The following is a 57671-nucleotide window of genomic DNA, read 5'->3' as shown; positions in this document are numbered from 1 at the left end:
TCCTCGTGGCGCACCTCGGCCGCGTCGTCGCGGTCGGAGATCTCGATGCCGTCCACCACCACGCCCGCCCATTGCTTGGCGTCGCCGAGGTTGAAGTTCTCGATTTCCAGACCGGCCGGCAGCAGGTCGGTGAGCAAGGCATCGGGCATGGCGCGGCTGGCCTTGATGCTGACCTGCACGATCAACGCCTCGCCCTCTTCCAGGCTGCCGCCTTCCCAGGCCTCGCCCTTGGTCGTGTAGTACTTGCGCTTGACCTCGATCACCGAGCTGTCCGGCTCCGGCGCGCGGCGCGGCACGCCGGCCACTTCCATGCTGGCGTACAGCGGCGGCTGGCCGACCGGGGCGAAGCTCACGCCCGCCGACAGCGCGTCGTAGTCGAACACGCGGCCGACGATCTTGGCCGCGCCGGCATCGGCAGCGACCTCGCCGACCTTCCACTGGCCGGACACGGTCTTGGCCTGGTCGGCCATCAGCGACTTGCCCAAGCGCGCCAGCGCGACCTGCTCCTGCGTGCTCAGCCACAGCCAGCCGCGGTTGCGCCGCGCATCCAGCTCCAGGCCCAGCGGCACGGCGCGCGCGTCATAAGCCGGCGTGGCGTAGCCGCGTTCGTGCACCAGCGCGATCATCAGCGCGTCGTCGCGCACGCGGCTGCCGTAGTCGCCCAGGTACTCCGGACGGTCCTTGGAGTCGCGCGCGAAGCCCTCGGCGATCGCCTTCTTGCCGCGCGCCTTGTCGCCCTGCATCGACAGCGCCAGGCCCAGATGCACCAGCGGCAGGCCGGTCAGGCTGTTCTTGCGCTCGTTGTCGTACAAGGCGCGCAAGGTGCCCAGCGGGGCGCGGTTGACGCGTGCGAGCACGTAGCCCGCATGCGCCTGATAGGCGAACTTGAGGTGTTCGCGGCGGTCGTAGCCGAAGAACTGCGCACCGCCCGACAGCAGATCCTCGTTGAGCACCTTCAGCGACTTCTGCAGCATCGCCTCGGGCACCGCGAACCCGCCATCGCGCGCGTCGAGCAGGAACTCGACCACGTACGGCGTGATCGCCTGATTGACGTAGTCGCCGTCGCCCCACATCGAGTAGTGGCCGGAACCGATCTGCATCGCCGCCAGACGGCCGAACGCGCCTTCCATGCGCGCGCGCCGCTGCTTGGCGTCCAGGCCCTTGACCCCGAGCATCTTCGCCGTCGCCTCGTCCAGCTCCAGCGCGGCATAGCCCTTGCTGGTGGTCTGCTCGGCGCAGCCGTACGGGTACTCCAGCGCGCCCTGCAAGGCGCTGGCGAACGGAATCGGCGGCAAGGCGCTGACCGTCATGCGCGCATTGACCGAACCGGGCATCAGGCCGTCGGCGAAGTCCGCGCCCAGGCGCACCGGCGCGTTGTCGCCCAGCACCTGCGTGCGTGCGCGCAACACCTGCGGCCAGGCCGGCCGCACCGGCACGTCGTAGCGGCGATCGACCTTGTAGCCGTTGCCCTCCACGCGCACGCGCACCTGCGCCACCGTGTAGCCCTCGCGGGCCACGATCGGGAAGGTGTAGGTGGTCTTGGCATCCACGCCCAGGCTGGCCTTGCGATTGCCGTCGCTGAGCGAGAGCGGACCGATGCCCTCCACCTTGACCTCGAACTCGCCGGGCTTGCCGGTGAAGTTCTGCACGTCGAGGGTGACGTTGCTGCGGTCGCCCGGCGCCAGCACGCGCGGCGTGCTGGCTTCGGCCAGCACCGGCGCGCGCACGATGGTCTCGCGATCGCGCTTGCCGTACTTGCCGCCGGAATACACCAGCGCCGAGACCCGCAGGGTGCCGTTGAAATCCGGCACCGCCAGTTTGACCACGGCATTGCCCTTGGCGTCCAGACGCACCGGACCGGCGAACAGGTCCACCGTCTGCACCTTGGCGGTCGGGCGCCGCGCCTGCGGCAAGGCCTCCAGCGCCATGTCGCCGCCGAAGCGCAGCTTGGCGGTGCCGCCCTCGAAGCTTTCGATCACGCGCCCGTAGACGTCGTAGGCGTCCACGCCCAGACGGCGCTGGGCGAAGAAGTGCGCGGCTGCGTCCGGCACCGGGAAGCGGGTGATGTTGAGGATGCCGACATCGACCGCGGACACGGTCACGTAGGCTTCCTGCCCCGCCAGCTGCGGCGCGCTGACCGTGACCGGCAGGTCGCGCTCGGGACGCATCAGCTTGGGCACGTTGAGCCCGACCGCGACCGTGCGCTCGCGTCGGTCCATCGGCACGTGGGCGATGCCGACCGCGCGCGCCGGCGTGATCTTGCTGGGCGCGCTGCCGCCGCGGAACACCAACGCGGTGACGTAGACGTCATGGCGGTCCCAGTCGTTGGTGACCGGAATCTCGAAGCTGCTGCCGGCCTTCACGTCGATCGCCTGCACGTACAGCATGCGGTCGCTCTCGACCATCAGCAGGCCCTTGCCCGCGTGCGGCGGGGTCAGGGTGACCTTGAGCGTGTCGCCGGCCTTGTAAGCGGTCTTGTCCAGCGCGATCTTGACCTTGTCGGGACGCGCATCGAGGCCGCGGTTCTGGTCGTCCCAGCTCCAGCCGGCCTTGAACGGATAGCGCGTGGTCAGCTGGGTCGCCGGATCGTAGACGTCGACGCGGTACTCGCCCCACTCGACCGGGAAATCCAGGCGCAGCGGCGACGCGCCCAGATCGACGTTGCGAGTCTGGATGTCCTCGTAGCGGCGGTTGAAATCGTAGTCCCAGCCGCCGTCGGCGTCGTAGTTCCAATGGTAGTCGCGGTGCTCGCGCACCAGCGTCACGCGCAGGCCGCGGCCCGGACGCGGCTTGCCGTCGGCGCCGACGCGGGTCAGCTCGAAACCGGCGTTGCCGTTGGAATCGGTGCCTTCCTTGTCGTCGAACAGCGGGCGCACGCCGACCAGCGCATCGGCCGGCCACAGCACGCGCTTGAGGCTGCGGTTGACGCTGCGGCCGCCGCTTTCGTAGACGCTGCCGGTGAGGATGGCGGCGATCGGCGTGACCGGCTTGGCCTCGCTGGGCAGCGGCACGTCCTGCTTCAACTTGCCCTGCGCATCCAGCGCGGTGTCGACCACGTCCTTGACCTCCTTGGGCAGGGTCACGGTCGGATCGCCGAAGAAATAACCGGGCAGCTGTTCCAGCGGATGCTGCTCCACCATCACCGCCAGCTTGGCGGTGAAGCGGTTGCCGGCCGCGGGCGCGCCGTACAGATAGGCGCCGTCGACGGCGAGCTTGATCGGCTCGCCCGGCTTCAAGGTGGTCTGTGCAGTAAGGTCGAGCTTGAGGCGCTCGGGCAGGAACTCCTCGATGCGCAGGGTCATGCCCTGCACCGCTTCCTTGCTGGCCGGATCGGTGCGGAACTCGACCCGCCAACGGCCGGTCGCGGCGTCGGCCGGAATCACCTGCGCGTGGCGCACATAGCCCTGGCTGTCGGGCTGCAGGCGCGTTTCCAGGAAGGTCTTGCCGTCGGGCTGCACGTAGCGCAGGAACACCGGCTGCAGGGCCTTGCCCTTCAGCGCGACCGGCTTGCCGTCCTGGTCGCGCAGCAACGCCGACAGGCGCACGGTCTCGCCCGGGCGGTAGAGATCGCGCCCGGACCAGGCGAACACGTCGAACCAGGCCTGCTCGCGGCCGGACACCGCGAACTCGGACAGGTCCAGCGCCGGTTGGTTGAACGGCAGCATCGACACGTCGCTGCCGCGCTGCGCGACCAGCACCTGGGTCGCGTCCAGCTTGTAGGGCAGCATGACGTTGCCGTTGCGGTCGGTCTCGCCCTTCAGCACCGGCTCGCCGGCGGCGTCCAGCACCTTGAGCTCGACGCCGCCGACCGCGTCGCCGTTCTCCAGCGAGGCGGTGTGCACGAACAGCTTGTCCTTGTAGACGCGCGCGTGCAGGCCCAGATCGCTGACGGTGAAGAACGCGGTCTCGAACTCGTCCTTGAACTGGCCGCTGCGCTTCATCACCGCGAAGTACAGACCGGGCTTCTGCAGCTCTTCGATGTCCTGCAGCGGCAGATAGGTCAGCACGCGCTCGTTGGGCTTGCCGCCGAGCACGAAGCGATTGACGTAGACGGGTTCGGCCAGCTTGGACAGCGGCGTCTTGTCGTCCCAGTCGCGCTCCAGTTCCCAGCTGCCGCGGCGGCCGCCGCGCTGGTACTCGGCGAAGAACTTCGGCAGCTCCTTGTCCTTGATGCGCATGAATTCGACGTCGACTTCGGCGACGTTGATCGACACCACCGGCAGGCCGCGGCTCTCGCGCGCCGGCAGCACGCTGCCTTGCGAGGCGAAGCCGACCACCGGGTCCAGCGGACCGGTGTAGACGTTGCGGGTCACCGCCTTGCCGATGCGGTCGCCGTCGGCGGCGGTCAGGCCGCCCTTGATGGTGACCACGTAGTCCTTGCTGGCCTCCACGTGCGGGAAGCGCAGCACCTTGCCGCCCTCGTCCAGCACCCAGCTGCCCTTGACCACCGCGCCGTTCTTATCGGCGACCGCGATCAGATCGTCGAAGGCCTGGCTGCCGACCAGCGGCTGGCTGAACTCCAGCGCGATCGCCAGTTGCTCGTCCGACTTCTGATCCGGATACGCCGCGACCAGGCCGAATCCTTCCACTTTGTCGCGCTTGGCCTTGATCGCCTCGCCGCTGACTTCGGGCAATTGCCCGGTGGTGTCGCGCTTGCAGGCAACGGGCGCGGCGACCAACACGATCGCCAGGGCCAAGGCGGCGGCGGCGCGCGAAGCGCGGCGGATGATGCCAGTAACGAACGCAGTTACCACAGGACTTGCAGCCGAACCCACGCTTTCCATGTCGTCTCCCCTCGGGTTGCGACGAGTATAGAGCGGCGCGTGTGTTACGCAGCAGCGACGTTGGCAAATATTTAGCGACCGATTCGGCGGCGTTGTCGGCACAGATATTGCGTGCCCGGCTTGCGCCGAACCGGTTAGTACACTGTTTCAAACCGAGACAGGCACGGGCCGGCGGCGCTCGCGGTCCGCCGGCCGGTACGGGATGCGGTCCGGCCTCAGGTCCGAACGAAAATTTCCACGCGCCGGTTCAACTGCCGGCCCGCGGGATGGTCCTGCCCGTTCAACTCGTTCGGCGCCACCGGCTGCGACTCGCCGTAGCCCTTGGCATCGGCCTCCTGCGCCGCGCCGCGTTGGCGCAAGGCGGCGATGACGGCCTGCGCGCGGCGCTCGGACAGATCCAGGTTGTAGTCGTCGCCGCCCTTGGCGTCGGTGTGGCCGCGGATCTCCATCGCCCGCGCCGGCACCTTTTGCAACGCCGCAGCCAGCGTATCGAGCACCGGCACCGCGTCCGGCCGGATCTGCGCCTGGTCGAAGTCGAACAGCACCCGGTCGTTGAGGGTGATGACGAAGCCGCAGGGCGCGCCGGGCGGCGCGAACTTCTTCAGCGGCGGGAACTTGCCCGCCGGCGCGACCTTGGGAATCGGCGCCATCTTCATCTCGCGCGCCGGCGCCCCAACCCGGCCCTTGCCGTCGCCGTCGTTGATCACCAGGCCCTGCGGACTGTTCCAGCTGCCGCTGCCGTCGGCGTTGATCGTGACCACGCCCTGCGGCCCGTTCCAGCTCCCCGAACCGTCGCCGTTGTTGGTGATCACGCCGCTGTCGTTGTTCCAGGTGCCGCCGCCCTTTCCGTCCAGGCGGATGATCCCGTACTTGCCGTTGTAGCTGCCCGAGCCGTCGGCCTCGACCGTAACGATCGCATCGTCCGCGCCGTCCTCGCCGCTGCCGTTGATGCTGCCGCTGCCGTCGGCGTCGACGGTGACGATGCCGCCGCCGAAGTTGGCGGTACCGCTGCCGTCGGCGGCGATGCGGAAGATGCCCTCGTCGCCGTTGCGCGAGAGCTTGCCGTCGGCGTCCACGCTGGTGATGCCGGCGTCGTTGACCAGGGCGCCGTCGGCGACGCAGTTGGCCGGGCGCACGCTGATGCCCGCGATCGGATCGATGATGTCCTGCATCGCGTTTTCCAGCGTCTGCTGCGCCGGGCCGATGCCGACGACGTCCGGCACCACGATCTGCGGAATGACCGGGAACTCCCTGTCGCCGGCCGTCTTCGGCGCGGCGTCGGTGGCCAACGCGGCGGCCGGTTGCGACTGCGGTTGATCGGACGCGCTGGCTCCATCCGCGCCCTGCGCAGGCCCGCGACTGCAAGCGCAAGCCAGCCACACCATCCCGATCAGCATCCCTGCACGGCGCATCGCCATAAATCGAACTCCAGTAAATAGGGGCCTGCACTATAGGTGCGAAACGTTAATGTCCGCTGACGATTTCGCCCAGGGGCACGTCGCGCCCGCGCCTGGCCATGGACGCAGAGCGCACGTGCCGCATTCGCGCTTTCTGGCACGCTTTAAACACATTTATCGCGTGTTTCATGCGCATAAAGCTTGCTTGAAACACTATTTCAACGCACCTCATCTGTGCGCTTCGCATCGCAACGGAAACGCCGATGCTTGATTGCGGTCACGCTTGCATGCGCCACCACCTCGTCTTTCCCTCTCTCTGCAGCGGCCGCCGCTTGGCTAGCTTGGCAATCAGGGCGCAACGCGGCACCCGTCGATCGCCGCGCGGCTCCTGTCGCCTCTCTGCGCACCGGCAAGCACGGACGCCGCGCGTGGGGACACCGCCATCGCCACGGCCGCCCGCGGCCGACCGGAGAGAAAACCCGATGACCACCCGCCACTACGCAGCACCGCTCGCCCAAGCCGCCTTGCTGCTGTCCATCGTCAGCGCGCCGGCCTTCGCCGCCAAGCCCTTGTTCGTCGGCGACGCCACGCCAGCGCCGAGGAGCGCCGCGCTGGCGACCGCTCAGCACCTGTCCAAGGCAGGCCCGACGCGCAGCCTGCGCATCGAACGCGCCGACGCCTCGGCGGTCAGCGCGCAAAATCGCGAGATCGACCTGCGCCTGGGATCGCGCCTGGTCACCGCCGTGCTCGACAACGCCCACCGCACCGAACGCGGCAACACCGTCTGGCTCGGCCGCCTGCGCGACTCGCGCGGCGCCTCGGCCTTGCGCGGCGCGCGCGAAGTGCGCCTGGACGAACGCAACTCGGTGGCCCTGGTCCGCCACGGCGACCGCATCACCGGCAACGTGCGCGTCGACGGCACCCTGTACCGCATCCAGTCCCTGCCCGACGGCAGCAACGCGGTGATCGAGGTCGACGAGAGCCGCATGCCGCCGGATCACGCCGCCGACTACAGCGAAGCGGCCATGCCGCAGTTCGACATGCGCGGCGCCGCCGCGCGCGCGGGCGGCCTGGTCGGCGCGGCCGCGATCGATCCCGGCGCCACCGCCACCATCCGCGTCCAGGTGGTCGCCACCAACCAGGCCGTCGCGGCCTACGGCGGCGACATGGAGGCGTTGATCGAACTGGCCGTGGCCGAAAGCAACCAGGGCTACGTCAACTCCAACGTCGGCATCAACATGGTGCTGGCCAACTACCGCACGGTCGAATACACCTCGGTCGGCGACGGCCACGCCACCGACGTGCAGCGCTTCGCGGTCACCAACGACGGCTACATGGACGACATCCACGCCAGCCGCGACGCCAACGCCGCCGACGTCAACGTGCTGGTCATCGACGACGACAGCAACTGCGGCCGCGCCCGCGCGATCGGCTCCAACGCCGCCAGCGCCTTCGCCACCGTGTACTGGGATTGCGCGACCGGCTACTACAGCTTCGCCCACGAGATCGGCCACCTGCTGTCGGCCCGCCACGACCCGGCCAACGACCCCACCAGCACGCCCTATGCCTACGGCCACGGTTACCAGTACGCGCCGGCCAGCGGCGCGCGCTGGCGCACCATCATGGCCTACCAGTGCAGCGGCGCCGCCTGCACGCGCCTGAACTACTGGTCCAACCCCGACGTCACCTACAACGGCGTGGCCATGGGCAACACCAACCTCAGCCACAACCAGCGCGTGCTGGTGCAGACCAAGGCGACCATGGCCGCGTTCCGCCCCGACCCGGGCGCGAACACCGCACCGGTGGCCAACTTCACCTCCTCGGCCAGCGGCCTGACGGTGGCCTTCACCGACACCTCCACCGACAGCGACGGCAGCATCGCCTCGCGCAGCTGGAACTTCGGCGACGGCACCACCTCCACCGCGGCCAATCCCAGCAAGACCTACTCGGCGGCCGGCAGCTACACCGTCAGCCTGACGGTCACCGACGACGACGGCGCCACCCACACCAAGACCGGCACGGTCACGGTCAGCACTGGAGGCGTGCAGACCTACAGCAACGGCACCGACGTCAGCATTCCCGACAACAACGCTACGGGTGTCACCAGCTCGATCGTGGTCGCCGGCCGCAGCGGCAACGCACCCAGCAATGCCTCGATCTCGGTCAACATCGTCCACCCGTACAAGGGCGACCTGATCGTGGACCTGCTGGCGCCGGACGGCTCGGTCTACAACCTGCACAACCGCAGCGGCGGCAGCGCCGACAACGTCAGCGGCACCTTCAGCAAGAATCTGTCGACCGAGACCCTCAACGGCACCTGGCGCCTGCGCGCGGCCGACCGGGCCGGCCAGGACGTGGGCTACATCGACAACTGGAGCATCACCTTCTGATGCGGCCGCGCCGCCGGGCACCCTGCCCGATCGCGATCCCAAAACCCCGGCCACGGCCGGGGTTTTTCTTTGGCCTTGCTGCGAAAACGACCGGCCCGCCGGTTTTCGCGATAACTGGGATAGTGCCCACGCTTAACCGCGGAACTGGATCACATTCGCCAATTGATTATCTACCCGACAAAATAATAGCGCCCGACAAAAACAGTGAATTCGCGGTGAAAGCCATTGATTTAGCTGAATAAGATTTACAACGCACTTCAGGCGAAAATGCCCTACTCCGACCGCGCAATATCCTTGTGCGTTGCAGCAATTTATTTAAAACATTATTACAAACCGATTTCCATCTCGTGAATCCGAGATTCACGCGCCAAACCCAGCAAAAAAACGGTTTCAGATGTAATCGCCGGGTACCGCGACGCGGCGGCCGTCTCCCTTAACGGATGTGACTCAGTTCCATTCCTTTGACGCTGATTCGCGCAGCGACCTAGCGTCGCTGCGCCGTCGCGAAGGACATCGCGCCGGTATCCGATAGACCCACGACCTACCGCACGCACACGGACGTCTTCAGTGCGCAGGGCCAGGGCGTGTTGGTGACAGGGGGCGGATGCACCACCTGCAGTGAGCCGGCCGCGTTCGCGGCCCGACCAACAACACTAGCTTCGGGGGTACCACCAGTGAATCGTCATTCCGTACCGAAACTGCACGCGCTCGCGGCCGCGGCCGCCCTGGTCCTGGCCGCTGGCGCGGCCGATGCGGCGCAACGCGTCGATCTGCACCAGCAGCGCAACGTCAGCCAGGTCAACCAGCAGTACCGCGCCGCCACCGCCAACGTCGGCGTCAGCGCCGATGCCGGCGCGCGTCACGCCGAGATGCTCGCGCTGGACGCCCAGTCCACGCTCAAAGCCGTGGCGATCAAGACCGACCGCAACGGCACCCGCCACTACCGTTACCAGCAGAGCCACCAGGGCGTGCCGGTCTTCGGCGAGCAGCTCGTGGTCAGCGAAGACGCCAACGGCAACGTGCGCACCCTGTTCGGCCAGATGATCAACGGCCTCGACGCCGACCTGCCCAGCGTCACGCCCAAGCTGGCCAAGGCGCAGGCGCTGAGCGTCGGCAAGCGCGCCGGCCTGGGCAACCGCCAGGGCCTGCTCGGCACCCGCGACGAGAAGACCGAGCAGGTCATCTACGTCGACGACGCCGGCCGCGCTCACCTGGCCTACGTGGTCTCCTACTTCGCCGATGCCGCCAAGGGCGGTTCGCCGACGCGTCCGTTCGTGATCGTCGACGCCAACAGCGGTCGCGTGCTCAAGCAGTGGGACGCGCTGGCGCACGCCAACGGCACCGGCCCCGGCGGCAACCAGAAGACCGGCCAGTACGAGTACGGCACCAACTTCGGTTACCTCGACGTGGCGCAGAGCGGCAGCACCTGCACCATGAACAACGCCAACGTGAAGACGGTCAACCTCAATCACGGCACCAGCGGCAGCACGGCGTTCTCCTACACCTGCCCGCGCAACACCGTGAAGACCATCAACGGCGCGTATTCGCCGCTGAACGACGCGCACTACTTCGGCAAGGTCGTCTACGACATGTACGGCGCCTATGTCGGCGTGCCGCCGCTGACCTTCCAGCTGACCATGCGCGTGCACTACAGCAACAGCTACCAGAACGCGTTCTGGGACGGCTCGGCGATGACCTTCGGCGACGGCGGCTCGACCTTCTATCCGCTGGTCAGCCTGGACGTGTCGGCGCACGAGGTCTCGCACGGCTTCACCGAGCAGAACTCCAACCTGACCTATTCCGGCCAGTCCGGCGGCATCAACGAAGCGTTCTCCGACATGGCCGGCGAAGCCGCCGAGTACTACATGAACGGCAGCAACGACTTCCTGGTCGGCGCGCAGATCTTCAAGGCCAGCGGCGCCCTGCGCTACATGGCCAATCCGCCGCAGGACGGCAGCTCGATCGGCCATGCCTCCAACTACACCAACGGCATGGACGTGCACTACTCGTCGGGCGTGTACAACAAGGCGTTCTGGAAGTTGGCGACCACCTCCGGCTGGGACACGCAGAAGGCGTTCAAGGCCTTCGCCCGCGCCAACCAGCTGTACTGGACGGCCAGCACCAACTTCATCCAGGGCTCCTGCGGCGTCGAAACCGCGGCCACCGATCTGGGCTACAACGTCGCCGACGTCAGCGCGGCCTTCGCCCTGGTCGGCGTGGATTGCCCGGGCGGCGGCAACGCTCCGCCGGTGGCTAACTTCACGTCCTCGGTCAGCGGCCTGACGGTGGCCTTCACCGATACCTCCACCGACGGCGACGGCACCATCGCCTCGCGCAGCTGGAACTTCGGCGACGGCACCACCTCGACGGCGGCCAACCCGAGCAAGACCTACACGACGGCCGGCACCTACACGGTCACGTTGACGGTCACCGACGACGACGGCGCCACCAACACCAAGACCGCCTCGGTCACGGTCGGCGGCACCGGCGGCACCCAGACCTACACCAACACCACCGACGTCAACATTCCCGACAACAACTCGACCGGCGTGACCAGCAACATCACGGTGTCGGGTCGTACGGGCAATGCGCCGGCCAACGCCTCGATCTCGGTCAACATCGTCCACACCTACAAGGGCGATCTGGTCGTGGACCTGGTCGCGCCGGACGGTTCGGTCTACAACCTGCACAACCGCAGCGGCGGCAGCGCCGACAACATCGTCACCACGTACAGCCGCAACCTGACCACGGAAGCCCTCAACGGCACCTGGAAGCTGCGCGTGCGCGATCTGGCGTCCATCGACGTGGGCTACATCAACAGCTGGAGCGTCACGTTCTGATCGCGCCGTCCGGGCCAGGGACCGGCCCGGCATCGCGAACGCTACAAAAAAACCCCGGCTACGGCCGGGGTTTTTCTTTTCCGCTCACGAAAACGCCGCCCGAAGGCGGCGTTTTCGCATGCAACGAAGCGCGATAAGGATCAGCTTTCCGGCGCGATCTCCTCGGTGCCGCCTTGGCCGGCATCCGCGGCCGGCGGCAGGGTCTCGCCGTCGCCGCCGTCCTCGGCCTCGTCTTCCAGCGACGCATCGACGCGCTCGATGGTCTTGAGCGTCTCGTCGTCGGCCAGGCGCATCAGGGTCACGCCCTGGGTGTTGCGGCCGACCTGGGAGATTTCCGCCGCGCGCGTGCGCACCAGGGTGCCGCCGTCGGAGATCATCAGCACTTCGTGGTGGTCGCTGAGCTGGATCGCGCCGACCAGCGCACCGTTGCGGTCGGTGGTCTTGAGCGCGATCACGCCCTGGGTGCCGCGGCCCTTGCACGGATACTCCTCGACCGGCGTGCGCTTGCCGTAGCCGCGCTGGCTGGCGGTGAGGATGTCGCCGTCGCCGTCGATCACGATCATGCTGACCACGGCTTCGCCGGCGGCCAGCTTGATGCCGCGCACGCCGCGGCTGTTGCGGCCGGTGGAACGCACGCCGCCCTTGCCGCGCTTGCTCTTGTCGGCGCCCTCGCCCTCGCCCGCGGCTTCGCCGTCGGCGGCGTCGTCGCTGGCATCGGCCTCGATCGTCTCGTCGCCGGCCTCGGCCTCGTCCTCGCGCCCGCTCTCGGCGAAGCGCACGGCCTTGCCGTTGCTGGCGAACAGCATGACCTCGCGCTGGCCGTCGGTGAGCGCGACATCGACCAGGGCGTCGCCCTCGTCGAGGTTGATCGCGATCTTGCCGCGCGCCAGGCGGTAGGCGAACTCGGTCAGCGGCGTCTTCTTGACCATGCCCTTGCGGGTGGCGAAGAACACGAAGTGCTGGTCGTCGTACTCGCGCACCGGCAGCACGGCCTGGACCTGCTCGCCGGCTTCCAGCGCCAGCCAGTTGATGATCGGACGGCCGCGCGCGTTCGGACCGGCCTCGGGCAACTGGTGCACCGGCAGCCAAAACACGCGGCCGGAACTGGTGAAGGTCAACAAGGTGTCGTGGGTGTTGACCAACCACAGCTTGTCGATGAAATCCTCGTCCTTGGTCGCGGCGGCGTTGCGTCCCTTGCCGCCGCGCTTCTGGGCGCGGTAGGCGCTGACCGGCTGGCGCTTGGCGTAACCGGAATGCGACAGGGTCACCACCACGTCTTCCGGCGCGATCAGGTCGAGGATGTCGAGATCTTCCTCGCTGGCGCGGATCTCGCTGCGGCGCGCGTCGCCGAACTCTTCCTTGAGGTTGAGCAGCTCGGTGCGGATCACCTCCAGCAGCACCTCGGGGTTCTCCAGGATCTCGATCAGGCCGCGGATGGTGTCCAGCAGCAGCCGGTATTCCTCGGTCAGCTTGTCCTGCTCCAACCCGGTCAGACGGTGCAGGCGCATTTCCAGGATCTGGCTGGCCTGGACCTCGGTGAGCTGGTAGCGGCCGTCGGCGAAACCCACGCCGGCCGGCAGGTCTTCCGGACGCGAGGCCTCGGAACCGGCCGCGGACAGCAACGCACCGACCAGACCCGGCTCCCAGGTCTTGGCCAGCATGCGCTCGCGCGCCTCGTTCGGATTTGCCGAGGTCTTGATCAGCTCGATCATCTCGTCGATGTTGGCGAGCGCGACCGTCAGGCCTTCCAGGATGTGCGCGCGCTGACGCGCCTTGCGCAGATCGAAGATGGTGCGGCGGGTCACCACTTCGCGGCGGTGACGGATGAAGGCTTCCAGGATCTGCTTGAGGTTCAGCAACTGCGGGCGGCCGTCGACCAGCGCCACCATGTTGATGCCGAACACCGACTCCATCTGGGTCTGCTGATACAGATTGTTCAGCACCACCTCGGCCGACTCGCCGCGCTTGACCTCGATGAAGATGCGCATGCCGTCCTTGTCGGACTCGTCGCGCAGCTCGCTGATGCCTTCGAGCTTCTTTTCCTTGACCAGCTCGGCGATCTTCTCGATCAGCCGCGCCTTGTTGACCTGGTACGGGATCTCGGTGACGGCGATGGCCTCGCGGCCGGTGTCCTCGTTGACCTCGATCTCGGCGCGAGCGCGCATGCGCACTCGGCCGCGGCCGGTGCGGTAGGCGGCGATGATGCCGGCGGTGCCGTTGATGATGCCCGCGGTCGGGAAGTCCGGGCCGGGGATGTGTTCCATCAGTCCGTCGACGTCCAGCTCCGGCTCGTTGATCAGGGCGATGGTCGCGTTGATCACTTCCGACAGGTTGTGCGGCGGAATGTTGGTCGCCATGCCCACGGCGATACCGGCCGAGCCGTTGACCAGCAGGTTCGGCACCCGGGTCGGCATGACCGTGGGTTCGAGTTCCTTTTCGTCGTAGTTGGGCTGGAAGTCGACGGTTTCCTTGTCGATGTCCGCCATCAGCTCGTGGGTGAGCTTGGCCATGCGCGATTCGGTGTAACGCATCGCCGCGGCGGAGTCGCCGTCGACCGAACCGAAGTTGCCCTGGCCGTCGACCAGCAGGTAGCGCAGCGAGAACGGCTGCGCCATGCGCACCAGCGTGTCGTACACCGACTGGTCGCCGTGCGGGTGGTACTTACCGATCACGTCGCCGACGATACGCGCCGACTTGAAGTGCGGCTTGTTGCTGTGCGCGCCGAGCTCGCTCATCGCGTACAGGACGCGGCGGTGCACCGGCTTGAGACCATCGCGGACATCGGGAAGCGCGCGCCCCACGATCACGCTCATGGCGTAGTCGAGATAGCTGCGACGCATCTCGTCTTCGAGATTGATCTGGATGATTTCCTTGGCGAGTTCGGCCATCAGGGTTCCGTGCTGTGCGGTGGTGCCAGGCGCCCCGGACGGCGGCGAAAACCTGCCCGTGCGGGCCTGTTCTGCAGCTCGCTCGAGGCGGCATCAAAAGGACAGGAAATGATAGCACGAAACGGGGTCTGACGGCAGTCAGATTCCCACGCAGAAACAAGCACTTGCGCCTGTTTTTCCAGGCCCGCGCGAACCCTGCCGCCGCGCCGCGCCGGTCAGGCGCCGAACGCGGCCCGCATCGCCTGCGTGTCCGGGCGCTCGATCACGCCGCGCTCGGTGACGATGGCGTCGATCAGCTCGTGCGGGGTGACGTCGAACACCGGGTTCCAGGCCCCGACCTGCTCGGCCGCGGTCCGTACCCCGCCCAGCGCGAACAGTTCGCCCGGGTCGCGTTCCTCGATCTCGATCGCATCGCCCGAGGCGGTGGCCATGTCCACCGTCGACGAGGGTGCGGCGACCATGAACTTGAGGCCGTGGTGGCGCGCGGCGATCGCCAGCTGGTAGGTGCCGATCTTGTTGGCGGTGTCGCCGTTGGCGCAAATGCGGTCGGCGCCGACGATCACCCATTGCACGCGCCCGCTCTTCATCAGGTGCGAGGCGGCGGCGTCGGCGATCAGGGTCGGCACGATGCCGTCCTGTTGCAGCTCCCACACGGTCAGACGCGCGCCCTGCAGCCAGGGCCGGGTCTCGCCGGCGTAGACGTGATCGATGCGGCCCTGGGCCACGCCGGCGCGGATCACGCCCAGCGCGGTGCCGAAGCCGGCGGTGGCCAGCGAGCCGGTGTTGCAATGGGTGAGCACGCCGCTGCCGGGCGCGATCAGCGCCGCGCCCAGCGCGCCCATGCGGCGGTTGGCAGCCAGATCCTCGTCGGCGATGGCCTGCGCTTCGCGCGCGAGCGCCTCGCGCCAGTCGGCGCCGGCCGAGGTCAGGCGGCGGCGCATGCGCGCCAGCGCCCAGGCCAGGTTGACCGCGGTCGGGCGCGCGGCGTTGAGGCGCTGCATCGCCGGCTCCAGCCGCGCCAGCGCGGCGGCGCCGTCGGCCGCCTCGACCTCGCGCGCCGCCAGCACCGTGCCCCAGGCCGCGGCGATGCCGATCGCCGGCGCGCCGCGCACGGTCAGGGCATGGATGGCGGCGGCGACCGCGTCGCTGTCCTCGCAACGCACGTACTCGACCTCGAACGGCAGCCGACGCTGGTCCAGCAGTTCCAGGGCGTCGCCGGTCCAGCGGATCGGACGGATGCGGTCGTAGCGGTCGAAGTCGATGTCGTTCATGGGGTGAGTTTATCGCAGGGGTGTGGCGGTTGCGGGGCTGTGGAGCGGCGGGCCTGGGTCTCCAGCGAAGCAGGATGACTCCCTGCGCTGCGGCCTGGCTTCGGCTTTGCTCCCTCCTTTGGCAAAGGGAAGCTGCGCATTTACGAACCGCCGCACAAAGCACATCCCCCTCAATCCCCCTTTTCCAAAGGGGGAAGCGGCTCCGTCGCACTCATGCCGCATTGGCTTTGCTCCCTCCTTTGGAAAAGGAGGGTTGGGAGGATTTGCTCTTGAAGCCTGCTATGGGGCCACAGCGCAACGCAAATCCCCCTCAATCCCCCTTTTTCAAAAGGGGGAAGACAAAAAACAACGGCCCCACATTGCTGCGGGGCCGTTGCGCGATGCGGATATTGCGCGGGATCAGCGCACGCTGAACTCGCCGCGGCAGCCCATCTGCACCCAGATGCCATTGTTGTCCCAGCCCCAGGTACGGCCTTCGATGCAGGCGCTCTTGGAGGTCTGACGGATCAGGCGCGCGCCGTCGCGGATGGTGGTGTTGCAGCGGCGCATGCGGCCGTCGCGGCCGTCGTTGGATTCGCAGGTCATGCTGCGCCACTGGTTGTTGCCGCCGCCGTTCCAACCACCGCCGTTCCAGCCGCCGTTGCCGCGACCGCTGCTGAACTCGCCGCGGCAGCCGTTGCTGACCCAGACGCTGCCGCGCTGCGAACCCCAGCTCTGGCCTTCGATGCACGGCGACTTCGACAGTTGGCGGACCAGGCGCGCGCGATTGCCGCCGATGCTGCAGGTACGGGTGCGGCCGTCGTCGGATTCGCAGCGCACGGTGTCGCCGTAGCCGCCGCCATTGTTGCCGCCGTTCCAGCCGCCGCCGTCGTTCCAGCCGCCACCGCCACGGCCGAGTTCGAACTCGGCACGGCACCCGTTGCTGACCCAGATGGTGTTGCGGTTGTAGCCCCAGGTGCTGCCCTGGATGCATTGCGATTTGGAGAACTGGCGCACCAGGCGCACGCCGCCGCGGGTGTCGGCGCTGCACTGACGGTTGCGGCCGTCGTCGGACTCGCAGCGGATGGTCTGCTGGCCGCCGTAATAGCCGGAGTCGTATTGCGGCGCCGCCTGCGCGGTCGCGCTGAAACCCAGCGCCAGGGCGAAACAGGAAACGATGCGTACGAACATGTCCGTCACTCCTTTGTCAGTTGGCTGCAACTCTATCCGCGTCCGCTTAACGAGAGCTCAAGATTTGGCGACTGTGCCGCAACGGTCGGGATCCGTTTATCTGCGGCTTAACGACATCCCGGACCGGCGCCGGACAACGTTACCTCGTGGCCAGCGTGCCGCGCCTGCACGCGGCATTCACGGGCCGCCGGTGCCCCAGGCCGCTCAGCCGCCGCGCGGCGCGTCGACCTCGAATTCGGCGCGGCAGCCCTCCTCGACCCAGATACCGTTGCCGTCGTAGCCCCAGTTGCGCCCCTCGACGCACTGCGTGCGCGAGAGCTGCTTGTGCAGGCGCACGCCGGACCCGGTCTCGACCGCGCAGCGCTGGGCCTGGCTCTTGATCGATTCGCACATCACCAGTTTGCCGCGCGGCGCGACCACCACCGGTTCGGTGGCGCCGGCGGACAGCAGTTGGAACTCGCCGCGGCAACCGCCGGACACCCATAGGCCCTGCGCGTCCACGCCCCAGTTCTGGTCGCGGATGCACGGACGCTTGGACAATTGCCGGACCAGTTGCACGCCGTTGCCGCTTTCGGCGCGGCAATGGTTCCAGCGCCCGCCCTTGGATTCGCAACGCAGCACACGATCGCCGCTGCGGCTGTCGCGGCCGCTGCCGCCCTGGCCGAGCAGAAAGTCGGCGCTGCAGCCGCGCGCGACCCAGACACCGCTGCGATTGACGCCCCAGCTCTTGCCTTCGTCGCAGTCGCTGTCGGACAGCTGGCGCGCCAGGCGCACGCCGCCGCTGGTGTCGGCCGGACACTGGCGCGGCGTTTCGCCCTGGGATTCGCAACGCAACACGCGGTCGCCGTAAAGCCGTTCGCCGCCGGCCTGAGCCACGGCGGCGCCCGCGCAGGCCGACATGGCCAACGCTAGCGACAATGCCGCGGCGGTACGTGTACGCATTGCGAGCTCCCCTGTGCGATACGCGATCACTCTACCCCGCGCCCCTGAATGGTCAATCAAAAGATCCTGCAACTGCGCGCTGACACGCTCGGCGTTCAGGCTTGTCATGCGCGCGCGAAGTCGAAGGCCAGGGTGTCGGCGATGCGGCCGGTGTTCAGCATCGCCATCAGCAGACGGTCCACGCCGAGCGCGACGCCGGCGCAGTCCGGCAGGCCGGCGGCCAGGCCGTCCAGCAAGGCCTCGTCGCGAGGCGGCGATGCCGCCCCGCGCTGCGCGCGCACGGCCAGATCGCGGCCGAAGCGCGCGCCCTGCTCGTCCGCGTCGGCCAGTTCGTGGTAGCCGTTGGCCAGTTCCAGCGGCCCCAGATACAGCTCGAAACGTTCGGCCAGCGGCGGATCGCCGGCGCGCACGCGCGCGAGCGCGCACTGCGACGCCGGGTAGTCGTAGACCGCGAGCAGGCGATCGTGCGCGAAGCCCGGCTGCAGGCGATGGGTCATCAACAGATCCAGCCAGTCGTCGCGGCCCAGGCCGTCGGGATCGATCACGACGTCGCCGAGCGCGGCGCGCAATTCGCTCTCGTCGGCGGACAACGGATCCAGCCCGAGACGCTCGCGATAGAGCTCGCGGTAGGCCACGCGCTCCAGCACGGCTTCGCGCCCGACCAGAGCCAGCGCGGACTGGATCAGTTGTGCGGTTTCGCCGATCAGCGCGTGATGGTCGTAGCCGAGCCGGTACCACTCCAGCATGGTGAATTCGGGGTTGTGGCGGCCGCCGGCCTCGCCGTCGCGGAACACCCGTCCCAGTTCGTAGCAATCGCCCAGGCCGGCCGCGAGCAGGCGCTTGAGCGGATACTCCGGCGAAGTCCGCAGCCAGCGCGTACGCGGCGCGCCCTCGGTGCGGCCGCTGAATTCCAGCGCGAACGAGGCGATGTTGGGGTCGGTGTTGCCGGCCATCGACAGCACCGGCGTTTCGACCTCCAGCACGTCGCGCTGGGCGAAGAACGCGCGGATGCGCGCGTTGAGCGCGGCGCGCAGGCGCAAGGCGTCGAAGCTCGCCGAGGGCCGCCACTCGCGCGCGTACCCGGACCGTGCGCCGGCCCGGCTCACGAGAGCGCGCGTCCGTGCTGCGCGAGGAACGCCAGCAACTGCGCCTCGTCCCAGACCGGCACGCCCAGCTCCTGGGCCTTGTCGAGCTTGGAGCCGGCGGCTTCGCCGGCGACCACGAAGCTGGTTTTCTTCGACACGCTGCCGGCGACCTTGGCGCCCAGCGCTTCCAAGTGCTCCTTGGCCTGATCGCGCGACAGCGTGCTCAGGCCGCCGGTGAGCACCGCGGTCTGGCCTTCGAGCGGGCCGGCCGCGGACTGAGCGTCGACGGGGATGCGTGCGACCACGCTCACCAGCGCCTCGCCCACGCGCTGCAGCAAGGCGGCGTGCGCGGGCTGCTCGCGCCAGTTCGACAACGCCTGCGCGCTGTCGGCGGGCAGGCCGGCGGTGACGTAGGCGTGTTCGGGCGCGGCGGCCAGCTTGGTGGCGTCGGCGAACGCGGCGGCGAGCTGATCGGCGCGAATGCGCGTGACCTTGGGAATCTCCATGTCCACCAACAGGGTGGACAGATTCAGATCCGGCCGCAGCTTGGGCGTGGGCGCATGGGTGTCGGAGATGGTCACGCCGCGCGCGAGCAGTTCGTCGATCACCTGTTGATTGCCGGGTTGATCGAAGAAATGCCCCAGCGAGCGGGCGACTTCGCCGCCGACATCGGGCACGCGCTTGAACAGCGGCCACGGCAGGCGCCGGATCAGCTCCAGGTCGCCGAACCACACCGACAGGGCCTTGGCCGTGCTCTCGCCGACGTGCTGGATGCCCAGCGCGTAGAGGAAGCGTTCCAGCGTGGTGGCGCGGCTGTGGTCGATGGCCTCGACCAGATTGTCGGCCCACTTGGTGGCGATCTTGCCGGCCTTGACGGTTTCCGGCGTGGTGCCGTCGCGTTCGTCGGCGCGGCGTTTCATTTCCAGCAGATCGTCGAGCGTGAGCTTGTACAGGTCGGCCACCGACTGCAGGTAGCCCAGGTCGGACAGATCCTCGATGTAACGATCGCCCAGGCCTTCGATGTCCATGGCGCGGCGCGAGGCGAAGTGACGGATCGCTTCCTTGCGCTGCGCGGCGCAGGTGAGTTCGCCCGAGCAGCGCCAGACCGCCTCGCCTTCCTCGCGCACGATGTCCGAGCCGCACACCGGGCAGGCGGTGGGCATCTGCCACTGCGGTGCGTCGGCGCTGCGATCTTCGGTCACTACGCGCACGATCTCGGGGATCACGTCGCCGGCGCGGCGCACGATCACGGTATCGCCCACGCGCACGTCCAGTCGCGCGATCTGATCGGCGTTATGCAGGGTCGCATTGGTCACGACCACGCCGGCGACCTGCACCGGCTTGAGGCGCGCGACCGGGGTCGCCGCGCCGGTGCGGCCGATCTGGATCTCGATCGCCTCCAGCACCGTGGATTGTTCCTGCGCCGGAAACTTGTGCGCGATCGCCCAGCGCGGCGCGCGCGAGACGAAGCCCATCTCGCGTTGGCCGGCGTAATCGTCGAGCTTGTAGACCACGCCGTCGATGTCGAACGGCAGGCGCTCGCGCTTGGCCCCCATCTGCCGGTAGTAGCCGAGCAGGCCCTGGGTGCCGGCGACCACGTCGCTTTCGGCGCTGACCGGGAACCCCCAGTCGCGCAGCTGCTTCAGGGTCGCCGAATGCGTGGCCGGCAGCTCGTAGCCCTCGACTACACCGACGGCGTAGGCGTAGAACGCCAGCGGACGCTGCGCGGTGATGCGCGGATCGAGCTGGCGCAGCGAGCCGGCGGCGCCGTTGCGCGGGTTGGCCAGCACCTTGCCGCCGTCCTTGAGCGCGCGCTCGTTGTAGGCCTTGAACGCGGCCAGCGGCATGTAGACCTCGCCACGCACTTCCAGCACGTCCGGCCAGCCCTTGCCGCGCAGTTGCAGCGGGATCGCCTTGACGGTGCGCAGGTTGGCGGTGACGTCCTCGCCGGTGGCGCCGTCGCCGCGGGTCGCGCCCTGGACGAAGCGGCCGCGCTCGTAACGCAGGCTGATCGCCAGGCCGTCGAGCTTGGGTTCGACCGAAAACGCCGGTACCTCGCGCTCCAAACGCTCTTCGATGCGGCGCACGAAGTCGGCGACCTCCTCGTCGCTGAAGGCGTTGCCCAACGACAGCATCGGGATCGCGTGACGGACCTCGGCGAAGGCCGAGGACGGCGCGTTGCCGACGCGCTGGGTCGGCGAATCGGGGCTGAGCAGTTCGGGGTGCGCGGCTTCCAGCTCGTCCAGCTCGCGCAGCAGGCGGTCGTACTCGGCATCCGGAATGCTCGGATCGTCGAGCACGTGATAGCGGTAATTGGCGTCTTCGAGCTGGCTGCGCAGCTGCGCGGCGCGTTGGGCGGCTTTGGCGGAGTCGGTCATCGCGGGCGATCCAGGGCGCTGCGGCGGCAGTGCGGTGGAGGCATTTTGAACGTTTGCGGGCGACTTCGTTAGAGGCGGGGAGAGCAAATCCTCCCTAGCCCTTCTTTTTCAAAGGGGAGAACAGCGCGCAGTGATCGCAACAATGCGGCGTGCCGCCGACGACGCACGCAACCGTCTCCCCCTTTGAAAAAGGGGGGATTAAGGGGGATTTGCTTTGCGCTTTTACCAGCGCGTAGGCCGCGTCAGCGGCGGCGCCTCGCGCTGGCGGTCGTAGGCGCGCAGCTCGTCGCGCAAATGCGCGATGCGCTGGCGGCCCAGCGCGTTGCGCTGCTCGTCCAGGACCACGCCGTCCAGCAGTTCGGCCATGCGCTGCGCGGTCGGCAGCATGGTTTCCCAGGCGTCCAGCGCGGGCACCGGCGCCGGCAGGGTCAGGAAGAAGGCGATCGCCGGGGTTTCCAGGGCCTGGATCTGGGCCATGTCGAAACTGCCGGGCTTCATGATGTTGGCCACGCTGAACACCGGGCCGCGCTCGGGGTGGCCCTCGACCAGGCGGTGGAACACGCCCATGTGGCCGTAGACCAGGCCGGCCTTCTCGGCCGCGACCACGATGTCGGGTCCGTGCAGCTTGGCGCCGGCGCGCGCGGCCAGGTACAGGGTGACGATCTTGTCGAATTCCTCGGTGGCGCGCTTGCCCAGCTCGCTGTTGGCCGCGCCGCTTTCCAGGGTGCGGTCGAACAATTCCAGTTCGGCCTGACGCGTGCTCTCGCCCGCGGCGGCGGCGTCGGCATCGCCCTCGATCAGTTCGCCCAAGGTGGGTTCGCGACGGTCGCTGTCGGCCTTGCGCGGCTCGGCGCCGTTCTCGCGCGGCAGACGCTTGCCCTGCCCCGGCTTACGCGGCCGGCCGAAGAACACGATCGCGCCGATCAGGATCAAGCCGGCGATCAGGATGCCGATCCGCAGCAGGGTCACTTCGGACATCGATTGCTCCTTACGTTGCTGGAGTCGGGCATGCGGGACATTCGGAATCGTGAGCGCGATGCGGCCGTTCGAATCCTATCCCTGCAAGCCGACTCCTTAATGATTCGAATCTAAACGAAGTCGTGGGCGGAGGCGAATCGCGATGCGATTCGCGACGCGCGCCGCCGACCGCGGCGGCTCAAGCCGCGCCCGCCAAACGCGTCGCCTCGGCCAGATCCACCGATACCAGACGGCTCACGCCCGGCTCGCGCATGGTGACGCCGGACAGCTGTTGCGCGGCTTCCATCGTCGCCTTGTTGTGGCTCACGAACAGGAACTGTACCTGTTCGCTCATCTCGCTGACCATCGCCGTGAAACGGCCGACGTTGGCTTCGTCCAGCGGCGCGTCGACCTCGTCGAGCAGGCAGAACGGCGCCGGGTTGAGGCGGAAGATCGCGAACACCAGCGCCACCGCGGTCATCGCCTTCTCGCCGCCGGACAGCAGCGAGATGTTGGACACGCGCTTGCCGGGCGGACGCGCCATGATCGCCACGCCGGTGTCCAGCAGGTCTTCGCCGGTGAGTTCCAGGTAGGCGTGACCGCCGCCGAACAAGCGCGGATACAGTTCCTGCACGCCGGAGTTGACGCGGTCGAAGGTGTCCTTGAAGCGGCCGCGGGTCTCGCGGTCGATCTTGCGGATCGCGTCTTCCAGGGTTTCCAGCGCGGTGGTGAGGTCGGTGAACTGCGCGTCCAGGTAGTCCTTGCGCGTGGCCGCCTCGGCGTGTTCGGCGATCGCGGCCAGGTTGACCGGTTCCAGGCGGCGCAGCTTGCCGTCCAGTTCGGCGACCGTGCGTTCCCACACCTGCGGCTGCATGTCGTCGGTCAGGGTGTTGACCACGTCTTCCAACACGAAGCCGGCCTCGGCGATGGCCGCCGACAGGGTCTCGGCCTTGAGCACCAGGGCCTGCTGCTCCAGACGGCGCTGGCCGATGGCCTCGCGCTGCTGCAAGGCCTGTTCGTCGCGCTGATGGCGGGTCTGCTCGAAGCGGCGCAGGTCGTTGTCGATGCCGTCGAGGTGGCTGCGCGCGCTGGTCAGGGTCTGCTCGGCCAGCACGCGCTGTTCCAGCGCGACCTGGCGCTGGGTTTCCAGCGACTGCACGGGCTGGTCGCCCTCGGCCAGTTGCGCGGCGAGTTCGCCCAGGCGGTTGTCGAGCTGGCCGCGCTGGCCGCCCATGCGGTCCAGGGCCTGCGACAGGCCGACGATCTGGGTGCGCTGCGCCTCCAAAGTCAGGGCCAGCGCGTGCGCCATGTCGCGCGATTCGCGCGCGGCGTTGCGCGCGGCGTCGCGCGCCTCGCCCAGGCTGCGGCGTTCGGATTCCAGCTGCTGGCGGCTGTCTTCCAGCTCGCCCATGCGCTCGACCGCGGCTTCCTGGCGCGCACGCGCGTCGCGGGCCTGCTCGCGGCTGGCGTCTAGGGTGACGATCAGTTGTTCCAGCTCGGCTTCGATCTTCTCGATGCGGCCGCGCGCGTTGTCCAGGCGGCCCTGCTGGCTCTGCAGCTGGCCGGCCAGTTCGGACACGCCGCGATGGGCCATGTACAGGCCGCGCTGCGCGTCTTCGCGCTGCTGCTCGGCGGCCAGGGTGCGGTCGCGCAGTTGCACCAGCAGCGATTCGAGTTCGCGCTCGCGGTTGAGCAGGGTGTCGATCTCGCCGCGCAGGGTCTGGATTTCGCGTTCGCGCAGCAGCGCGCCCTGCTGGGCGGCGCCGGAGCGCAACACCCGCACCCAGCCGGCGCCGAGGCGCTCGCCGTTGCGGGTGATGACCGAGTCGGCGGCATCCAGCGAGGGCTGCAGCGCGCGCGCGGCGGCCAGGTCCTCGGCGGTATGCAGATGCGCGAGCAGGCGCCGGATCGCGCGTGGGCCGCGCACCTTGGCGGCCAGCGAGGTCGGCGGGTAGACCGTGTCGTCGGCTTCCGGCGAGACCAGACTGAGGCGGCCCTCCCCCAGTTCGCCGATCGCATCGACCAGGGATTCGGGCGCTTCCACCAGCACGCCTTCGATGAGCTGGCCGAGCGCGCTTTCGACCGCGTTCTCCCAGCCGGCATCCACGTCCAAACGCTCGCCGACGCGGGCGGCGTTGTCCAGGCCGCGTGCACGCAGCCAGTTCACGGCGGCGCCCTGCTCCTGGCCCAGCGCGGCGTGCTGCAGGGTTTCCAACGACGACAGGCGGCCGCGCGCGGCCTGCGCCTGCTTGCGCACCTCGGCCAGTTCGGACTGGGTGCCGCGCTGGTTCTCCTGCAGTTCGGTGACGCTGCCCTTGCGGGTTTCCAGTTCGTGGGTCAGGCCCTCCAGCGATTCCTTCTGCACATCGTGCTGGTTCTGGATCTGCTCGAAGGCCTCGGCCAGCGCGCCCAGGTCCAGGCCGGTACGTTCGTTGGACAGCAGCTCGCGGCGGCGGTCGGCGTCCAGGCTCTGGCGGTCCAGGCCTTCGATGCGGGTGCGTTCGACGTCGGCCGCGCGCGCGGCCTCGGACTGGGCGCGGCTGTGCGCGTCCCAGCGCTGCTGCCAGTCGTTGAGGGTGTTCTCGGCCTCGCGCAGGGCGTCCTGGCGTGCCTCGTCGTTGTCGCGCAGGGCCTCCAGACGCGGTTCGGCGTCCTCGACCGCGGCGCGCAGCGCGTCCAGGCGTTCCTGGTCGCTGCCGATGTGGCTTCCCAGTTCGGCCAGCTGCGCGGCGGCTTCGTCGCGCGCGCGCTGCAGGCGCGTGGTCATTTCGCGCTGGTGCTGGATCTGCTGTTCGATGCGCGCCAGAGCGCCGCCGACTTCGTAGCTGGCGGCCTGGGCCTTGTTGAGCGCCTCGGCGCCTTCCTCGCGGCGCACGCGGCCGGTTTCCAGCTCGCGCTCGGCCTCGCGCTGTTCGGCGATCAGCTGTTGCAGGCGGGTTTCCTGCTGCGACAGTTTCTCGCGCTGCGACTGCAGCTTCTGGTCCAGCGAGCGGTGCTCCAGGGCTTTCCACTCGGCGTCCTTGACCCGGCGCTCGGCCTGGATGGCCTGGTACTGCTCGGCCTGGCGGGCCTGACGGCGCAGGTGTTCGAGCTGCTTGCCGACTTCCTCGCGCAGGTCGTTGAGGCGGTCGAGATTTTCGCGGGTGTGGCGGATGCGGGTCTCGGTTTCCTTGCGGCGCTCCTTGTACTTGGAGATGCCGGCGGCCTCTTCGAGGTAGACGCGCAGTTCCTCGGGCTTGGCCTCGATGATCTGGCTGATCATGCCCTGCTCGATGATCGAGTAGCTGCGCGGGCCCAGGCCGGTGCCGAGGAACAGGTCGGTGATGTCGCGGCGGCGGCACTTGCCGCCGTTGAGGTAGTACTGGCTGGTGCCGTCGCGGCTGACGGTGCGCTTGACCGAAATTTCGTTGAAGGCCGCGAATTCGCCGGTGATGGTGTGGTCGGAGTTGTCGAAGATCAGCTCGACCATCGCCTGCGACACCGGCTTGCGCGCCGAGGAGCCGGCGAAGATCACGTCGGTCAGCGAGTCGCCGCGCAGGCGGCTGGCCGAGCTCTCGCCCATCACCCAGCGCACGGCGTCGATGATGTTGGACTTGCCGCAACCGTTCGGACCGACCACGCCGGTCATGTTGGTCGGCAGGTGCATCGTGGTCGGATCGACGAAGGACTTGAAACCGGAGAGCTTGATCGTGGACAGACGCATGCGGCGGGGTTGCCTCTGGCGCGCCGGCGAGGGCGCTGCCGTAGATACCAAGGAGGGTGAAGTACTTCGTCTAAATTGCTGATTATTATAGACGATGCGCGGCGAAAACGCCGCACAGCCTCGTGAGTATAACGGGCCGCAGCCGCCCCCGCCGGGGCCCGCGGCGGGCCGGATCGGCACAAGCGCCCGCCGCGCCGGGTGACGGCGAACCGCAACGGCGGTCATGCTATTGATGACGCACGGACCCGGACGCGGTCCGCGCCCATCCGCAACGCAAGGTAGCCCTGGCCGATGAGCCGACCCCGCGCCCAACGCCGCAACAAAGCGCCCGGCGACAGCCCGACCATGGCCGATCTGGCCAAGCTGGCCGGCGTCTCGGCGATCACCGTCTCGCGCGCGTTGCGCGACAGCCCGCTGGTGAACCCGGAGACGCGCGCGCAGATCAAGGCCCTGGCCGAGACCCAGGGCTACATGTTCAACATCTCCGCGCGCAACCTGCGCCTGCGCCGCAGCATGACGGTGGCGGTGGTGGTGGAGATGACGCCCAGCATCGAGCGGCAGATGTCCGGCCCCTATCCGCTGGACCTGCTGGGCGGCATCAGCCAGGAACTGACCTCGTCGGGCTATGCGGTGCTGCTGACCTCGCTGCAGGGCGGCGCGCTGCCCAGCGTGCAGGCGGCCGACGGCGTGATCCTGCTGGGCCAGGGCGCGCACGAGGACGCGATGCACCAGGTGCAGCGCTGGGGCCGGCCGATGGTGGTCTGGGGCGCGGTGAGCCGGCACGAATCGCAGGTGGTGGTGGGCAGCGACAACCAGCGCGGCGGCGCGCTCGCGGCCGAACGCTTCCTGGCCCTGGGCCGGCGCAGGCCGGTGTTCCTGGGCGATCTGGCGCACGGCGAATTCGCCGAACGCCTGGACGGCTACAGCCGCACCCTCGCCCGCCACGGCCTGACCCCGCTCACGCCCTCGGTGCCGGCCCTGACCGTGAGCGCCGGCGCTACCGCGGTGCATACCTTGCTCGACGAGCATCCGCAGTTCGACGCCCTGTTCGCGGCCAGCGACCTGCTGGCGATCGGCGCGATCCGGGCGCTGATCGAACGCGGCCGACGCGTGCCCGAGGACGTGTCGGTGATCGGCTACGACGACACTCCGCTGGGCGCGACCTATCTGCCGCCGCTGACCTCGGTGCACCAGAACTTCACCGACGCGGGCGTGCTGCTGGCGCGCAAGATCCTGGCGTTGATCGAGGGGCAGCCGGCGGCATCGGAGATTCTGGCGACCAATCTGGTGGTGCGGGTGACTTGAGGCGGGGTTTCAGGGCGTGGGCCACGTCGTCCTGGCTGCCGGCTTCGTCCTTCCGACTGCGTTGATGCAGTTCGCTTACGGCCGACAGCGCCGTACGACGCAGGTGCGGTTCGCCTGCGGCTCACCACACCCTACGGGCCGCGCTCTGGGGTCTGATCTCGCCGGTCACCCCCACATCCGTCATTCCGGCGCAAGCCGGAACCCACTGGATTTTGCGCCCGCAAGGGAACTCCGGCGGGCCCCCAAGAGGCGCTAACGCCGTCGCTTAGCCCGTCGCGCGAATCGCGCGGACCCTTGCTGCGCTGCAGCGCGCTACCGCCGCGGCCGCCGTCGCTCGCGCCCAAGCTCAAGCCGCTGCTTCGGCCGGTTGAAACCCGATTTAAATCAGCTTGTTGAGAACCTTCCCTAATCCCGCCCCTGATACCGGTCAAGCCTAGTTCCGGAGGCGGTTCTCTGCCGTTACGGCGCTTTGTTATCGATAACTTGACATCGATAACAATCGCCACTTAGGGTCCGCCTCGACCGCCGCCCCCGCGGTCGCAACGACCAAGGCCGATCCCGCGTGACCCAGTCCCTCCCCGCCGCAGCCGCCGCTCCCGACGCCCCGACCTGGTGCCTGCGCCAGGACCGCTATCAGCCCGAACGCCGCCAGCGCGACGCCAGCCTGTTCGCCCTGGCCAACGGCTCGCTGGGCGTGCGCGGCGGCTTCGAGGAAGGCCGCGGCGACGGCGACGGCTGCTACCTGGCCACGGTCTACGAACACAATCCCATCCACTACCACGAGCGCTTCCGCGGCTTCGCCCTGAGCACCGACACCCGCGTGCCGGTCGCCGACGGCAAGCGCATCGAAGTCTGGCTGGGCGATCAGCGCCTGGACCCGGAAACCGCAGAGGTGCTGGCGTTCGAACGCGAACTGGACCTGCGCAGCGGCGCGTTGCGGCGGCGCATGCGCCTGCGCGGCGCGCAAGGCGCGACGGTCGAGATCCTGGCCGAGCGCGTGGTGCCGACCAACGTGCACCCCGGCGCCTGCGACCTGCTGGCGATCCGCTACCGCGTGACCTCGATCGACTACAGCGGCCCGATCGCGCTGGTGTCGGCGATCGAGAGCGGGCGCCAGGCCGCCGCTCAGGGCGACGATCCGCGCATCGGCGTGTCCGGCAGTCAGGGCCTGCTCGCCAGCGGCGCGCACGCCGACGCCTCGCAGGCGCGCTACGCCCAACGCACCCGCCATGGCACCGGCGCGGTGCTGTGCGCGCAAGGCCATCGCCTGCCCGACGGCGGTACGGCGCTGAGCTTCGATGCCGCCAAGGCCGACGAAACCCGCGCCATGCAGCGCTACCGCGCGCAGCTGCAGCCCGGCGACAGCGTGGTGCTGGAGAAGTTCGTCGCCTACGCCAGCTCCGCCGAAGCGCCGGGCCTGGACGCGCGCGTCGACGCCGCGCTGGCCGCGGCCGTGGACGCCGGCTACGCCGCCATCGCCGCGCTGCAGGCCGGCGCCGTGGCCGAGTTCTGGCGCGACGCCGAACTGTGCATCGCCGGCGATGCCGGCAGCGAACTGGCGCTGCGCTTCAACCTGTTCCATCTGTGGCAGTCGGCCGGCCGCGACGGCGTGTCCGGCACCGCCGCCAAGGGCCTGACCGGCGAAGGCTACGAAGGCCATTGCTTCTGGGATACCGAGGCCTTCGTGCTGCCGGTGATGGCCTACACCGCGCCGGACGTGGCGCGGGCGATGCTGCAGGCGCGGTACCGCATGCTCGACGCCGCGCGTGCGCATGCGCGCGAGATGAACCACGCCGCCGGCGCGCTCTACCCCTGGCGCACCATCGGCGGCGGCGAGTGCTCGGCGCACTACCCCTCCGGCTCGGCCGCGTACCACATCAACGCCGCCATCGCCTACGCGATCGGCCTGTACCTGGACGCCAGCGACGACGTCGATTTCCTGGTCGACGGCGGCGCGCAGATGCTGTTCGAGACCGCGCGCATCTGGCCGCAGGTCGGCCACTACAACCCGCGCCGCGGCGGCGCGTTCTGCATCCACGAAGTCACCGGGCCGGACGAGTACACGGCCATGGTCGACAACAACTACTACACCAACCGCATGGCCCAGCAGCACCTGCTGCGCGCGGTCGCGGTGTGGGAACGCCTGCATGCGCAACGCCCCGAACAGGCGGCGGCGCTGGCTGCGGCGCTGGGCCTGGACGCCGACGAGGTCGGCAACTGGCGCAATGCCGCGCAGGCCATGTACCTGCCCTACGACGAAGGCCTGGGCGTGTACGCGCAGGACGACGGCTTCCTCGACAAGCCGCGCTGGCCGTTCCCGCCGCGCAGCGGAGAACACCGCCCGCTGCTGCTGGATTACCACCCGCTCACGCTGTACCGCTACCAGGTCTGCAAGCAGGCCGACGTGGTGATGGCGCTGGTGCTGGCCGGCGCCGACATCGACGTCGCGCGCAAGCGCCGCAGCTACGACTACTACGAGGCGGTGACCACCCACGACTCGACCCTGTCGGCCTGCATGTTCGGCATCCTCGCCAGCGAAGTCGGCTACGCCGATCGCGCGCTGGACTATTTCGACGCCAGCCTGCGGGTGGACCTGGACGACCTGCACGGCAACACCGACCACGGCGTGCACATGGCGGCGATGGCCGGCAGCTGGCTGGCGCTGACCCAGGGCTTCGCCGGCCTGCGCGCGATCCAGGGCGAGCTGCACTTCGCCCCGCGCCTGCCCGCGCGCTGGAACGGTTACGGCTTCGGCCTGCGCTGGCGCGGACGCGAACTGCACGTGGGCGTGGACGGCACGCACGCGACCTACCGCCTGATCGAGGGCGAACCGCTGGAGATCGTGCATGCGGGCCAGCGCCTGCGGCTGAGCGCCGACCGCGAACAGCGCCTGCCGTTGGCGGGCCCGCACAGCGACGCGTCGCCGGCGTTTCCGCGCCCGGCGCAGGCGCTGATCTTCGACCTGGACGGCGTGCTCACCGACACCGCCCACACCCATTACCTGGCCTGGAAGCGCCTGGCCGACGAGATCGGCGTGCCCTTCGACGAGACCGTCAACCTGCGCCTGAAGGGCGTGGACCGCGAGGCCTCCCTGGCGATCATCCTGGAGCGCGCCGACCGCGCCTACGACGCCGCGCAGCGGCGCGAACTGGCGGCGCGCAAGAACGGCTACTACCGCGCCGCGATCGAGAGCGTCGGCCCGCAGGATCTGTTCCCGGGCGTGCGCGAACTGCTGGACGCTGCGCGCGCGCGCGGACTCAAGCTGGGCCTGGCCTCGGCCAGCAAGAACGCCGCCGCGCTGCTGGCGCGACTGGGCATCGCCGACCGCTTCGACTGCGTCGCCGACGCCGCGCGCATCGCCCGCGCCAAGCCGGCGCCGGACATTTTCCTGGACGTGGCGCAGCGCCTGGGCGTGCCGCCGGCGCTGTGCATCGGCATCGAAGACGCAGCCGCCGGCATCGTCGCGATCCGCGCCGCCGGCATGGCCGCGGTCGGCATCGGCGACGCCGCCGCCCTGCCCGGCGCGCATGCGCACCTGCCCGCGATCGCCGCATTCGACTTGGACGCTTTCGTTACGCGCTGAAGCCGCGCCGGCACTCGGCGCGGCGCACACAACCTGACATCCTGAGGAGTGGGGAGAACACCATGCAGCAGCAGTCTCTGATCCGTTACGCCCTGTCGATGGCCATCGCGGCCGCGCTGGCCCCCGGCTTGGCGCGCGCGCAGGACGCGGACGCGCCGCCGTCCGGCGAAAGCGAGGCCACCACCCTGGATTCGGTGGTGGTCAGCGGTACCGCGCGCTTCAAGGGCGTGCGCAAGCGCGACGCCAGCTTCTCCATCACCACCGCCTCGCTGGAGCAGTTGCAGGAGGCCGTGCCGCTGAGCACCGCCGACGCGCTGAAGGTGGTGCCCGGCGTGTGGGCCGAATCGGCCGGCGGCAGCACCGGCGCCAACATCTTCGTGCGCGGCATGCCGTCGGAAGGCGACGCGCCGTTCGTGACCGTGCAGATGGACGGCGCGCCGCTGTTCCCGCCGCCGACGCTGTCGTTCCTGGAGAACTCCACCCTGTTCCGCATGGACGACACCATCGACCGCATGGAAGTGCTGCGCGGCGGCCCCAGCCCGATCTTCTCCAACGGCCAGCCCGGCGCCACGGTCAACTTCATCCAGAAGAAGGGCGGCGAAGAGACCGAAGGCAGCCTGCGCGTGACCGCCGGCAGCGACAACCTGCGCCGCGTCGACGTGTTCAACAGCGGCAAGCTCGGCGAAGGCTGGTACTACAGCATCGGCGGCTTCTACCGCGTGACCGACGGCGTGCGCGACACCCAGTTCCCGGCCGACAAGGGCGGCCAGTTCAGCGCCACCCTGACCCGCAGCTGGGACAGCGGCGAGATCACCCTGTACGCGCGCCACACCGACGACAAGAACGCCTTCTTCACCCCGATCCCGCTGCTGTCGCGCAACAACGGCCAGGACCTGTCCAGCTTCCCCGGCCTGGACGCGCAGTCCGGCACCTTGCTGGGCAACGATTTCCGCCGCGTGACGATACCGACCGGCCCCAACGGCCAAAGCATCAGCCGCGATCTGGCCGACGGCCGCGGCATCAACCTGGACGTGTTCGGCGCCTCGATGGATTTCTACCTCGGCGACTGGACCATCAGCGACCGCGTCAACTACGTCAGCGGCAGCGCGCCCACCAACGGCCTGTTCACCGGCGCCAGCCCGCAGACCATCGGCAGCTACATGGCCTCCTTCGGCAGTCCCGGCACCGCGACCTACACCAACGGCGGCGGCGCGGTGGATCCGAACCAGCAGGTGCTGACCGCCGGCTTCTGGGTGGTCGACAAGGAAATCGAATCCTTCACCAACGACCTGCGTTTCAGCCGCGACCTGTTCGAGGGCAACACGCTGACCGCGGGCGTGTACTACGCGCGCTACTCGTCCAAGGACACCTGGTACCTGGGCAACAACATGCTGCTGACGGCCGAGAACAACGCCCGCCGCATCGACGTGCGCCTGGCCGACGGCCGCCAGGTCACCCGCGACGGCTTCGTCGGCACCTCGTTCTTCTCGCTGCGCGGCGACTACGACGGCCAGAACACCGCCGTGTTCCTGGCCGACGAATGGCAGATCAACGACCGCCTGCGCCTGGACGGCGGCATCCGCTACGAGTGGCAGCAGGTCGACGGCACCGTGCACAACACCGCCACGGTCGACCTGGACGGCAACCCGAACACGCTGTACGACAACAACACCTCGATCTCGCTGCCCAGCACGCGCCGCATCGACCAGGACGACAAGCATTTCTCCTGGACCCTGGGCCTGAACTACAAGCTCAACGAAACCTCCAGCCTGTTCGCGCGCGCCAACTCCGGCTACAAGCTGCCGGCTTTCGACAACCTGCGCGACGGCAACACCAAGATCCAGGAGGTCGACCAGTACGAGCTGGGCTTCAAGTCCGGCAACTCGGTCTACGACCTGTACCTGACCGCGTTCTACAACAGCTTCACCAACTCGCCGTTCCAGGCCTTCCTCGACGACGGCACCAACTTCACCACCGTCGGCGATTCGCGCGCCTACGGCGTGGAACTGGAAGGCGCGATCCGTCCGTTCGGCGGCTTCGAGCTGCGCGCCACCGGCGTGTGGCTGGACGCGCAGTACGAGAACTACCGCGAGTTCACCGGCAACCAGGTGATGCGCCAGCCCAAGCAGCAGTTCCGCATCACGCCCAGCTACTACTGGACCCTGCCGGTCGGCGATCTCAAGCTGTTCGCGACCTACTCGCGCATCGGCGACCGCTACGCCGACCTGGCCAACACCCAGGAGCTGCCCTCGTACCACACGCTGGACGTAGGCGCGAACCTCCATGTGGGCGAACACTGGGAGTTCACCGCCAGCGGCAGCAACGTCACCGACGAGCTGGGCCTGACCGAGGGCAACGTGCGCGTGCCCGGCGCGGCCACCGGCGGCGTGTTCCTGGGCCGGCCGATCGCGGGCCGTTCCTACCAGCTCTCGGCGGCCTACCGCTGGTGAGCGCCGCGGCGGCGGAGCGGCATGCGATGCTGACTCCGTCGCCGGCGGCTCGGGGTTTTCCAGTCCGTTCGCGGCGCGATCGCGGGCGCCGTCCGCGCAGCCCCTCCCCCCGAGGCAAGGGCGCGCCGGCGACCGTCGCGAACGGCTTTTCATCACAGCGCGCATCGGCAACAGCCACGCGCAGGAGCAGCGCATGAGTCCCACCGGCAGTCACCGCGGCCGCATGATCCTGGCGATGGTCCTGACTTACATGGTGTTCGCGGTGCTGCTCAACAGCGTCGGCACCGTGATCCTGCAGGCCATCCAGGGCTTCGGCGTGGACAAGGCCGAGGCCAGTTTCCTGGAGGCGTTCAAGGACCTGCCGATCGCGGTGGTGTCCTTCCTCACCGCCTCGCTGCTGCCACGCCTGGGCTACCGGCGCGCGATGATCCTGGGCCTGAGCCTGGTCGCCGCCGCCTGCGCGCTGATGCCGTTGCTGCATGCGTTCTGGGCGACCAAGCTGCTGTTCACCGTGGTCGGCGCCTCGTTCGCGCTGGCCAAGGTCGCGGTGTATTCCTCGATCGGCCTGCTCACCGACGGCAAGCAACAGCACGCCAGCCTGACCAGCACCATCGAGGGCTGGTTCATGGTCGGCGTGCTGGCCGGTTACTGGCTGTTCGCCAGCTTCATCAACCCCGACGCGCCCGCCGACCCGCGCTGGCTGCGGGTGTACTGGGTGATCGCCGCGGTCGCCGGCGCCACCGCGCTGCTGCTGGCCGTCAGCCGCCTGGACGAGGCGGCCGCGCGCGACGGTCATGCGCCGGGCGAGGCCTTCTTCGACATGTTCCGGCTGATCGCGCAGCCGCTGATCGGCGTGTTCCTGATCTCGGCGTTTCTTTACGTGCTGATCGAACAGAGCATCGGCACCTGGCTGCCGACCTTCAACCGCGAGATCCTGCACCTGCCCACGACCATGAGCGTGCAGGCGGCGAGCATCTTCGCCGTCTCGCTGGCCCTGGGCCGCCTGGGCGCAGGGCTGCTGCTGCGGCGCGTGCCCTGGCATTGGCTGCTGATCGGCTGCGTGCTGGCGATGGCCGCGCTGGTGCTGCTGGCGCTGCCGCTGGCCGCGGGCATGCGCCCGGACCCGCACGCCAGTTGGACGCGCGCGCCGGTCGCGGCCTACGTGTTTCCGCTGATCGGACTGTTCATGGCGCCGATCTATCCGGCGATCAATTCGGTGGTGCTCAGCGCGCTGCCCAAGTCGCGGCACGCGGCGATGACCGGTTTGATCGTGGTGTTTTCGGCGTTGGGCGGCACCACCGGCTCGTTCATCACCGGGCAGTTGTTCGCGCGCGCCGGCGGCGAGACCGCGTTCTACCTGTCGCTGGCGCCGATGGCCCTGCTGCTGCTGGCGATCGTCGGACTGCGCCGGCAATCGCAGCGCGCCGACGCGCGCCTGGCGCAGGCAGGCGCTTGAGCTGGTCGGGTCAGCGCAGCAGCACGTAGCCGGCGCGCGCTTCGTCGAACGCGTACTCGCAGCCCAGCAGGCACGCGGCGACACGGTAGGAATGCTCGTCGTCGGTCGGGTATTCCTTGTACGGCAGCGACGCCAGCGCGATGGACGCATCGCTCACCGGCGCGCCGTCGCGCATGTCCAGGACCTTGCTGCCTACCCGGAACAGCGGCGACACCAGCGGCGCGATCGCCGCGGCCTGCGTGCCCAGCAGGCGCCAGGGTTGGCGGTTGTAGGGCGCGGCGACGAATTCGCCGCCGCTGCCGAGCAGGTTGCGCAGCGCCAGCGGCGCGGCGGCGATGTCAGCGGGCGGCGTTTCGTCTACGCCGATCCGCGCGTGGATGTCGTACAGGTAGCCCCAGCCCTTGCGCGCCAGCGCGATGTAGCCGTAGGCGTAGCCCGCGCCTTCCGGCAGCGGCACGCAGAACTGCGCGCCTTCGCTCAGCTCCGCGGCCTGGCGCGGATTCATGCCGCGCTCTGCACGGCCGCGGCCGCCGGCGCGGGACGCAGGCTGAGTTCGGTGTCGGGATCGAAGTAATGCATGCGCTCGGGCACGTAGCCCAGGTGCACGGTGTCGCCGGGTTGAGGCAGATCGTACGGCGCCAGCCGCAGCACCAGGTCGCAGCCGCCGCAGCCCAGGTTGAGGAAGGCCTCGTTGCCGACCGGCTCCACCACTTCCACCTTCGCCGCCAACCGCCCAGGCGCGGCTTCGGCCAGGCGCATGTCCTCGGGGCGCAGACCGACGGTGAGTTGGCGGCCCAGGTAGCCGCGCACGGTCTCGCGCAGCGCCTCGTCGGGTTGCAGCGGCAGTTCCACGCCTTCGGCGATGCGCAGGCGCAGGCCGTCGCGTTCGATCACCTCGCCCCACAGCAGGTTCATTTTCGGGCTGCCCAGGAAGGTCGCCACGAACAGGTTGGCCGGGTGCCGGTACAGCGCCATCGGCGTGTCGATCTGCTGGATCTTGCCGTCCTTGAGCACGACGATGCGCTGGCCCAGGGTCATGGCCTCGATCTGGTCGTGGGTGACGTAGACCATGGTGGTGCCCAGCTGACGGTGCAGGCGCGCGATCTCCACGCGCATGCCCATGCGCAGCTTGGCGTCCAGATTGGACAGCGGCTCGTCCAACAGGAACACCTGCGGCTGCCGCACCAGCGCTCGCCCCAGCGCCACGCGCTGGCGCTGACCGCCCGACAGCGCGGCCGGCTTGCGCTGCAGCATCGACTCCAGCTCCAGCGTGGCCGCCGCGTCCTTCACCCGCGCCTGGATCTCGGCCTTGGACGCGCCGCGCAACTTCAGGCCGAAGCCCAGGTTCTCGGCCACGGTCATGTGCGGGTACAGGGCGTAGCTTTGGAACACCATGGCGATGTCGCGGTCCTTGGGCGGCACCTCGTTGACGCGGCGCCCGCCGATGCGCAGTTCGCCTGCGCTGATGGTCTCCAGGCCCGCGATCATGCGCAGCAGGGTCGACTTGCCGCAGCCCGAGGGGCCGACCAGCACCAGCAGCTCGCCGTCGTCGATCTCGAAACTGGCCGCGTCCACGCCGACGAATCCATTCGGATAGACCTTGCGCAGCCCTTCAAGCGTGACCTTCGCCATGAATTCTCCCAACCGGTTGCACGATGCGTCGAAGCGACGATGCAATTGTCGCCGCCCTGGGCTATTCTGCCATGTAACCGTTTACATGCGCGTCGGACCAGCGATGCGCCCCCGCACCGGAGCCAAGCAGCGATGAGCCAAGTTCGTGTCTTTCCCGAGGGTTTCCTATGGGGTGCGGCCACCGCCGCCCACCAGATCGAGGGCTCCCCGCTCGCCGACGGCGCCGGTCCCAGCATCTGGACCCGCTTCGCCCACACCCCGGGCATGACCCTCAACGGCGACACCGGCGACGTCGCCTGCGACCACTACCGGCGCTGGAAGGACGACGTCGCGCTGATGAAGCGCCTGGGCCTGCAGGCCTACCGCTTCAGCGTGTCCTGGTCGCGGATCCTGCCCGAGGGCACCGGCCGCGTGAACCAGGCCGGCGTGGACTTCTATTCGCGCCTGGTCGACGAGCTGCTGGCCAACGGCATCGAACCGCTGCTGACCCTGTACCACTGGGACATGCCCGCGGCGCTGGACGACCGCGGCGGCTGGCTCAACCGCGACTGCGCCGACTGGTTCGCCGAGTACGGCAGCGTGCTGTACCGCGCTCTAGACGGCCGGGTCAAGAAGTGGGTCACCCTCAACGAACCCTGGGTCATCACCGACGGCGGCTATCTGCACGGCGCGCTCGCGCCCGGCCACCGCAGCCGCTTCGAGGCGCCGATCGCCTCGCACAACCTGATGCGCGCGCACGGTGCCGCCGTGCAGGCCTACCGCGCGATCGGCCAGCACGAGATCGGCCTGGTGGTGAACATCGAGCCCAAGTACGCCGCCACCGATTCGGCCGCCGACGCGGCCGCGGTCAAGCGCGCGCACGCCTACATGAACGAGCAGTACCTCGACCCCGCTCTGCTCGGCTCGTATCCGCCGGAACTGCGCGAGATCTTCGGCGAGGCCTGGCCGGAATGGCCGGCCGAGGACTACGCACTCATCCAGCAAAAGATCGACTTCGTCGGCATCAACTACTACACCCGCAGCGTCACCCAGGACGCGGTCAGCTACCCGCTCAACACCGGCGTGGTGCGCCAGCCCTCGGGCACCTACACCGAGACCGGCTGGGAAGTGTTCCCGCAGGGCCTCACCGACACGCTGACCTGGTTCAAGCAGCGCTACGGCGACATCCCGATGTACGTCACCGAGAACGGCGCGGCCTTCTTCGATCCGCCGGTGGCCGAGCCCGACGCCAGCGGCGAACGCCGCGTGCGCGATCCGCTGCGCATGGACTACCTGCAAAAGCACCTCAGCGCGATCCACGACGCGATCCAGGCCGGCTGCGACATCCGCGGCTACATGGTGTGGTCGCTGCTGGACAACCTGGAATGGTCGCTGGGCTACTCCAAGCGCTTCGGCGTGGTCCACGTGAACTACGCGACCCAGGAGCGCACGCCCAAGGACAGCGCGAAGTGGTACTCGAACGTGATCGCCACGCATGGCCGCTCGCTGTCCGAGCCGCTACCTTAAGCACTCCGATCCGACCAGGCGCCGGCGCCATGCACGACACCCTGTTGCTGTTCGGCGCCACGGGTGATCTCGCCCAGCGCTACCTGTTCCCGTCGCTGATCCACCTCTGGCGCGACCGCCTGCTGCCGCCCGACTTCCGCCTGATCGCGGTCGGGCGGCAGGAGATGAGCGACGAGGCATTCCGCGCCTGGCTGCGCGAGCGCATGGCCGACGAAGCCGCCGACGACGCCGCGGCCGTGGACGGCCTGCTGCGCGGCATCAGCTACGTCGCCGTCGACCTGCGCGACACCGCCGCGATCGCGGCCGCGCTGTCGCGCTACGCCGACCGCCCCAGCGTAAGTTACCTGGCCACGCCGCCCGACTTGTTCGTGCCGGTGGCGCAGGGCCTGAGCGCGGCCGGCGTGCTCGCCGATCCCTCGCGGCTGGTGCTGGAAAAACCGATCGGCCGCGACCTGGCCTCGGCGCGCGCGATCAACGCCGCGCTGCGCGCCTGCCTGGACGAGTCGCGGATCTTCCGCATCGACCATTACCTGGGCAAGGCCGCGGTGCAGAACCTGCTGGCGCTGCGCCTGGGCAACACCCTGCTGGAAGCCGTCTGGCAACACCGCTGGATCGAATCGGTGGACATCCTGGTCGCCGAGACCGCCGGCGTCGACGGCCGCGAGGAGTACTACGCCGGCTACGGCGCGCTGCGCGACATGGTCCAGAACCACATGCTGCAGCTGCTCGCCCTGATCGCGATGGAGCCGCCATCGAACCTGGACGCCGACAGCATCCGCGAGGAAAAACGCAAAGTACTGCGCGCGCTGCGCCCGATGGACGCCGCGCAGGCCGCGCAGGACACCGTGCGGGGGCGCTACGGCGGCGGCGTGGTCGAGGGCCGCGCGGTCAAGGGCTTCGTGCACGACGCGCCGGTGGAAACCTTCGTCGCGCTGCGCACCTACATCGACAACTGGCGCTGGGCCGGCGTGCCGTTCCGCCTGGTCACCGGTAAGCGTCTGGCGGCGCGCGCCACCGAGGTCGTGGTCTCGTTCAAGCCGGTGTCGCATTGGCTGTTCGAGCGTCCCGCGCGCGGGCGCGAACGCCCCAACCGGCTGCGCATGCGCCTGCAGCCGGACGAAACCGTGGAGCTGGGCCTGATGGGCAGCCTGGCCGCGCCCGAATGGGGCGCGCTGGAGCTGCGGCCGATGTCGCTGGACCTGTCGATGTCGAATTCGCCGCAGCGCCGCATCGCCTACGAACGCCTGCTGGTGGACGCGCTGCGCGGCAACCAGACCCTATTCGTGCGCGACGACGAGGTCGAATCGGCCTGGCAGTGGATCGACAGCGTCGAGCGCGCCTGGAGCGGCACCGATCAACCGGCGATCGAATACCCGGCCGGTTCCTGGGGCCCGACCGAGGCCGCGGATTTCCTGCCGGCGACGCTGCGCCAGGGCCGCGGAGGCGAGCCTTGAACGCGGCCGCACCGGAGGCGCTGCTGGCCGACATCGGCGGCACCAATGCGCGTTTCGCGCTGGCCTCGCCGCAGCACGAGCAACCCTTGCGCGAGGACAGCGTGCAGGTGTTCGCGGTCGCCGACTTCCCGTCGCTGGCCGACGCCGCGCGCCATTATCTGGATCGCGTCGGCGCCGCGCCTGTGGAGGCAGTGTTCGCCGTCGCCGGACGCGTCGACGGCGACGAGGCGCGCATCACCAACCACCCCTGGGTGATCTCGGCCGCGCGCACGCGCCAGGCCCTGGGATTGCAGCGCCTGCAGTTGGTCAACGATTTCGCCGCGCAGGCGATGGCGGTATCGCTGCTGCGTCCGCAGGACGTGGTCGCGATCGGCGGCGTCGCCTGGCAGGGCGCCGACGAGGGCGACCGCACCTACGCGGTGATCGGCGCCGGCACCGGTCTGGGCGTGGGCGGCCTGCTCCGCCGCGACGGACGCTACTACCCGCTGCAGACCGAAGGCGGACACGTGAGCTTCGCGCCGGGCACGCCGGAGGAGATCGACATCCTGCAACGCCTGTCCGGCGAGTTCGGCCGCGTCTCCAACGAACGCCTGGTCAGCGGCAGCGGCCTGGTCAACCTGCATCGCGCGCTGAGCCAGATCGCCGGCGAAGACCCCGGCCCGCTGCAGCCGGCCGACATCACCGCGATGGCGCGCGAAGGCGACGCGCGCTGCCTGCGCGCGATCGACGTGTTCTGCGCGGTGTACGGCGCCGCGGCCGGCGACCTGGTGCTGACCCTGGGCGCCTGGGACGGCGTGTTCCTGCCCGGCGGACTGGTGCCGCGCTTGATGCCCTGGCTGCAACGCTCCGGATTCCGCCAACGTTTTGAGCATAAAGGACGTTTTTCGCCTGCGATGGCGCGCATTCCCACGTTGGCCGTCACCCATCCGCAGCCCGGACTGCTGGGCGCGGCCGCTCTGGCCAGGCACACGCCGCGTTGAGGCGGATCGTGCGAAGATCGGGGGATGCTCGACGACACGTCGCCCGCCTCGGCCGGTCCAGCGGAACCGGAAACGACTCGGTACGTAATGCACGCGCATCGCGGCCGCGATGTGTGGACCTGGGCCTGCGCGGTCGCGATCGCGGCTGAATTGCGCCGCGATCTGTCGCTGCGCCCGCGCGCGCGCCTGCTGCTGTCGGGCGGCACCACCCCCGGCCCGGTCTATCGCGCGCTCGCCAAGGCGCCGCTGGATTGGAGCCGCGTCGATATCGGCCTGGTCGACGAACGCTGGCTGCTGCCGGACGATCCGGACAGCAACGCGCGCATGGTCCGCAGCCATCTGCTGCACGACCACGCCGCCGCCGCGCGCTTCGAACCGCTGACCCAGGCCGGACGCCGCATCGAAGACGCGGTCGCCGCCGCCAACGCGCATGCGCAGCTCGGCGCCAGCGCGGCGGTGCTGGGCATGGGCGAAGACGGCCATACCGCGTCGCTGTTCCCGGGCCGCGATCTCGCACGCGCGCTCGCCAGCCGCCAGGCCTATGTCGCCGTCGATGCCGACGACGCCGCCGGCGCGCAACGCTGGCCGCGTCGGATCAGCCTGACTCCGATCGGGCTGCAACGCGTCCAGACCCGACTGCTGTTGATCCAGGGTGAACGCAAGCGCGAAGTCTTCGAAGCCGCGCTGCGCAGCGGCGACCTGATGCGCTATCCAGTGCTGGCGGCATTGGAGGCCGGCCACGGCTCGCCGTTGCATGTGCATTGGTGCGAGTGAAGCGCGCGCAGCCGACGGTGGATCCCAACGCTGAGCCCGAACAAACCGGTGTTGGGCTGGGACTGTGCGTGATCGCCGCGCTGGCGGCGCTGCTGCTGGCGTATCTGGCCGTGGGCGGCGTCGCGGCGGGGCCGTGGCGCGCATCGCCCGGCAATGCGTTGCTGGGTGCTAATGCGATGGCCTGGGGCCTCGTGTTCCTGCTCAGCTATTACTTCAGCGCCAAGAGCTTCGTGTTCCGCGGCTTCCTCTGGTTCTGCCTGCGCGTCTCGGCGCCTGCCGGCCGCAAGCTGGCCCTGGTCTGGTTCGCCTTTCTCGCTTTCGCTGGCGCCGCGATGTTTCTGACCGGCATGGGTTGGCTGTGACTGGATGCGATACCGCCGGCAGCCTGCTCACGCGCGATGCGGTGCGCCTTCGGCTTACCGCATCCTACGGGGCTGCTGCGCATGCATTGCTGCGAGTGAGGGCTCGCATTCGTAGGATGCGGTGACAACCGCATCGCTTTCATCGAGTTGAATCCGTACCGCCGCTCGCGATGCGGTGCGCCTGGCGGCTTACCGCCTCCTACGGCGATGGTGGCGCCGTCAGTCGATGCGTTCGGCGCCGCCCATGTACGGACGCAGCGCTTCGGGCACGGTGATCGAGCCGTCGGCGTTCTGGTAGTTCTCCATCACCGCGATCAGGGCGCGGCCGACGGCGACGCCGGAGCCGTTGAGGGTGTGCACGGGCTCGGGCTTGTCGGTGGCCGGGTTGCGCCAGCGCGCCTGCATGCGGCGGGCCTGGAAGGCCTCGCAGTTGGAGCACGAGGAAATCTCGCGGTAGGTGTCCTGGCTGGGCAGCCACACTTCCAGGTCGTAGGTCTTGGTGGCGGCGAAGCCCATGTCGCCGGTGCACAGCAGCATGCGGCGGTACGGCAGGCCCAGCTTTTCCAGCACGACTTCGGCGCAGCGGGTCATGCGCTCGTGCTCGTCGTAGCTCTCGTGCGGACGCGCGATGGTGACCAGCTCGACCTTCTCGAACTGGTGCTGGCGGATCATGCCGCGGGTGTCGCGGCCGTGGCTGCCGGCCTCGGCGCGGAAGCACATCGAATGCGCGGTCATGCGCAGCGGCAGCGCCGCGTCGTCGACGATCTCGTCGCGCACGATGTTGGTCAGCGGCACTTCCGAGGTCGGGATCAGGTAACGCTTGCTGGCGGCCTCGCCCTCGCCGACCACGGTCGCGAACAGGTCGTCCTCGAACTTCGGCAGCTGGCCGGTGCCGCGCATGGAATCGGCGTTGACCAGCAAAGGCACGTTCGTTTCCTGGTACGCGTGCTGATCCACGTGCAGGTCCAGCATGAACTGCGCCAACGCACGATGCAGGCGCGCGAGCTGGCTGCGCAGCACGGTGAAGCGCGCGCCCGACAGCTTGGCGGCGGTGTCGCCGTCCAGCCAGCCGTTGCGCGCACCGAGTTCGACGTGGTCCTTGACCGCGAAATCGAACGCGCGCGGCGTGCCCCAACGGTGCTGCTCGACGTTGCCGGCCTCGTCCTTGCCGGCCGGCACGGACTCGTGCGGCAGGTTCGGGATGCTCAGCGCGACGGCCTCGATCTGGCTGCGGATTTCGTCCAGGCGCAGCTCGCTGGCCTTGAGCTCGTCGCCGAAGCCGGCGACCTCGGCCAGCAGCGCGGCCACGTCCTCGCCCTTGGCCTTGGCCTGGCCGATCGCCTTGGAACGGGTGTTGCGCAGGTTCTGCAGTTCCTGGGTGCGGATCTGGATCTGCTTACGCTCGCTTTCCAGCGACTCCAGCGCGCTCGCGTCGAGGACGTAGCCGCGGGTATCGCGCAGGCGCGCGGCGAGTTCGGCGGGTTGCTGGCGCAGCAGGACAGGATCGAGCATGACGGAACCGGTGGGGAAGCGGAGCGCGATTATCGCGTGCCGGACGCGTTTAGGGCCAATGCGCGTCCAAATCGCGACCGGTTGCCGACGGATTAACCCGGTTGCGGGCAGAATGCAGGCAGCCCCGCTCCCTGCCCCACCGGAACCCGCATGTCGACCCCGTCCCCCGCGCCGTCCCGTCCCGTGATCGATCTGGCCGCCTGGCGCCCCGCGCGCAAGGCCTTGTGGTGGGTACTGGGCGCGTTCGCGCTGGGCCTGATCCTGTTCGCCCTGGTCTGGTCGCGCAGCGACAAGCACGATTTCTACCGCGCCGACGGCATCGCCCCGCCGACCGCCGCCGGCCCCAACTACGCACCGCTGCCGGCGCCGATGCCCGGCGACGAAGGCAGCGGCGTCGGCCCCGCGCCGCAGGCCGCGCCGACGCCCGGCGCCGACCAGCCACGGCTGGTCGAGACCCGGCCGCCGGCGCCGCCCGCCGATGCCGCGATCGCGAACAACCCGGCCGCGCCGCCGCCGGCCGCGGTCGCCAGCTCCGACCCCAAGCCGATCGCGGGCCAGAATCCGTCGCCGCGCTATCCGCCCGCCGCCTTGCGCCGCGGCGAAAGCGGCACGGTGATGGTGCGCGCGCGCATCGGCGCCGACGGCACGCCCGATGAGGTGGCCGTGGCCACCAGCAGCGGCTCGCGCATGCTCGACCGCGCCGCCCAGGACGCGGTGCGGCGCTGGCGCTTCCACCCGGCCCTGGCCAACGGCCAGCCGGTCGGCGGCACCGTGATGATCCCGATCACATTCGATGCCAGTCGCTGAACGCGTAACGCCGTAACCCCTCCGTCTCACCTGCCGCTAACACCGGCGTGAGGAAAGTCGAGTCGCCACCCGGACCACCGGGGACGACCCGAGGAGGAAGACATGACGGACAACACGCTGGACCATCGTGAGACTCAACCGCAGGCCACCGCGGTAGCCGCCGAGCCCGCGCGCAACCGTACCGGCCTCTGGCTGCTGGTGCTGCTGGCCGCGATCCTGGCGATCTGGTACCTGCTGAGCCAACGCGCGCCGGCGCCGACGGCGCTGCCGGATGCCTCGATCGCGCCGATCCCGACGCAAACCACGCCCGCCGACGGCAGCGACGCCGCCAGCGGCGCACGCAAGCCGGTCGCCAGCGCGGCCAAACCCAAGCCGACCAAGCCGGCCTTGACCACGCCGCGCGAGACCGCGCCGGAACGCATCGCCAATCGCAGTCCGGAACCCGAGTACCCGGCCACCGCGCTGCGTCGCGGCGAAGGCGGCGACGTGCTGTTGCGGGTGAACGTGGGCGCCGACGGCGTGCCGGGCGAGGTCGATTTCGTCCGCCGCAGCAGCTCGCGCGAGCTCGACCGCGCCGCCCAGGACGCGGTGAAGCGCTGGCGCTTCGAGCCGGCCACGCGCAACGGCAAGCCGATTCCGGCCGTGGTCGAGGTGCCGATCGAGTTCAAGCCGCAGGCGTAAACACAGGCCTATGCCCCGACCCCCGGGGCCAGGTAATCGGGGGAGAGCGGGCTCCGGCCGCCAAGGGGCGGCCGGAGCGACACAAGGGAACTCAATACCAGAGCCGGCGGCAACGTTGGCCGCGTGTGTGTTCGCAGCCAGTCCACGCCTGTGGCGCTGCTGTGAACGAGGCGAGCCGCTACCCGAACACCGCGCCCAAGCAAACTCGCCCCCCGCTCGATGCGGGAGCCGGCTTCAACCGGCAGCGCGCTGCACCCGTTCCGCGCGGCGCATGATCAGCCCCCAGGCCAGGCAGACCCCGAACAGGAACTCCAGGGGCGCGCGCCCGTACTCGAACCGCCACAGCAGTGAATCGAAATTGTTCGCCACCAGCACGATGCCGACGCTGCCGATCAGCGCCCAGAACCCCGCCACCGGCACCCACCCGCGCCGCCAGGCCAGCAGGGCCTCGCGTAGCAGCAGCACGAACGCCGCGATCAACAATCCGGTGCCCACCACGCCCAGACCGACCAGGGCGTCCAGGTAGGTGTTGTGCAGATGCATGTGGTGCTGGCCGGCCATGTCGCGCTGGCTCTCGGTGATCAGGCTGGGCGTGGTGCGCAGGCCCCAGCCCAGCAGCGGCCGTTCCTGCCATTTCTCGATGCCCAGCTTGTACAGCGCCATGCGCACGCTGACGGCCTTGTTGTTGACCTGGGTCTGCTGCGCGGTGACGGCATCGGTCACGGCTACCGCCGCGGCAGGCGTGGCGGCGCTCGCCGCCGGTGCCGCCGGCGCGGTCGGCGTCGGCGCGCTGGAGACGGTGCCCGCGACCGCGGCCTGCTGCGCCTCGCTGACCACGGTCTCGGTGCCGGCGAAACGCAGCGCGATCAGATCGCGCGCGGCGTACAGCAGCAGCAGCGATATCGCCGCCGCCACCAGCACCGGCAGCATCGCGCCCAGGCCCTGGCGCGCGCGATGCAGATGCCAGAGCAAGCCCAGCACGACCAGCGGCACGATCGCCGCGAACGCCAGCCAGGCGCCGCGCGACTGCGAGAACAGCAGCAGGCAGAAGCAGCCGACGTAGGCGAACAGAGCGGCCGCCAGCGCCAGGCCGCGGCCGCGCTCGCGTCGCCGCGCCCACAGGGCCATCGACAGGCACAGCGCCAGCCAGCCGCCCATCGCCGCCAGCTGTCCGCTGAGATTTTCCTGGATGCCCAACTCCGGACGCAGCCGGCCGCTCCACAGCGCCGCGCCTTGGGTCCACGGCAGATAGATCAGCACCGACAACAACAGGCCGGCGCCCATCAGCATCACCAGGCGCGGGATCGCGCGCGGCAGCAAGGACAGCCACCACCCGGTCACGCAGGTGAACACCGCCAACCGCACCAGCTTGCCGGCGGTGGACAGTTGCGCCGACAGCGGTATCGACGGCGCGACGCTCACCGCCGCGTACACCGCCTGCGCGATCACGAACGCGACCAGCAACGCCAGCGCGCGCACCGCCGGCTGTGCGGCCAATTCGCGCCAAGGGCGGCGGCCCGCGCAGCACAGCAACAGCAGCAGGACGCCGGCGCCTAGTTCGGGGCGCAGATACAGGCCGATGTCGGTCAGCGCGAAAAAGGCCTGATAAGACAGCGCGAACAGCGCGACGCGACGCATCCACGGCGACAGTCCATCGGCATCGGAATAACCCGTGTCGGCGGCCCGCGGCGCGGCGGCACCGACCTGCGACGGCGCGCGCAGCGCCCGCTCGGTCACCGGCGGTCTCCGACATCGCGCGCGTCGTCGCCGCGCAACCGATCGACCGCGTCGGCGCAGCGCGACTGCGCGCACGGCGCTGCGCCCTGCGCGATCGCGCCGCATGGAACTTGCTGCATCGCCTTCATCCTCTCGTAATCGCGCCGGGCCTGGCGCCAACCACGTGATGGCCGTCGCAACGCGGGGGCGTTGGCGAGGGCCGCTACGTCCTTGTACTCACATCCGTGTCGATACGCCGCACGCGGCGCGTCTCGATCCGCCGCAGTCTAACCAAACCGGCGGCGCCCGCCTGTCTACAAACCAAACGCGGTTCGCAGTTCCAAACCGCAGCCGCGCGCCAAGGCATCGAAGCCGGGGAAGGAAGTAGCCACATTTTCTACGTCACGAATATGCACTTCGCCGTGCGCGCGCTGCGCCGCCACAGCGAAGCTCATCGCAATGCGGTGGTCGCCGTGGCTGTCGACCGCGCCGCCGTGCAAGGCACCGCCTTCGATAATGGCTCCGTCGGGCGTCTCCTCGATTTGCGCACCAAGAATGCGTAAACCTTGTGCCATCGTCGCGATCCGGTCCGACTCCTTCACGCGCAGCTCGGCCGCGCCGGAAATCCGGCTGCGTCCCTGCGCGCAAGCCGCGGCCACGAACAGCGCCGGGAACTCGTCGATCATGTCCGGCACCAGCGCCTGCGGCACGTCGATGCCGTGCAGCGGCGCGTAGCGCACGCGCAGATCGGCGACCGGTTCGCCGCCCTCCTCGCGCGCGTTTTCCTCGGCGATGTCGGCGCCCATCAGGCGCAATGCCGCCAGCAGGCCGGTGCGGCGCGGGTTCATGCCCACCGCCTGCAGGTGCAGTTCCGAACCCGGCACCACGCTGGCCGCGACCAGGAAGAACGCGGCCGAGGAAAAGTCCGCCGGCACCGCCACCTGCGTCGCGTGCAGCGCATGACCGCCGCTAAGGCGCGCATAGCCGGGCGAGAATTCGATCGGCCAGCCGAACGCGGCCAGCATGCGCTCGGTGTAGTCGCGGGTGGGATGCGGCTCGCGCACCACGGTCTCGCCCTGCGCATACAGGCCGGCCAGCAGCAGCGCCGACTTCACCTGCGCGCTGGCCACCGGCAGCGTGTAGTCGATGCCCTGCAGCGAACGGCCGCCGTGGATGCGCAACGGCGGCAGGCCGCCGTCCTGGCTGTCGATGCGCGCGCCCATCGCCGCCAGCGGCTCGGTCACGCGCCGCATCGGCCGCTTGGACAGCGATTCGTCGCCGATCAGCACCGAATCGAAGCCCTGCCCCGCCAGCACGCCGGCGAGCAGGCGCATGCCGGTGCCGGCGTTGCCGCAATCCAACGCCTCGGCGCTGGCGCGCAAGCCGTGCAGGCCGACGCCGTGGACGATGCGTTCGCTGGCGCTGGGCGTTTCGATGCGCACGCCCAGGCGCTCGAACACGCGCGCGGTGGCGCGGGTGTCCTCGCCTTCGAGAAAACCGGTAACACGCGTGACGCCCTCGGCCAGCGCGCCCAGCATCACCGCGCGGTGCGAGACCGATTTGTCGCCCGGCACGCGCACGCTGCCGCGCAGCGGCGCGCCGGACGCGGCGATCCAGTCCTGGCGCGCGCTCATGCGCGCACCGCGTCCAGCGCGGCGAGCAGGCGACGGTTCTCGTCGGCGTCGCCGACGGTGATGCGCAGGCAATCGCCCAGGCCGTAGCCGCCCATCGGCCGCAGCACCACGCCACGCGCGATCAGTTCCGCTTCGATGCGCGCGGTGTCGGCGCCGAATTCGACCAGGACGAAGTTGGTCTGCGACGGAAACACGCGCAGGCCGCGTTCGCCCAGCGCCGCGCTCAACGCGGCGCGCTGTTCGGCGTTGCGTGCGCAGGCCGAGGCCAGATGCGCCTCGTCGGCCAGCGCGGCCTCGCAGGCGGCCAGCGCCGGGCCGTTGACGTTGAAGCTCTCGCGCAGGCGTTCCATCACCGCCACCAGCCCCGGCGCCGCCAGCAGGTAGCCCACGCGCAGGCCGGCCAGGCCGTAGGCCTTGCTGAAGGTGCGGGTGACGGCGAGGTTGGGATGGGTGGCCAGCAGCTCGACCGCGCTGCCGAAATCCGGCGCATCGGCCATCTCCGCGTAGGCCTCGTCCAGCACCACGATGGTTTCGGCCGGCAGCTTGGCCAGGAACGCGCGCAGCGCATCGCGGCCGAACCAGGTGCCGGTCGGGTTGTTCGGATTGGCCACGTACACCAGCCGCGTGGCCGGTCCGACCGCCGCGGCGATCGCGTCCAGGTCGTGGCCGGCCGGCATCGCCGCGTCGCGCGGCAGCGCCTCGACGATGCGCATGCTGGCGCCGGCGGCCTGCGTGGCCAGCGCGAACACGGCGAAGCCGTAACGCGAGAACACCACTTCGTCGCCCGGCCCGGCGTACACCTGCGCCAGCTGCATCAGCAGTTCGTGCGAGCCGTTGCCGAGCAGGATCTGCGCGGTCGTCACGCCGTGTTTGGCCGCCAACGCGCGCTTGAGATCGGCGCCCAGCGGATCGGGATAGCGATGCAGTTGATCCAGCTGCGCCAGCACGGCTTCCTTCGCGCGCGGCGACGGGCCGTAGGGATTCTCGTTGGACCCCAGTTCGACCAGTTGCTCGGCGCCGAAGCGGCGCCGCAGCGCCACCAGGTCGTGGCCGGGGTCGTAGGCGCGCAGGCGCTGCACGCCGGCCTGCGCGCGCGTGGCGAACCAGGCCTCGTCGTACGCCGGCGCCGCCGCGGTGGAAGACGCAGCCGCGCTCACGCGATCGCGACCGGGTAGGAGCCCAGCACCTTCACTTCGTGCGCCAGCTCCTGCAGCTCCTCCAGCGCCTCGCGCATGGCGGGTTCCTGCACGTGGCCGCCGATGTCGACGAAGAACGCGTACTGCCAGCGGCCGGTGTGACCGGGACGCGACTCGATGCGGTTCATGCTCAGGCCGCGCTTGGCGAACGGCGACAGCACGTTGTAGAGCGCGCCGGGCTGGTCCTTGATGAAGATCAGCAGCGAGGTGCGGTCGTTGCCCGAAGGCGTGAACAGCTCGCGCCCGATCACCAGGAAGCGGGTGGTGTTGTCGGGGCGGTCCTCGATCGGGCCGGCCACGGTCTTCAGGCCGTAAACGTTGCCGGCGCTGGCGCCGGCGATCGCGGCGGCGTCGTCGGCGTTGCGCGCGCGGCGCGCGGCCTCGGCGTTGCTCGCGACCGGAATCTTCTCGGCCTTGGGCAGGTACTCGCGCAGCCAGGCCTTGCATTGGGCGAAGGACTGCGGATGCGAGTAGATGCGCTCGATGTCCTCGATGCGGCCGCCGCGCGACAGCAGGTGCTGGTGCACGCGCAGCTCGACTTCGCCGGAGATCTTCAGCTTCGAGGTCAGGAACATGTCCAGCGTCGACTGGATCGTGCCCTGGGTGGAGTTCTCCACCGGCACCACGCCGAAGTCGGCGTTGCCGGCTTCGACCTCCTGGAACACTTCCTCGATGCTCGCCAGCGGCAGCCCGTGGATGGAATGGCCGAAGTGCTTGAACACCGCCTGCTGCGAATGCGTGCCTTCCGGACCGAGGAAGCCGATCTTCAGCGGCTCCTGCTGGGCCAGGCAGGCCGACATGATTTCGCGGAACAGCCGCACCAGCACTTCGTCCTGCAGCGGGCCGTCGTTGCGGTCGACCACGCGCCGCAGCACCTGCGCCTCGCGCTCGGGCCGGTAGTAATCCACCGCCGCGGCCAGCTTGCCCTTGGCCTTGCCGACCTGGTTGGCGAACTGGGCGCGCTCGGCGATCAGCTGCTGGATGTGCTGGTCGATGCCGTCGATGCGCGTGCGCAGGGTCGGCAAATCCAGCGCGGGCGCGTCCGGCTCGGGCGCGCTGAGCGGCTTGGCCTCGGCGGTCTTGCGCTTGACCGCGTGGGACGCGTCGTCTTTGACGGCCTTCTTGCCGGCGGACTTAGGCGCTGCGGCGCGCTTGGGCGGGGTGGGTTTCTTTGCCATGGTTGTCTCGCAGGTCCGCTCGGGGGTTCGGCGACGCGGACGGAACGGTATGAAGGAAGAACGCTATGAAGAACGTAGGGTGCGGCGAGCCGTAGGCGAACCGCACCATTGCGCTGAGACGGGCCGTGCGATGGCGCGCTGGTCGGCGCACCCTACTTCGCCTGAAGCCCGGTCTCAGCCGTGCCTGGCCGCGAAATCGCGCATGAAAGCGGCCAGCGCCTGCACGCCCTCTTCCGGCATCGCGTTGTAGATCGAGGCGCGCATGCCGCCCAGGGCGCGGTGGCCCTTGAGCGAAATCAGGCCGGCGGCCTCGGCCTCCTTCAGGAACGGCTTGTCCAGCGCCTCGTCCTTGAGGAAGAACGGCACGTTCATGCGCGAGCGCGCGCCAACGGCGACCTCGTTGCGGTAGAAGCCGCCGGAGTGGTCGATGGTCTGGTACAGCAGCGCCGACTTGCGCGCGTTGCGCTGCGCGAATTCGCTCACGCCGCCCTGCGCGATCATCCACTTGAACACTAGGCCGGCCAGGTACCAGTTCCAGGTCGGCGGCGTGTTGAGCATGGACTCGCCCTTGACGTGGGCGCGGTAGTCGAGGATCTCGGCGCGCGGCTGGCCGGCGCGTTCGAGCAGGTCGCGGCGCACGATCAGCACGCTCACGCCGACCGGGCCCAGGTTCTTCTGCGCGCCGGCATAGATGATGCCGAACTTGGACACGTCCAGCGGCTCGGACACGATGCTGGAGCTGAAGTCGCCCACCAGCGGCACGTCGCCGGTATCGGGAATGTCGCGGAACTCGACGCCGTGGATGGTCTCGTTGGCGGTGTAGTGGACGTAGGCGGCGTCCTTGGACAGCTGCCACTCGCCATAGGCCGGGATGTCGCGGAAGCCGCCGGCTTCGCCGTTGGCGACCACCTTGGCGTCGACATAGGGCTTGACCTGCTTGAGCGCGGTCTTGCCCCAATGGCCGGTCACGGCGTAATCCACGGTCTGGCCGGGCGCGGCGAAGTTGAGCGCGATCAGGGCCTGCTGGGTGGTGGCGCCGCCCTGCAGGAACAGCACCGCGTAATCCTGCGGAATCGACATCAGCGTGCGCAGGTCGGCCTCGGCCTCCTGGGCGACCTGCAGGAACTCCGGCCCGCGGTGGCTCAACTCGACGATCGAGGCGCCGACGCCGTGCCAGTCCAGCATTTCGGCCTGGGCCTGCTGGAGGACGGATTCGGGCAGGGTCGCGGGGCCGGCACTGAAGTTGAACGCGCGGGACATCGGGTGCTCCGTAGGATGGGGGGTCGGATCCCAAGTATGCCGCAGTGCAACACTTGCGCGCGCCTTGGTTACCCGCGCAACTTTTGACCGCCCGCGCAACTTTTACCCCTCGGGCTGCCTCTATGGTGATAAACCCACCGTATGCACCTGGACCGGCCCGCGGCACTACCCGCGCCGCGCCCGTCCCCCGCAGGAGTACCCCCGATGGCATTGCGCGACGCTTTCACGCTTCCCGCCCGCGAGATCACCGACGAGGCCGTCTACCGCGAACGCCGGCGCCTGCTGGCCGCGTTCGCCGCCGCGCCCGCGCTGGGCCTGGCCGGCTGCGCCGACGCCGAGCCGCCGGCGGCGCCCAAGACCGCGATCACGCCCGCGCAGGCGGCCTCTGGCTTCCGCACCGACGAGACCCTGACCCGCTACGAGGACGTCAGCAGCTACAACAATTACTACGAGTTCGGCACCGGCAAGGCCGACCCCGCCCGGGCCCGCAAAACCCTGCGCACCAAGCCCTGGACGGTCGCCGTCGGCGGCGCCTGCGCCAAGCCCGGCCGGCTGTCGCTGGACGATCTGATCAAGGGCCTGACGCCGCAGGAGCGCATCTACCGCCTGCGCTGCGTGGAAGGCTGGTCGATGGTGATCCCCTGGCTGGGCGTACCGCTGGGTGAGGTGCTCAAGCGCTTCCAACCCACCTCCAAGGCCAAGTACGTGGCCTTCACCACCCTGGCCGATCCCAAGCAGATGCCCGGCCTGGCCTACCCCGCGCTGGACTGGCCCTACCGCGAGGGCCTGCGCATCGACGAGGCCATGCACCCGCTGACCCTGCTGGCCACCGGCCTGTACGGCAAGCCGCTGCCGCAACAGAACGGCGCGCCCTTGCGGCTGGTGGTGCCGTGGAAGTACGGCTTCAAGAGCATCAAGTCCATCGTCGCGATCACCTTCGTCGAGAAGATGCCGTTCACCAGTTGGAACGACGCCCAATCCAGCGAATATGGCTTTTTCTCCAACGTGAACCCCAACGTCGACCACCCGCGCTGGACCCAGAAGAGCGAACGCCGCATCGCCGGCACCGCCAGCAAGCTGTTCGCCGAGCGCGTGCCGACCCGGCTGTTCAACGGCTACGGCGACCAGGTCGCGTCGATGTACGCCGGCATGAACCTCAAGCAATGGTTCTGAGCGCATGAACGACCGCACCGCGGCCGCGGCGCCGGCACCGCGCCGCGCGCCGGCCAAACGCCCTGCGTCGATCGGGATGATCGCGGCCAAGACTGTCGTCCACTTGCTGGCGCTGACGCCCGCGGCGATCCTGGCCTGGCAGATCCGCGCCGAATTCCTCACCGGCGACGGCGGCCTGGGCGCCGACCCGGTGGCCGAGATCGAACACCGGCTGGGCCTGTGGGCGCTGCGCCTGCTGCTGCTGACGCTGGCGATCACGCCGCTGCGCCAGCTCAGCGGCCAGCCGGTGCTGCTCCGCTTCCGCCGCCTGCTCGGCCTGTATGCGTTCTTCTACGCCAGCCTGCATCTGGCCGCGTATCTGGTGCTGGACTTGCGCGGGTATTGGACGCAGATCTTCGAGGAAATCCTCAAGCGCCCCTACATCACCGTCGGTTTCCTGGCCTGGCTGCTGCTGGTGCCGCTGGCGATCACCTCGACCCAGGCGATGATGCGCCGGCTGGGACGGCTGTGGGGCCGGCTGCACCAGCTGATCTACGCGATCGCCGTGTTGGCCGTGCTGCACTTCTGGTGGCTGGTGAAATCCGACATCCGCGAGCCGCTGCTGTACGCGGCGGTCCTGGCCCTGCTGCTGGGCTGGCGCGCGTGGAAGAAGCTACGCGCGCTCAGCGCACGCCGTACAGCAGCAGCAGGCTGAGCGCGGCGGCCAGCAAGGTGGCGGCGAGCAGCAGCCAGGGCATGCGCCGCACCGACGACGGCAGCGCCGCGGCCGGACGCGCGCGTTCCTCGGCCTCGAACTCGACCGGGTGCAGGGCCGGCGCCGGCTCGTTGCCGATGCCGCGGCTGGGCGCCTCGATCACGAAACGGTGCTGCGATTCCAGCACCAGTTGATCGCCCGGCCGCAGCAGCGCGCTGCGCACCGGGCGGCCGTTGACCACGCTGCCCTCGACCGAGCCCATGTCGCGCAGGACCACGCCGTCGGCGTGCGCCTCCAGACGGGCGTGGCGTTCGGCGAAGGACGCGTCGTCGACGCGGATGTCGCATTCGCTGGCGCGGCCGATGGTGCGCGGCTTGTCCAGCGTGTAGCAGCGTCCGTGGTGCGGGCCGGCGATGCCGCGGATCACCAGGCGGCTCTCCGGCGCTTCGCCGAAGCCGTAGTCCACCGGCGCCGGCGTCGGCTCGCCGGCCAGCAGCAGCAGTTCGACCCCGTCGATGAAGATCGCATCGCCCGCGCGCAGCATCGCCATGCGCCGCACCGGGCGGCCGTTGACGTGCAGTCCGCGCACGCCTTCGCGCACCTGCAGCCAGACGCCGCGGCGGTCCACGCACACTTGCGCGACCGCGTCGCCGCCGTCGCGGACCAGGGCGGTGCGACCGTCGGTGTCGCGGCCAATCGCATGCACGCCCGGGCTCAGCGCCAGGTCGGCATGTTCACGGTTGGGGTATCGCAGTCTTAGGCTTTCCACTCGGCGGAAATCTAGCACGCTGCACGGCGTTTCAGGCAGCCCGGGGCGAGTGCCCTGGGGCACGCTCTTGGATGCGACGCGCCGCGCCCGCACAATAGGCGCCACCTGGGAGGGAACATTCATGTCGAGCATCGATATCCGCCACGATCATTCGCTGACGCCGGCCAAGGCCCGCAAGGCCGTCGAAGAGGTGGCGGAAAAGCTGGCCGAACGCTTCGGCATCGAATACGACTGGGCCGGCGACACCCTCAACTTCGCCCGCAGCGGCGTCGACGGCAAGATCGCGCTGGGCGCCAAGCAACTGCGCGTGACCGCCAGCCTGGGCTTCCTGCTGGGGGCGCTCAAGGGCCCGATCGAGAGCGAGATCCGGCGCGTGCTGGACGAGCGATTTAAGTAATTCGGGATTCGGGATTCGGGATTCGGGATTCGGGATTCGGGCAAGGCTGCGGCTACCCGCGTCGTTTCGATCCATCATCCCGCGCAGGCGGGCATCCGGTGCCTAGGTCGACCATACATCGTCCGAGCATTCGGCCTACGCGCACCGCCCCAAGGCCCCGACGTAGTTTCGATCAGTCATCCCCGCGCAGGCGGGGATGCAGCGACCGGGTCGGCGTGGCGCCGGCGACGCAAGCGGCATAGAGCCCTTGGCTCCGCGCCTGTGGACACACACACCACACTCACGCTTACGCGCTGAAGTCCCTGGATCCCCGCCTGCGCGGGGATGACGAATCCGGAGTTACGCCGAGACGGTGTGGCTCCGCGACGATGCAGTGCTACTGCGACCCACGACACAGTGCAGGCGCTGCCGCGCCCTACTCCAACCCCGGAAACGGATCCGGATCGCCCTCGAACAAACGCCATGCGACCTCGCGCTCGTCGCTTTCGATTTCGGCGATGAACTCGCGCACGTCGCCCAGTTGCCCGAACGCCGCGAAGCCGCGTTCCAGAAAGCCCTGCAGCTCGGACAGGCCGGCGGCCTTGGCCGGGCCACGCGAAAGCTTGAGCAGGGTCGACACGCCCGGCATCCGCACCGCCCGCCCCAGGCCCAGCCCGACCCGCCCGATCAGCTCGATCTGGTGGCCGCGCAGGCGCGGCAGGCCGCAGTCGCGGTAGGCCTGCGCGTACAGCGCCGCATCCAGGCGCTTGCGTCGCGGCGCCAGGGTCTGCAGGCGCTGCGCCATGCGCAGGTCGAAGGCATGGGTGAGCAGGCCCAGCTCGATCGCGTCGGCCACCGTGCCCAGCAGGGCCGAGGGCAGCAGCCGCTGCATCATCGGCAGCACCCGCGCGATGTCGGCGTCGCGACGGCTGAAGTCATGGTCGTTGTAGACGTCGCTGAGGAAGAACTGCGCCGCCGGACGCCGGCGCGGGTCGCGCAGGAAGCGGTCGAAGCTGGCCTCCAGGCGGCGCGCCTGCCAGCTGCGCAGTTCCTGCAGCCAGCGCAGGCCGTTGCGCGGCTCCTTGCGCGGATCGTGCAAGGCCTGGTGGCGCGCCAACAGGTCGCTCAGGCGGGTGGAAAGATCGGTCGTCCTGGACATCGCAGGCATGATCGCGGCCGCGAACGGCGCCCGCAACCGTCCCGCGCTACGACCAAAGTCGCGGCGTCTGGCGCGCCCGCTCCGGTCGGCTACACTCCGGGGGATACTCCTCCGCACGGTCGCCGCCCACCCCATGCTGTCACTCCATTCCGCCCAGCACCGGGCGCGTAGCACCGGCACCCCGGCCAAGATCGGCCTGGCCATCGCCGGCGGCGGCCCGATCGGCGGCATGTACGAACTCGGCGCGCTGCGCGCGATGGACGAGGCCCTGGACGGCCTCGACCTGACCCGGCTGGATTGCTACGTCGGCGTCAGCAGCGGCGCCTTCCTGGCCGCGGGCCTGGCCAACCGCATGGACACCGCCGAGATGTGCCGGATCTTCATCACCGGCGACAGCGACGACGTCCAGTTCCGGCCCGAGACCTTCATGCGGCCGGCGTTCTTCGAGTACATGAAGCGCGCCGCCAGCTTCCCGCGCCTGGCCACGCAGTGGTGGCGCGAGCTGCTGTTCTCGCCGCGCGAAGCGCGCTGGTCGGACCTGATCACCCGCTTCGGCGGGCTGATCCCCAACGGCCTGTTCGACAACGGCGAGGTCGAGCGCTTCCTGCGCGAGGTCTTCACCCGCCGCGGCCGCAGCAACGACTTCCGCGATCTCGACGCGCGCCTGTACGTGGTCGCGGTGGATATCGACAGCGGCGACGCGGTGCGTTTCGGCGGCGACGACTGGAACGACATTCCGATCTCCAAGGCGGTGCAGGCCAGCGCCGCCCTGCCCGGCCTGTACCCGCCGGTGAACATCCGCGGCCGCCATTTCGTCGACGGCGCGCTGCGCCGGACCATGCACGCCTCGCTGGTGCTGGAACAGGGCATCGACCTGCTGATCGGCATCAACCCGCTGGTGCCGTTCAACCATAACCACGGCGGCGCGCCGGTGGCCGAGGACAACAGCCTGGCCGCGGGCGGTCTGCCGGCGGTGCTGTCGCAGACCTTCCGCACCCTGCTGCAATCGCGCATGCAGGTCGGCCTGGCGCGCTACGCCCAGCAGTACCCCAACATCGACCAACTGGTGTTCGAGCCCAACGCCGAAGACGGCGAGCTGTTCTTCACCAACGCCTTCAGCTTCTCGGCGCGGCGCCGGATCTGCGAGATCGCCTACCGCAACACCCTGGCCGACCTGCGCCAGCGCGCCGACGCGCTGCGCCCGGTGCTGGCCGCGCACGGCATCCGCCTGCGCGAGGAGGTGCTGGCCGACCCCGGGCGCTCGATCCTGGACGGCATCGCCGCGCCCCCGCGCGACACCGAGACCACCGCGCGCCTGCGCCGCGCCCTGGACGATGTCGATCACTTGGTCGCGAATCGCCGCAAGCGCGCCAAGGCCAGGTAGTCGCCGAGTGCGGTGATTACCGCGCCGGCGCGGGGCTTCGGCCTGGCGCGACGATGCGGTTCGCCTAAGGCTCACCGCATCCTACGGGCTGGCAGTGCCCGGCCTCGCCGATTTCCGTCGGCGTTGGTTGCGCGTCCCGTCCAATGGTGTGAAAACTCTAGACAGCGCCCCCATCGTGCAGTGACATCGTATTTACGCCCGCTTGGAGGGCACATGGCCAAGTTCAAGAAGAACGCTAAGAAAACGACCGCCGGCAAGAGCAGCAGCGGCAGCGCCCAGGAGCAGGCCGAGCGCCTGTCCAAGACCCTGAGCGAATCCGCGCAGCAGATCTGGCTGGCCGGCGTCGGCGCGTTCGGTCGCGCCCAGGCCGAGGGCACCAAGCTGTTCGAAGGCCTGGTCAAGGAAGGCCTGAATCTGGAGCAGACCGCGCGCAAGTTCACCGGCGGCCAAGCCGATGCGCTGCGCGACGTGGTCGAGTCCAAGGTCGGTCACGCGCGCGAACGCGCCGCCGACACCTGGGACCGTCTGGAGAAGGTGTTCGAAGAGCGCGTGCAGCGCGCCCTGGTCAAGCTCGGCGTGCCGGGCCGTGACGACCTCGCCGGCCTCAGCCAGCGCGTCGACACCCTGACCGCCGAACTGCGCCGCCAGGGCGGTAAGCCGGCCAAATCGGCCAAGCCCGCCGCCAAGCCCGCCGCGGCCAAGAAGGTCAGCGCTGCGAAGAAGGTGTCCAAGCAGCCGGCCGTTGCCAAGAAGGGGGCCGCCAAGGCGCCGCGCAAGTCGATCGCCAAGCCCAAGCCGCCGGTCGCGCCCTGATCCATCGACGCC

At 69.4% G+C, this 57671-nt stretch carries 38 protein-coding genes and 2 pseudogenes (1 of these 40 only partly in view); 19 read left to right on the top strand and 21 right to left on the bottom strand.

The genetic code is table 11. The annotated features are described in order from the left end of the window. Window positions 1–4697 carry the 5' portion of an alpha-2-macroglobulin gene (locus tag LVB77_RS11345; RefSeq protein WP_232906226.1) on the bottom strand. 199 nt of this gene lie to the left of the window's left edge, so only the first 4697 of its 4896 coding nucleotides appear in the window; its start codon is at window positions 4695–4697; its stop codon lies beyond the left edge, outside the window. A gap of 302 nt (window positions 4698–4999) precedes the next feature. After that, window positions 5000–6196 (bottom strand): OmpA family protein, encoded by a 1197-nt coding sequence (locus LVB77_RS11340; RefSeq protein WP_232910257.1) that lies wholly within the window; start codon window positions 6194–6196, stop codon window positions 5000–5002. Window positions 6197–6663: 467 nt separating this feature from the next. Here LVB77_RS11340 and LVB77_RS21305 point away from each other — a divergent pair. The 3 genes and pseudogenes from LVB77_RS21305 to LVB77_RS11320 form a co-directional block, all read left to right on the top strand. After that, window positions 6664–7956: pseudogene (locus tag LVB77_RS21305) on the top strand (M12 family metallo-peptidase); the annotation flags it as partial. Further along, window positions 7942–8571 carry a PKD domain-containing protein gene (locus LVB77_RS21350; protein ID WP_343226234.1) on the top strand — a complete coding sequence of 210 codons (630 nt, stop codon included), beginning with the start codon at window positions 7942–7944 and terminating at the stop codon, window positions 8569–8571. The pseudogene LVB77_RS21305 and the gene LVB77_RS21350, both read left to right, overlap by 15 nt. Before the next feature lie 674 nt (window positions 8572–9245). Beyond that, window positions 9246–11411 carry a M4 family metallopeptidase gene (locus LVB77_RS11320; RefSeq protein ID WP_232906225.1) on the top strand — a complete coding sequence of 722 codons (2166 nt, stop codon included), beginning with the start codon at window positions 9246–9248 and terminating at the stop codon, window positions 11409–11411. A gap of 140 nt (window positions 11412–11551) precedes the next feature. On the opposite strand, the gene gyrA is transcribed toward LVB77_RS11320, so the two are convergent. From gyrA to smc, 8 genes are all read right to left on the bottom strand, one after another. Further along, window positions 11552–14299, bottom strand: coding sequence for a DNA gyrase subunit A (gene gyrA, locus LVB77_RS11315; RefSeq protein WP_232906224.1), 2748 nt, complete (start codon window positions 14297–14299; stop codon window positions 11552–11554). 215 nt (window positions 14300–14514) lie between these two features. After that, the gene (gene mtnA / locus LVB77_RS11310; protein ID WP_232906223.1) at window positions 14515–15570 is read right to left on the bottom strand and encodes an S-methyl-5-thioribose-1-phosphate isomerase; all 1056 of its coding nucleotides are present in this window, start codon (window positions 15568–15570) and stop codon (window positions 14515–14517) included. A gap of 399 nt (window positions 15571–15969) precedes the next feature. Continuing rightward, entirely contained in the window at window positions 15970–16740 is a 771-nt protein-coding gene (locus LVB77_RS11305; RefSeq protein ID WP_232906222.1) for a DUF3011 domain-containing protein, read from the bottom strand. A 204-nt stretch (window positions 16741–16944) separates the two neighbouring features. After that, the gene (locus tag LVB77_RS11300; protein ID WP_232906221.1) at window positions 16945–17682 is read right to left on the bottom strand and encodes a DUF3011 domain-containing protein; all 738 of its coding nucleotides are present in this window, start codon (window positions 17680–17682) and stop codon (window positions 16945–16947) included. A gap of 104 nt (window positions 17683–17786) precedes the next feature. After that, the gene (gene epmA / locus LVB77_RS11295) at window positions 17787–18722 is read right to left on the bottom strand and encodes an EF-P lysine aminoacylase EpmA (RefSeq protein ID WP_232910254.1); all 936 of its coding nucleotides are present in this window, start codon (window positions 18720–18722) and stop codon (window positions 17787–17789) included. Window positions 18723–18784: 62 nt separating this feature from the next. Then, window positions 18785–21145 (bottom strand): NAD-dependent DNA ligase LigA, encoded by a 2361-nt coding sequence (gene ligA, locus LVB77_RS11290; RefSeq protein ID WP_232906220.1) that lies wholly within the window; start codon window positions 21143–21145, stop codon window positions 18785–18787. Between the two features lie 222 nt (window positions 21146–21367). Beyond that, window positions 21368–22123, bottom strand: a complete 756-nt coding sequence (gene zipA / locus LVB77_RS11285; RefSeq protein ID WP_232906219.1) for a cell division protein ZipA — start codon at window positions 22121–22123, stop codon at window positions 21368–21370. 178 nt (window positions 22124–22301) lie between these two features. Continuing rightward, entirely contained in the window at window positions 22302–25805 is a 3504-nt protein-coding gene (gene smc, locus LVB77_RS11280) for a chromosome segregation protein SMC (RefSeq protein WP_232906218.1), read from the bottom strand. 291 nt (window positions 25806–26096) lie between these two features. Here smc and LVB77_RS11275 point away from each other — a divergent pair, with 291 nt between their 5' ends. The 4 genes from LVB77_RS11275 (at window position 26097) to LVB77_RS11260 (ending at window position 34599) form a co-directional block, all read left to right on the top strand. Next, window positions 26097–27110 (top strand): substrate-binding domain-containing protein, encoded by a 1014-nt coding sequence (locus tag LVB77_RS11275; protein ID WP_232906217.1) that lies wholly within the window; start codon window positions 26097–26099, stop codon window positions 27108–27110. A 562-nt stretch (window positions 27111–27672) separates the two neighbouring features. Continuing rightward, window positions 27673–30693, top strand: a complete 3021-nt coding sequence (pgmB, locus tag LVB77_RS11270) for a beta-phosphoglucomutase (protein ID WP_232906216.1) — start codon at window positions 27673–27675, stop codon at window positions 30691–30693. Between the two features lie 62 nt (window positions 30694–30755). After that, the gene (locus LVB77_RS11265) at window positions 30756–33143 is read left to right on the top strand and encodes a TonB-dependent receptor (RefSeq protein ID WP_232906215.1); all 2388 of its coding nucleotides are present in this window, start codon (window positions 30756–30758) and stop codon (window positions 33141–33143) included. Between the two features lie 193 nt (window positions 33144–33336). Continuing rightward, on the top strand, window positions 33337–34599 hold the full coding sequence (locus LVB77_RS11260; RefSeq protein WP_232906214.1) for an MFS transporter: 1263 nt from the start codon (window positions 33337–33339) through the stop codon (window positions 34597–34599). A gap of 10 nt (window positions 34600–34609) precedes the next feature. On the opposite strand, the gene LVB77_RS11255 is transcribed toward LVB77_RS11260, so the two are convergent. Continuing rightward, window positions 34610–35104 carry a hypothetical protein gene (locus tag LVB77_RS11255; protein WP_232906213.1) on the bottom strand — a complete coding sequence of 165 codons (495 nt, stop codon included), beginning with the start codon at window positions 35102–35104 and terminating at the stop codon, window positions 34610–34612. Then, entirely contained in the window at window positions 35101–36231 is a 1131-nt protein-coding gene (gene ugpC, locus LVB77_RS11250; protein ID WP_232906212.1) for a sn-glycerol-3-phosphate ABC transporter ATP-binding protein UgpC, read from the bottom strand. Before ugpC ends, LVB77_RS11255 begins: the two co-directional genes overlap by 4 nt. Before the next feature lie 132 nt (window positions 36232–36363). On the opposite strand from ugpC, the gene LVB77_RS11245 reads away from it, so the two are divergent. The 5 genes from LVB77_RS11245 to LVB77_RS11225 all read left to right on the top strand — a co-directional run bounded on the left by LVB77_RS11245 (window position 36364) and on the right by LVB77_RS11225 (window position 41307). Next, the gene (locus tag LVB77_RS11245) at window positions 36364–37737 is read left to right on the top strand and encodes a GH1 family beta-glucosidase (protein WP_232906211.1); all 1374 of its coding nucleotides are present in this window, start codon (window positions 36364–36366) and stop codon (window positions 37735–37737) included. A gap of 29 nt (window positions 37738–37766) precedes the next feature. Continuing rightward, window positions 37767–39191: a glucose-6-phosphate dehydrogenase gene (gene zwf, locus LVB77_RS11240; RefSeq protein WP_232906210.1), complete on the top strand. Its 1425-nt coding sequence runs from the start codon at window positions 37767–37769 to the stop codon at window positions 39189–39191. Further along, window positions 39188–40171: a glucokinase gene (gene glk, locus LVB77_RS11235; RefSeq protein WP_232906209.1), complete on the top strand. Its 984-nt coding sequence runs from the start codon at window positions 39188–39190 to the stop codon at window positions 40169–40171. The genes zwf and glk overlap by 4 nt, the downstream gene beginning before the upstream one ends. A gap of 87 nt (window positions 40172–40258) precedes the next feature. Next, window positions 40259–40945 carry a 6-phosphogluconolactonase gene (gene pgl / locus LVB77_RS11230; RefSeq protein ID WP_232906208.1) on the top strand — a complete coding sequence of 229 codons (687 nt, stop codon included), beginning with the start codon at window positions 40259–40261 and terminating at the stop codon, window positions 40943–40945. 17 nt (window positions 40946–40962) lie between these two features. Next, window positions 40963–41307, top strand: coding sequence for a hypothetical protein (locus LVB77_RS11225; RefSeq protein WP_232906207.1), 345 nt, complete (start codon window positions 40963–40965; stop codon window positions 41305–41307). A gap of 219 nt (window positions 41308–41526) precedes the next feature. Here the strand turns inward: LVB77_RS11225 and serS are convergent, their stop codons facing one another. Next, window positions 41527–42819: a serine--tRNA ligase gene (gene serS, locus LVB77_RS11220; protein WP_232906206.1), complete on the bottom strand. Its 1293-nt coding sequence runs from the start codon at window positions 42817–42819 to the stop codon at window positions 41527–41529. Window positions 42820–42969: 150 nt separating this feature from the next. Here serS and LVB77_RS11215 point away from each other — a divergent pair, with 150 nt between their 5' ends. Then, on the top strand, window positions 42970–43626 hold the full coding sequence (locus LVB77_RS11215) for an energy transducer TonB (protein WP_232906205.1): 657 nt from the start codon (window positions 42970–42972) through the stop codon (window positions 43624–43626). 102 nt (window positions 43627–43728) lie between these two features. Further along, on the top strand, window positions 43729–44307 hold the full coding sequence (locus LVB77_RS11210) for an energy transducer TonB (RefSeq protein ID WP_232906204.1): 579 nt from the start codon (window positions 43729–43731) through the stop codon (window positions 44305–44307). 234 nt (window positions 44308–44541) lie between these two features. Here the strand turns inward: LVB77_RS11210 and LVB77_RS11205 are convergent, their stop codons facing one another. The 6 genes and pseudogenes from LVB77_RS11205 to serC form a co-directional block, all read right to left on the bottom strand. Then, entirely contained in the window at window positions 44542–46044 is a 1503-nt protein-coding gene (locus LVB77_RS11205; protein ID WP_232906203.1) for an O-antigen ligase family protein, read from the bottom strand. After that, window positions 46041–46172 (bottom strand): hypothetical protein, encoded by a 132-nt coding sequence (locus LVB77_RS21270; RefSeq protein ID WP_255700559.1) that lies wholly within the window; start codon window positions 46170–46172, stop codon window positions 46041–46043. Before LVB77_RS21270 ends, LVB77_RS11205 begins: the two co-directional genes overlap by 4 nt. Window positions 46173–46337: 165 nt before the next feature. Beyond that, complete coding sequence (aroA, locus tag LVB77_RS11200) at window positions 46338–47657, bottom strand: 3-phosphoshikimate 1-carboxyvinyltransferase (protein ID WP_232906202.1); 1320 nt, start codon at window positions 47655–47657, stop codon at window positions 46338–46340. Further along, on the bottom strand, window positions 47654–48814 hold the full coding sequence (gene hisC, locus LVB77_RS11195) for a histidinol-phosphate transaminase (protein ID WP_232906201.1): 1161 nt from the start codon (window positions 48812–48814) through the stop codon (window positions 47654–47656). Before hisC ends, aroA begins: the two co-directional genes overlap by 4 nt. Continuing rightward, window positions 48811–49869 (bottom strand): annotated as a pseudogene (pheA, locus tag LVB77_RS11190) (prephenate dehydratase); the annotation flags it as partial. The pseudogene pheA and the gene hisC, both read right to left, overlap by 4 nt. Before the next feature lie 336 nt (window positions 49870–50205). Beyond that, the gene (gene serC / locus LVB77_RS11185) at window positions 50206–51291 is read right to left on the bottom strand and encodes a 3-phosphoserine/phosphohydroxythreonine transaminase (RefSeq protein ID WP_232906199.1); all 1086 of its coding nucleotides are present in this window, start codon (window positions 51289–51291) and stop codon (window positions 50206–50208) included. A gap of 204 nt (window positions 51292–51495) precedes the next feature. Here serC and msrP point away from each other — a divergent pair, with 204 nt between their 5' ends. Further along, the gene (gene msrP, locus LVB77_RS11180) at window positions 51496–52464 is read left to right on the top strand and encodes a protein-methionine-sulfoxide reductase catalytic subunit MsrP (protein WP_232906198.1); all 969 of its coding nucleotides are present in this window, start codon (window positions 51496–51498) and stop codon (window positions 52462–52464) included. A gap of 76 nt (window positions 52465–52540) precedes the next feature. Then, a complete protein-coding gene (gene msrQ / locus LVB77_RS11175; RefSeq protein ID WP_232910252.1) occupies window positions 52541–53158 on the top strand; it encodes a protein-methionine-sulfoxide reductase heme-binding subunit MsrQ in 618 nt (205 codons plus the stop codon). On the opposite strand, the gene LVB77_RS11170 is transcribed toward msrQ, so the two are convergent. Further along, on the bottom strand, window positions 53127–53864 hold the full coding sequence (locus tag LVB77_RS11170) for an FHA domain-containing protein (RefSeq protein WP_232906197.1): 738 nt from the start codon (window positions 53862–53864) through the stop codon (window positions 53127–53129). The genes msrQ and LVB77_RS11170 overlap by 32 nt on opposite strands. 184 nt (window positions 53865–54048) lie before the next feature. Between LVB77_RS11170 and LVB77_RS11165 the strand changes: the two genes are divergently transcribed. Then, a complete protein-coding gene (locus tag LVB77_RS11165) occupies window positions 54049–54324 on the top strand; it encodes a polyhydroxyalkanoic acid system family protein (protein ID WP_232906196.1) in 276 nt (91 codons plus the stop codon). Window positions 54325–54739: 415 nt separating this feature from the next. On the opposite strand, the gene LVB77_RS11160 is transcribed toward LVB77_RS11165, so the two are convergent. Next, a complete protein-coding gene (locus tag LVB77_RS11160; RefSeq protein WP_232906195.1) occupies window positions 54740–55462 on the bottom strand; it encodes a hypothetical protein in 723 nt (240 codons plus the stop codon). Between the two features lie 133 nt (window positions 55463–55595). Here LVB77_RS11160 and LVB77_RS11155 point away from each other — a divergent pair, with 133 nt between their 5' ends. After that, a complete protein-coding gene (locus LVB77_RS11155; RefSeq protein WP_232906194.1) occupies window positions 55596–56846 on the top strand; it encodes a patatin-like phospholipase family protein in 1251 nt (416 codons plus the stop codon). 213 nt (window positions 56847–57059) lie between these two features. Then, window positions 57060–57659 (top strand): phasin family protein, encoded by a 600-nt coding sequence (locus tag LVB77_RS11150; RefSeq protein WP_232906193.1) that lies wholly within the window; start codon window positions 57060–57062, stop codon window positions 57657–57659. The last annotated feature ends 12 nt before the right edge of the window (window positions 57660–57671 follow it).

The organism is Lysobacter sp. 5GHs7-4 (genome assembly GCF_021284765.1).
In the GTDB taxonomy this organism is placed as follows: domain Bacteria; phylum Pseudomonadota; class Gammaproteobacteria; order Xanthomonadales; family Xanthomonadaceae; genus Lysobacter.
The sequence above is the reverse complement of the archived record's forward strand: the minus strand, read 5'-3'. Positions and strand labels throughout refer to the sequence as shown.

Excerpts from the sequence above, each read along its gene's own strand:
- LVB77_RS11305 (WP_232906222.1), bottom strand. The coding sequence starts at position 16,740 with ATGTTCGTACGCATCGTTTCCTGTTTCGCCCTGGCGCTGGGTTTCAGC.
- LVB77_RS11155 (WP_232906194.1), top strand. The coding sequence starts at position 55,596 with ATGCTGTCACTCCATTCCGCCCAGCACCGGGCGCGTAGCACCGGCACC.
- LVB77_RS11260 (WP_232906214.1), top strand. The coding sequence starts at position 33,337 with ATGAGTCCCACCGGCAGTCACCGCGGCCGCATGATCCTGGCGATGGTC.
- LVB77_RS11165 (WP_232906196.1), top strand. The coding sequence starts at position 54,049 with ATGTCGAGCATCGATATCCGCCACGATCATTCGCTGACGCCGGCCAAG.
- ligA (WP_232906220.1), bottom strand. The coding sequence starts at position 21,145 with ATGACCGACTCCGCCAAAGCCGCCCAACGCGCCGCGCAGCTGCGCAGC.
- LVB77_RS11245 (WP_232906211.1), top strand. The coding sequence starts at position 36,364 with ATGAGCCAAGTTCGTGTCTTTCCCGAGGGTTTCCTATGGGGTGCGGCC.
- LVB77_RS11255 (WP_232906213.1), bottom strand. The coding sequence starts at position 35,104 with ATGAATCCGCGCCAGGCCGCGGAGCTGAGCGAAGGCGCGCAGTTCTGC.
- zwf (WP_232906210.1), top strand. The coding sequence starts at position 37,767 with ATGCACGACACCCTGTTGCTGTTCGGCGCCACGGGTGATCTCGCCCAG.
- serC (WP_232906199.1), bottom strand. The coding sequence starts at position 51,291 with ATGTCCCGCGCGTTCAACTTCAGTGCCGGCCCCGCGACCCTGCCCGAA.
- LVB77_RS11340 (WP_232910257.1), bottom strand. The coding sequence starts at position 6,196 with ATGCGCCGTGCAGGGATGCTGATCGGGATGGTGTGGCTGGCTTGCGCT.
- LVB77_RS11210 (WP_232906204.1), top strand. The coding sequence starts at position 43,729 with ATGACGGACAACACGCTGGACCATCGTGAGACTCAACCGCAGGCCACC.
- aroA (WP_232906202.1), bottom strand. The coding sequence starts at position 47,657 with ATGAGCGCGCGCCAGGACTGGATCGCCGCGTCCGGCGCGCCGCTGCGC.
- gyrA (WP_232906224.1), bottom strand. The coding sequence starts at position 14,299 with ATGGCCGAACTCGCCAAGGAAATCATCCAGATCAATCTCGAAGACGAG.
- pgl (WP_232906208.1), top strand. The coding sequence starts at position 40,259 with ATGCACGCGCATCGCGGCCGCGATGTGTGGACCTGGGCCTGCGCGGTC.
- ugpC (WP_232906212.1), bottom strand. The coding sequence starts at position 36,231 with ATGGCGAAGGTCACGCTTGAAGGGCTGCGCAAGGTCTATCCGAATGGA.
- zipA (WP_232906219.1), bottom strand. The coding sequence starts at position 22,123 with ATGTCCGAAGTGACCCTGCTGCGGATCGGCATCCTGATCGCCGGCTTG.
- LVB77_RS11160 (WP_232906195.1), bottom strand. The coding sequence starts at position 55,462 with ATGTCCAGGACGACCGATCTTTCCACCCGCCTGAGCGACCTGTTGGCG.
- LVB77_RS21270 (WP_255700559.1), bottom strand. The coding sequence starts at position 46,172 with ATGAAGGCGATGCAGCAAGTTCCATGCGGCGCGATCGCGCAGGGCGCA.
- LVB77_RS11150 (WP_232906193.1), top strand. The coding sequence starts at position 57,060 with ATGGCCAAGTTCAAGAAGAACGCTAAGAAAACGACCGCCGGCAAGAGC.
- LVB77_RS11265 (WP_232906215.1), top strand. The coding sequence starts at position 30,756 with ATGCAGCAGCAGTCTCTGATCCGTTACGCCCTGTCGATGGCCATCGCG.
- LVB77_RS11215 (WP_232906205.1), top strand. The coding sequence starts at position 42,970 with ATGTCGACCCCGTCCCCCGCGCCGTCCCGTCCCGTGATCGATCTGGCC.
- mtnA (WP_232906223.1), bottom strand. The coding sequence starts at position 15,570 with ATGAACGACATCGACTTCGACCGCTACGACCGCATCCGTCCGATCCGC.
- serS (WP_232906206.1), bottom strand. The coding sequence starts at position 42,819 with ATGCTCGATCCTGTCCTGCTGCGCCAGCAACCCGCCGAACTCGCCGCG.
- LVB77_RS11300 (WP_232906221.1), bottom strand. The coding sequence starts at position 17,682 with ATGCGTACACGTACCGCCGCGGCATTGTCGCTAGCGTTGGCCATGTCG.
- msrQ (WP_232910252.1), top strand. The coding sequence starts at position 52,541 with ATGATCGCGGCCAAGACTGTCGTCCACTTGCTGGCGCTGACGCCCGCG.
- LVB77_RS11275 (WP_232906217.1), top strand. The coding sequence starts at position 26,097 with ATGAGCCGACCCCGCGCCCAACGCCGCAACAAAGCGCCCGGCGACAGC.
- LVB77_RS21350 (WP_343226234.1), top strand. The coding sequence starts at position 7,942 with ATGGCCGCGTTCCGCCCCGACCCGGGCGCGAACACCGCACCGGTGGCC.
- smc (WP_232906218.1), bottom strand. The coding sequence starts at position 25,805 with ATGCGTCTGTCCACGATCAAGCTCTCCGGTTTCAAGTCCTTCGTCGAT.
- msrP (WP_232906198.1), top strand. The coding sequence starts at position 51,496 with ATGGCATTGCGCGACGCTTTCACGCTTCCCGCCCGCGAGATCACCGAC.